Raw genomic sequence first — 55586 nt, 5'->3', positions numbered from 1 at the left:
GCTCCATGGCTTTGCTGGACCTCCTGCCCAGCAACAGCCGGGTAACCGGCAGTGTGAAGCTCTCGGGCAAGGAGTTGCTTGGCGCAAAGGCAGGCGCTATCCGGGAAGTCCGCGGCAAGGACGTCGCAGTGATTTTCCAGGAGCCCATGACGGCCCTCAACCCGGTTTACACAGTGGGTGCCCAGATTGTTGAAACAATCCGGCTGCACAATGTGGTTTCTCCGCTCGAAGCCAAGGAGCGTGCATTGCGCATGCTGGAACTGGTGGAGCTTCCCGACCCGGAGAAGGCCTTCAAGTCATATCCGCACCAGCTTTCCGGTGGCCAGCGCCAGCGCGCCATGATCGCCCAGTCGTTGTCCTGCGATCCGAAGCTCCTCATCGCGGATGAGCCCACCACGGCCCTCGATGTGACTGTCCAGGCCGAAATCCTGGACCTGATGCGCCATCTGCGCAACAAGCTGGACAGCGCCATTGTCCTCATCACGCACGACATGGGCGTGGTGGCCGACTTGGCCGACCGCATTGCAGTGATGCGCAAGGGCGTCATTGTGGAGACCGGCACCGCGCAGCAGATCTTCAGCAACCCGCAGCATGAGTACACACAGGCGCTTCTGGCAGCGGTCCCGCACCTGGGGCAAGGGGCGGACAAGGCCGACGTCGACGTGACCGCGGCATTGGCTGCGGCAACCAACACGGAGCTGGAATCCGTTGAACATGACGAGCTGCTTCGCCGGGAACGCGAGAACCAGGCAGCGTTGAAGGCAGCGGCGGAAGAAGCGGCCAAGCCCAAGGGAAACCCCGTGCTCGAGCTGATCGACGTCGCTATTGAATACCCCAAACAGGGACGGGTGCCCGCGTTCCGAGCTGTCGAGGGAGCCAACCTCGTGATCTACCCCGGCCAAGTGGTGGGCCTTGTCGGGGAGTCCGGTTCGGGCAAAACGACCATTGGACGCGCCGCCGTCGGGCTCTTGCCTGTGGCCGCCGGCAGCATGCGTGTGGTGGGACAGGACATTTCCGCGGCCAAACGGAATGGAAAGCAACTGCACGAAGTGCGGCGCGACATCGGCATGGTGTTCCAGGACCCGTCGTCGTCGTTGAACCCGCGGCTGCCCATCGGCGAAAGCATCGGCGAACCGATGTTCCTCGCCGGGGTCGCGAAGGGAGTCGATCTGCAGAAACGGATCGAGACCCTCTTGGACCAGGTGGAACTGCCGCGCGGCTACCGAAACCGCTATCCGCATGAATTGTCAGGTGGGCAGAAGCAGCGCGTCGGTATTGCCCGTGCGTTGTCCCTGCAGCCCAAGCTCATGGTGGCAGATGAGCCGACGTCGGCGCTGGACGTTTCGGTCCAGGCAAAAGTTCTTGAACTCTTCCAGAACCTGCAGAAGGAGCTCGGATTCGCTTGCCTGTTCGTCACGCACGACCTCGCCGTGGTTGATGTGCTCGCAGACCGGATCTGCGTGATGCAGCGGGGCCGGATTGTGGAGCAGGGCACCAGGGAGCAGATCCTTCGCAATCCGCAGGAGCCTTACACACAGAGGCTGCTGGCCGCGGTCCCGCTTCCGGACCCCGAGAAGCAGCGCGAGCGTCGGGAACTGCGCGCCCAGCTCATGGCTGCCGGCATCGAGTAGCCACCCGGGGGCATTCCCGGCGGCACGAACCGACTGTCGCAACCACAAAAGAGTCTCCGTCGCCATTGGCGGCGGGGGCTCTTTTCGTCATTGTGTGGGGCACAGGATTTGCCCGTCGCACTCCCTTTAGGGTCCCCGAAAAGGCCCTGGTTTCCGCGGGAAAACAGGGGTCAGGCATGTCGAGTTTACCAAGGACCAACCCGTTACCTGAAATGACTGCTTCATTTACTTGAAATGACTGCTTCATTACTAAAACTGTCAAGAGCACACTTCGTTGTTCATGCCAATGGGATTCCATATTTCGGACAAGGTGTGGTTAGGATTACACATCCACGTAGGCCGCGTCACAGGATAATTCTGTGTCTGGCCCCGGAGGCAGCCATGAGTTGCCCCGACCCATCCCCCTGAATCCATAGGAGGCGGAATGCGTTTTTCGCGCACTTCCAAAGCTCTAGGCTTGCTGGCAGTCGCCGCACTTGCCCTTACCGGATGCGGCAGCGCCGGCTCCGCGAGCAGTGGCCAGACCGCTGCCGGCGATCCGAACAAAATCATCACCGCATACAGCAATGAACCCCAGCACCCCCTGCTGCCGTCCAACACCAACGAGGTGTACGGCGGTCGCGTCGTCGAACTCCTGTTCGAAGGCCTGCGAAGCTACGACGCCAGCGGAAAGTCCGTGAACGCTCTCGCGGAATCCATTGACACGACTGACGGCCAGAATTACACCATCAAGGTGAAGAAGGGCACCAAGTTCACCAACGGCGAGGAAGTCACCGCCAAGAGCTTCGTTGACGCCTGGAACTTCGCCGCCCTGAGCACCAACGCGCAGGCCAGCAGCAGCTTCTTCGAATCCATTGAAGGCTACGACGCAGTCAGCGCCACCAAGAAGACCACGGGCGCGGACGGCAAGTCCACATCGACTCCCGCGCCGACCGCGCAGACCATGTCCGGCTTGGTTCTGAAGGACGACTCGACCATCACGGTGAAGCTGGCCCAGCCGGAAGCCGACTGGCCGTTGCGCCTCGGCTACTCCGCCTTCATGCCGCTCCCGTCCGATGCCCTCAAGGATCCGAAGGCCTTCGGCGAAAACCCCATCGGCAACGGCCCGTACAAGATGGCCGCCAAGGGCGCCTGGCAGCACGACAGCCAGATCGCCCTCGTCAAGAACGCCGACTACCAGGGTCCCCGCATGGCCAAGAACGGCGGCGTGACCTTCAAGTTCTACACCGATCCTGCTCCGGCATACACGGACATCCAGGCCAACAACCTTGACGTCACCGACGTCTTGCCGACGAACGCCCTGAAGACGTACACCACGGACTTCCCGGACCACAACCTCAACAAGGCTTACGCAGGCAACGCGACGCTCAACATCCCGAACTACCTGCCTGAGTTCCAGGGAGACGCCGGCAAGCTCCGTCGCCAGGCCATCTCCATGGCCATCAACCGCGACGAAATCACCAAGGTCGTCTTCAACGGCACCCGCATCCCCGCCAAGGACTTCACGTCGCCCTCCGTTGATGGCTACAACGCCAACGTGGCCGGCTCCGATGTCCTGAAGTTCGACGCCGCGAAGGCCAAGGAACTCTGGGCCAAGGCCGACGCCATGAGCCCGTGGCCCGCCGGCAAGACCCTCCAGCTGGCGTACAACACCGACGGCGGCAACAAGGAATGGATCGACGCCGTTGCCAACAACCTGAAGAACAACCTCGGAATCAAGGCCGAAGGCCAGCCGTTCGCAAAGTTCGCCGAGATCCTCAACCTCCGCAAGGCGAAGACCCTCCCGGGCTTCACCCGCGCAGGCTGGCAGGCCGACTACCCGTCGCTGTTCAACTTCCTCGGCCCGGTCCTGCAGACCGGCGCCAGCGCCAACTATGAGGGCTACAGCAACCCGGCATTCGACAAGCTGCTGAACGAAGGCCTCGCTTCCAAGACCACGGACGACGCCAACAAGAAGTTCACCCAGGCACAGGAAATCCTGTTCCAGGACCTGCCGAACCTGCCCCTGTGGTACCAGGCACGCCAGGCCGTATGGAGCCAGAACGTGACCAACGTCGACTCCGGCTGGAACGGCGTCCTGCTGTACTACAACATCACCGCAAAGTAGTCCTTCTGGACTTGTTCCAAGCTCGTTAGCGCATGGGGGTCCGGCCACAAACCGGGCCCCCATGCCTTGATTCGGCACGAAAGCTGTCCCTTATGAATCCCCATACTTCCAAGAGCGCACAGGAACCGTTGCTGTGACCCAGTACATCCTCCGGCGTTTGCTGCAGGTCATTCCCGTGTTCCTGGGAACCACCCTGCTCGTGTACTTCATGGTCTTCGCCCTTCCGGGCGACCCCATCCGCGCCCTCTTCGGCGACCGACCGCCCAGCGAAGCCGTCATTGCCGCGCTGCGCCAGCAATACAACCTCGACCAGCCGTTCTGGGTCCAATACGGCTTGTTCCTCAAGAACCTGTTCACCTTCAACCTCGGGGTGGACTTCACCGGCCAGCCAATCGCAGCCACCCTTGGCCGCATCTTTCCCGTGACCGCCATGCTCGCCGTCGAGGCCTTGGCCATTCAGGCCGTGTTCGGTGTGGCCTTCGGCCTGGTTGCCGGCTTGCGCAAGGGAAAAATCTTCGACTCCACCGTGCTGGTCGCCTCCCTCGTGGTCATTGCCGTCCCGACGTTCGTCCTGGGTTTCGTGCTTCAGCTCGTCGTCGGCGTGCAACTCGGCTGGGCCAAGCCGACCGTTGGATCCAACGCGGATTGGGGCACCCTGGTCCTTCCGGCCACGGTGCTTGGCCTCGTGTCCTTTGCGTACGTGCTGCGCCTGACCCGCGCCTCGGTCATTGAAAACATGAACGCCGACTACGTCCGCACCGCAACCGCAAAGGGCCTCTCCCGCCCCCGCGTGGTCCTGGCCCACATCCTGCGGAACTCCATGATTCCCGTGGTCACCTACCTGGGCGCGAACCTGGGTGGCTTGATGGGCGGCGCGATCGTGACCGAAGGCATTTTCAACGTGCCCGGCGTCGGCCAAAAGCTCTACCAGGCCGTGATCCGCAGCGAAGGCCCCACCGTCGTCGCCATTGTGAGCGTGCTGGTACTGGTCTTCGTTGCCGCCAACCTGTTGGTGGACCTCCTCTACGCCTGGCTTGACCCCAGGATTCGTTATGAAAAGTAGATCCGTTATGAAAAGTAACCGTCAGATCGAGCACTACGTTGCCCCTATCGACGAGACACCGCTGCTGGCGACCGATACCCTCAAGGTCGACGCGGCCCCCCTGAGCCTGTGGGCGGATGCCTGGCGGAAGCTCCGCCGTCGGCCGCTCTTCATTATCTCGGCGCTCATGATTCTGCTGCTCCTCGTCGTCGCGTTCTTCCCGGGCCTGTTCACGCAGACAGCCCCGAACGACAACTGCCAGCTGGGCGATTCCCTCGCTGGCCCCTCAGCCGGCCACCCCCTGGGATTCACTTTCCAGGGTTGCGACATCTACTCCCGCGTCATCCACGGCACGCAGGCATCCTTGACCGTCGGCGTCGTCTCCGTCATCTTCGTCCTGATCATCGGCGTGACGCTCGGCGCACTGGCAGGCTTCTTCGGCGGCTGGGTTGACACCATCATTGCCCGTATTGGCGACATCTTCTTCGCCTTGCCTTTGGTCCTCGGCGCGCTGGTGGTCACCCAGCTGCCCTTCTTCCGCGAGAACAAGAGCGTCTTCACGGTGGTCATGGTCATTGTGATGCTCGGTTGGCCGCAAATGGCCCGCATCACCCGCGGTGCCGTGATCGAGGTCCGCAACGCGGATTTCGTCACCGCCGCACGCTCGCTCGGTGTCTCCAAGATCGGCACGCTGGTCCGGCACGTCGTTCCAAACGCGCTTGCGCCGATCATCGTCCTGGCCACCATGGAGCTTGGCGTCTTCATCGTGACGGAAGCAACGCTGTCCTTCCTTGGCATTGGCCTGCCCGGAAGCATCATGTCCTGGGGTAACGACATTTCCGCGGCGAAGGACACGTTGCGCACCAACCCCGAAGTGCTGATGTTCCCCGCAACCGCACTGTCCATCACGGTCCTGAGCTTCATCATGCTTGGCGACGCGCTGCGTGACGCCCTTGACCCCAAGAGCCGCAAGCGATGAAGGAGGCAATCATGGCAACATCCAACGTCACCATCGACGAAGCCGGAACCGAAGAGCGTCCGCTCCTGGAAATCCGGGACCTCGCCATCTCCTTCCAGACGGCGGGCGGCGAATTCCAGGCCGTCAAGAACGCGCACCTGACCATCATGCCCGGCGAGACTGTCGCCATTGTGGGGGAGTCCGGTTCGGGCAAGTCGACGACGGCGCTCGCCGCCATTGGTCTCCTGCCGGAGAACGGCAGGGTTTCCGGCGGGCAGATCCTGCTCGACGGCGAGGACATCTCCCACGCTCCGGAACGTCGCATGATCGAGCTGCGCGGCAACACGATCGGCATGGTTCCGCAGGATCCGATGTCCAACCTCAACCCGGTCTGGAAGATCGGCTACCAGGTCCGCGAGACGCTGCGCGCCAACGGCAAGCCCAGCGCTCCTGCCGACGTCGCCCGCGTCCTGGGGGAAGCGGGCCTGCCGGACTCCGCACGCCGCGCCAAGCAGTATCCGCACGAATTCTCCGGCGGCATGCGCCAGCGGGCCCTGATCGCCATCGGCCTGTCCTGCCAGCCGCGGCTCCTGATCGCGGACGAGCCGACGTCGGCCCTGGACGTGACGGTGCAGCGGCAGATCCTGGACCACCTCGAGACCATGACGGCGGAGCTCGGCACGGCGGTCTTGCTCATCACCCACGACCTCGGCCTGGCGGCCGAACGTGCGGACAAAGTGGTGGTCATGTACCGCGGCAACGTGGTGGAGGCCGGTCCTTCCCTCGAATTGCTCCGTAACCCGCAACACCCCTACACCCAGCGATTGGTGGCCTCCGCACCGTCCCTCGCTTCCCGGAGGATCCAGGCCGCCAAGGCCGAAGGAATCCAGACGGAAGAACTCCTTGCACCCACCGAAGCTGTGGTCGAAAAGGCGCTGTCGGACGACGTCCTGAAGGTCGAGAGCCTCAGCAAGGTCTTCAAGCTGCGCTCCGGCGTCGGCAAGTCAACGGACTTCACCGCGGTGGACAACGTCTCGTTCAACGTCAAGCGGGGGACGACGACGGCGATCGTGGGGGAGTCGGGTTCCGGGAAGTCCACTGTGGCGCAGATGGTCCTCAACCTGCTCGCACCGACGTCGGGGCGGATCGTGTTCGACGGCGTGGACACCTCCACCTTGAACAGCCGGGAGATCTTCAAGTTCCGGCGCCGCGTCCAGCCGATTTTCCAGGACCCGTACGGTTCGCTCGACCCGATGTACAACATCTTCAGGACCATCGAGGAACCGCTCCGGACCCACAAGATCGGTGACAAAGCCAGCCGCGAGAAGAAGGTCAGGGAGCTCCTGGACCAGGTGGCGCTGCCGCAGTCCACCATGCAGCGGTACCCGAACGAGCTCTCCGGCGGGCAAAGGCAGCGCGTCGCGATCGCGCGGGCCTTGGCCCTCGACCCCGAAGTGATCATCTGCGACGAGGCGGTCTCCGCTTTGGACGTCTTGGTGCAGGCCCAGGTCCTGAACCTCCTGGCCGAGCTGCAGTCAAATCTTGGACTGACGTACTTGTTCATCACGCACGACCTCGCCGTCGTGCGGCAGATCGCCGACCATGTCTGCGTGATGCAGAAGGGCAAGCTCGTGGAAACGGGCAGCACCGACGACGTCTTCGATTCGCCGCAGCAGGACTACACCAAGGCCCTGCTCAACGCGATCCCGGGCGCCAGCCTGATGCTGCCGCCCGTGGTGGCCTGACGGGCATAGCCACCGTCCGCTCCGTGTGAGTTAGGGGAGCAAGAGAGCCGGTACCACTTCCGTGGGGGGAAGTGGTACCGGCTCTTTTGTCGTTTCCAGCTTGCCCGGAACGCCTTGCCGATTGTGATGAAGGGCACAATTCGATGGCTTGGAGGGTGATTTTTAGGCCAATAAATACCACAGCGTTTAGACTCTATGAAGGTGCCCTGTGTCAAAGGGTCTAATCCGTCGTGCGTTCCGGTTGGAAATGTCGCGATACAACAGCTGACTTCACCACTGAATCGAGCCATTACGCATGTCTGAAACCACCACCAACACCGCCGCGGCCACTGCATCGCGCAGTGATCTGCGCAACGTCGCGATTGTGGCCCACGTTGACCACGGCAAGACCACCCTGGTCGACGCCATGCTCAAGCAGACCAACTCCTTCGCCGAGCACAACCACCTGGAAGACCGCGTCATGGACTCCGGTGACCTGGAGCGCGAAAAAGGCATCACGATCCTCGCCAAGAACACCACGGTTGCCTACAACGGCCCGTCGTCCAATGGCGAGACCATCACCATCAACGTGATCGACACCCCCGGCCACGCCGACTTCGGTGGCGAGGTGGAGCGCGGCCTGTCCATGGTTGACGGCGTGGTCCTCCTGGTTGACGCTTCCGAAGGTCCGCTGCCGCAGACCCGCTTCGTGCTCCGCAAGGCCCTTGCCGCGCACCTGCCCGTCATCCTGCTGGTCAACAAGACCGACCGCCCCGACGCCCGCATCGAGGAGGTTGTCCACGAGTCCATGGACCTGCTCCTTGGCCTGGCCTCCGACCTCGCGGACGAAGTCCCGGACCTGGACCTGGACAAGATCCTGGAAGTACCCGTGGTCTACGCCGCAGCCAAGGTTGGCCGCGCCTCCCTGGACCAGCCCGCTGATGGCTCGGCACCGGATAACGAAGACCTCGAACCTCTCTTCAAGACGATCATCGAGCACATCCCGGCGCCGACCTACAACCCGAACGGTGTCCTGCAGGCGCACGTCACCAACCTCGACGCTTCCCCGTTCCTCGGCCGCCTCGCACTCCTGCGCATCTACAACGGCACCCTCCGCAAGGGCCAGACCGTCGCTTGGGCGCGTGCCAACGGCGAACTGAAGAACGTCAAGATCACCGAGCTCCTGGCCACCAAGGCCCTTGACCGCGTACCGGCAGAGTCCGCCGGCCCGGGCGAGATCGTGGCTGTTGCAGGTATCGAGGAAATCACCATTGGTGAGACCCTGACCGACGCGGAGAACCCGCAGCCGCTGCCCCTCATCACGGTGGATGACCCTGCGATCTCCATGACCATCGGTATCAACACCTCTCCGCTGGCCGGCAAGGTCAAGGGTGCCAAAGTCACGGCCCGCCAGGTGAAGGATCGCCTGGACAAGGAACTGATCGGTAACGTCTCCATCAAGGTTCTGCCCACCGAGCGTCCCGATGCTTGGGAAGTCCAAGGCCGTGGCGAGCTTGCCCTGGCCATCCTCGTGGAGCAGATGCGACGCGAAGGCTTCGAACTGACTGTCGGCAAGCCGCAGGTTGTCACCCGGACCATCGACGGCAAGATCCACGAGCCGATGGAACACATGACCATCGACGTGCCTGAAGAGTACCTCGGTGCGGTCACTCAGCTCATGGCCGCCCGCAAGGGCCGCATGACCAACATGGCCAACCACGGTACGGGCTGGTGCCGCATGGAATTCATCGTTCCGGCACGTGGCCTCATCGGCTTCCGCACCAAGTTCCTCACGGACACCCGTGGCGCCGGCATCGCTTCCTCGATCTCCGAAGGCTACGAGCCGTGGGCCGGCCCCATCGAATACCGCACCAACGGTTCGATGGTTGCCGACCGCGCCGGCGTCGTCACCCCCTTCGCGATGATCAACCTGCAGGAACGCGGTTCCTTCTTCGTGAAGCCTACGTCCGAGGTCTACGAGGGCATGATCGTCGGCGAGAACTCGCGCGCCGACGACATGGACGTCAACATCACCAAGGAAAAGAAGCTCACCAACATGCGTGCCGCTTCCTCCGATACCTTCGAGAACCTGACGCCGCCGCGCGACCTGACCCTCGAAGAGTCCCTCGAATTCGCCCGCGAAGACGAGTGCGTTGAGGTCACCCCGGAGTCCATCCGCATCCGCAAGGTGATCCTGGACGCCAACGAGCGTGCCAAGGCTACCCGCGCACGCGCCAAGGTCTGATCCTGCGCTGACTGCGCATTGACGCACCGAACGGACTGACGCATTGAATAGGGGAGCCACCGGAACAGCACGCGGCATTGCCGCGGCAGTTCCGGTGGCTCTTTTTGCTGCCCTTGCAGGCACCGCACTTCACCGGCAAGTGCTCCCCATTGACGGCGTCGACGTCTACTGGGGTGCCGCGGCGGCATTGCTCCTGCTCGCATCGCTCCAGCTCCTGCTGGGTGCGTGGTCGCGGTCCTTGCTCCCGACGGCGGTAGCGGGCATTGTTTGTTACGCAGCTGTCGGTGCGCTTTCTTCAGCCGGAACCAACAAGGCGCTGATCGTCGCAGATGCGCCGGGCAATGTATGGGTCTACGGGAGCGCGGCCGTGACGCTCGTGATGCTCTTGTGGTGCCGGCGCTACAGGCGTCCGCCGCGCGGCTAGCTAGTCGGCGCTTGGGTCCCGGTGGTGGGCGATCAAGAGCGAGGTGGCCTCGCCGTCGTCGTCTGGCGGAAGGCGCATGTATTCCTCGACGACCTCCCGCAGCTTGCCCATCATTTCCTGCTGCCGTGCGGCGTTGAACTTCACTCCAAGCCGCCAGACATCAATGTCCTCGGGCGCGAGTCCGCGGGTTTCCTGGACGAATGTTTCGATCAGGACCGGGGCAATATCGTCGACGGGAGTGCTCCACGAGGTGCGGGTGGCGATGTACGGCACCTCCCTGGCGCCCCTCTTTCCCTTCCGGCCTTCCTGCGGCTCGAGAAAACCGGTGCGCACCAAGGTCCTGACATGGTGCAAGCTCGACGCCGGATTGATGTCCAACAGCCCGGCGATCTCTTTGTTGGTGCGCGCGTGGTGCAGGCAGAGCCGGAGAATCCTCAGGCGCAGGGGCGAACTCAAGGCGCGACCCTTGGCCACCAGGTCACTGTCCTCCCGCTCGTGTTCCGTCATGGTGGCCAGTGTAGCCACCCATGAGTGATTGACATATACCAATCACTGCAGGAAACTGGGCGGGTGAATGCCGGGACCACGGACAATGCTCAGCAAACTGACACAGCGCAGCAAGCGGCCTCGCTTTGGCGGGACCGGAACTTCATTACCTTTTGGTCTGGCCAGGCCGTCAGCCAGCTCGGGGCGCAACTTGGGCAATTGGCTTTTCCCGTCCTCGCGGTGACTTTGCTCGGAGCCAGCGAGTTCGAGGTTGGCGCACTCAATGCCGCCAGCCTTGCCGCCTTCCTGCTGATCGGCTTGCCGGCGGGAGCCTGGGTGGACCGCTGGCTCAAGCGTCGCACCATGATTGTGGCGGACCTGGTCCGGACCGCGGCGATGGCCACCGTACCGATCCTCTGGTGGGGCGGCGTCCTGCAGATCTGGCACTTGTACGCCGTAGCCGCCGTCGTCGGGGCCGCAACGGTCTTCTTCGACGTTTCTTACCAGAGCTATGTGCCTGTACTCGTGGATGCCGCGAAAGTTCCGCAGGCCAACTCCAAGCTGGAAGCCACCTCCCAGATCGCACGGATCGGGGGTCCGGCCGCGGGCGGTGGGTTGCTGACGATCGTATCCGCCCCGGTGCTGTTCGTCGGCGAGGCGATCGGGTATCTGATGTCGGCCATCTTCCTGCTCAGGACGGGCGATGCGGAACGTCCCGTGCCCGCGAAGGATCGGCATCCACTGGCAAGCGAAATCAAGGAAGGCCTGGTCTTCGTGGTCAGGCATCCGTTGATCAGCAGGATTGTGGCCTGCACGGGCGGGGTCAACTTCTTCACCACGATCGCCTTCACTTTGATGCCCGTGCTGGTGCTTCGTGAACTGGAACTCGGTCCCGAGGGCATGGGCCTCATCATGGCAGTGGGCGCTGTGGGCGGACTGATCGGAGCTGTTTCCGCGCCCAAGCTCGCTGACCGGGTCGGCGAGGGGACCGTCATTCCCGTGGCGTCGATGATCAGCTCGCTTTTCCTCCTCCTGGTTCCGTTGTGCGTGCTTGCCCCCGAACGATGGATGTCCCTCGTGATGCTCATCGTCTCCGAGTTCGGGTTTGCTTTCGGAGTCCTGGTGTACAACATCATGCAGTTGAGCATGAGGCAGCGCGTGTGTCCGCCCCGGCTTCTCGGGCGCATGAATGCGTCCATTCGCTTTGTGGTGTGGGGAGTCATGCCGATCGCAGCCCTAGCCTCGGGTCTCCTGGCCGAGAACATCGGCCTCGTCCCGACACTCTGGATCGGCTTGGGCGGAAGCATTGTCTTTGTTGCACCCGTGCTGTTCTCTCCGCTGTGGGGAATGCGCAGGCTGCCGGACGAGGTGCATGGCGCCTGACCCTCTGGGGATAGGAGGCCGGGATTACTCGCGGGTTGTGCGCGTACCTCGGCGTGGCGGCGGAGGGGGGACCTCTTTTGCCGCCACGACAAGGCCCAGCGGGATCTCGACGTCGGACTGTCGGGTACGGATGATGCACGCACCCTCGGTGACGGAGAGTAGGTAGCCGAGGGCATCGGTGAAGCCGTTGTCCAGCCGGTATCGGACAACTACCCGCGTTCCGGATACGGTATTGAGCAGGAAATCCTGGGGGTGGGGCAACGTCACCAGTTCATACTATGACGCCCAGTAGTTTGGTAAGTTCCGGCTGGGGGATAATAGGCTACAGAATTCGATGTACCGGCCACAGGGCCGGTGGTACTACCCGGACATTGGCCGGGACAACTGTGGAGAGGCAAGGGACGTGACCTACGTAATCGCGCAGCCGTGTGTGGACGTCAAGGACAAGGCGTGTATTGAAGAATGCCCTGTTGACTGCATCTACGAAGGCGAACGTTCCCTCTATATCCACCCGGACGAATGCGTGGACTGCGGAGCTTGTGAACCCGTGTGCCCGGTGGAAGCGATTTACTACGAGGATGACACCCCGGAGGAATGGGCCGACTACTACAAGGCCAACGTCGAGTTCTTCGATGACCTTGGTTCCCCGGGCGGAGCTGCCAAGATCGGCAACACGGGCAAGGACCACCCCTTCATCGCCGCGCTCCCTCCGCAGAACCAAGACCACTAAGAACGGTTGCTTCCTTTGATTTCTGCGGCCCCCGCTTTCGGCCTCAACCTGCCCGACTACCCTTGGGAAGCTATGGCGCCGTACGTGGCCAAGGCTTCAGAACACCCGGGCGGAGTAGTCAATCTCTCCATCGGAACTCCTGTGGATCCTACGCCGCAGCTGGTCCGCGAGGCGCTCGCCGGGGCAGCTGACGCCCATGGTTACCCAACGGTCCACGGAACGGAAGCTCTTCGCGAGGCTGTATCCACCTGGTTTGCCAGCCGTCGCGGGGTCCCGGGGATCGATCCGAGGGACGTCCTGCCCACGGTCGGCTCGAAGGAACTGGTGGCCTGGCTGCCGTTCCTGCTGGGACTCAGCGCAGGCGACGTCGTGGTCCGTCCCACTGTGGCTTACCCGACCTACGACATCGGCGCTATGCTCGCCGGGGCCACTGCGGTCGCCGCGGACAGCCTGGACGAACTTGACCCAGCCACCCGCGCAAGGGTCCGGCTGATTTGGATCAATTCTCCGGGCAACCCCACGGGCAGCGTCCGTGACGTCGAATCCCTCCGGCAGATCGCGGCCCAGGCCCGCGAGATCGGCGCAGTCGTGGCATCGGATGAATGCTATGCCGAACTCGGCTGGGGCGAATGGGATGCCCAGCGCGGCGGCGAAGCAGTGCCGAGTGTCCTTGATCCGCGCGTCACCGGAGGGTCCACAGACGGTCTGTTGTGCGTCTACTCGCTCAGCAAGCAGTCGAACCTCGCCGGCTACCGTGCCGCCTTCGTGGCAGGCGACTCCTCAATCGTGGCGAATCTGGTCAATAGCCGCAAGCACGCAGGCATGATTGTGCCCTACCCCGTCCAGGAAGCCATGCGCATCGCGCTGGGCGATGCCAACCACGTGCTCGCCCAAAAGGATCTATACCGCGGCCGCCGTGAACGGCTTTTGCCAGCCCTGCAGAACTTCGGCCTGGACATCCACGAGTCCAAAGCGGGCCTGTACTTGTGGTCCACCGCAGGGGAGGCGACGTGGGACACAGTCCAGCGATTCGCTGACTTGGGGATCGTCGTCGGGCCCGGAGTGTTCTACGGAGACGCGGGCAATGGTTTCATCCGGGTGGCGCTCACGGGCACGGACGAACGCATCGATGCGGCCGTGGAACGCTTGGACACCGCTCGGTAACAATGCTGTGACTTGCCGCACAGGGCGCGTCATTCCGCGAGTAACCGTGGCTTGTGAATTAGTTTGTCCCGCTTACTGGCGGTAGCTTTTAACTGACTATCAATGGTGGCTTTCTCCACGAAGGCAGTCCGGTTGATGGCGCCTGCACCTGCAGGCGCCCGGCTGGAGTCACCAGATGTTGGTTGGATCAAGCTTTCGACCGAGGCCAAGAGCCTCATGAAGGGGACTCCATGACTGAGACCACCAGCGCTACCCTGCGCCATGCCGGCGGAGAGCTCGAACTCCCGCGGATCAAGGTTGTAGAAGGGAACGAAGGATACGACGTTTCCAAGCTGCTGAAGCAGACGGGCGCCGTCGCCTATGACCCCGGCTTCATGAACACCGCCGCCACGACGTCGGCAATCACCTACATCGATGGCGACGCCGGTATCCTGCGGTACCGCGGCTACCCGATCGAGCAGCTTGCCCAGCACTCAAGCTTCCTGGAAGTTTCCTACCTGCTGATCTACGGCAACCTACCCACGCCCACCGAGCTGGACGCGTTTGACCAGCGGATCCGCCACCACACGCTGCTCCACGAAGAGCTCAAGGGCTTCTTCGGCGGTTTCCCGCGTGACGCGCACCCGATGCCGGTGCTTTCCTCGGCTGTCTCCGCGCTGTCCACGTTCTACCAGGACTCCTTGGACCCGTTCAACCCTGAGCACGTGGAAGTTTCCACCATCCGTCTCATGGCGAAGCTGCCGGTCATCGCGGCCTACGCGCACAAGAAGTCCATCGGCCAGCCCATGCTGTACCCGGACAACTCCATGAACCTCGTGGAGAACTTCCTGCGCCTGAGCTTCGGCCTGCCGGCGGAGCAGTACGAGCTGGACCCCGTCGTCGTCAAGGCACTGGACCTCCTGCTCATCCTGCACGCCGACCACGAGCAGAATTGCTCGACGTCGACCGTCCGACTCGTGGGCTCCTCGAACGCGAACCTGTTCGCTTCCGTTTCCGCCGGCATCAACGCCCTCTTCGGTCCCGCCCACGGTGGCGCCAACGAAGCCGTGCTGAAGATGTTGCGCCAGATCCAGGCCGACGGCATCAAGCCCGAGGACTACATGGAGAAGGTCAAGAACAAGGAGGACGGCGTCCGCCTCATGGGCTTCGGACACCGCGTCTACAAGAACTACGACCCCCGCGCGAAGATCATCAAGGCGACGGCACACGAGATCCTGGGCAAGCTCGGCGGCAACGACGAGCTCCTGGACATCGCGATGCGCCTCGAAGAGAAGGCCCTGGCTGATGACTACTTCATCCAGCGCAAGCTCTACCCGAACGTCGACTTCTACACCGGCCTGATCTACAAGGCCATGGGCTTCCCCGAGAAGATGTTCACGGTGCTGTTCGCGATCGGCCGGCTCCCCGGCTGGATCGCCCAGTGGCGCGAAATGATCAACGACCCCCAGACGAAGATCGGCCGTCCGCGGCAGCTCTACACAGGAGAGCCGGAGCGCGACTACCCGGCGATCTAACCAGCCAACGCGGGGTCACTTACAGCCCGTCCCGAGGGACATCATGGGCCGTAAGTGACCCCGCGTTGCTTTTAAGAGCTGTAGCCGAGGGGGTTGTTCTTCTGCCAGCGCCAGTGGTCTTCGCACATCTGGTCCACGGTCTTGGTCGTGGACCAGCTGAGATCCGCCAGGGCGGAGGAGGCGTCGGCCCAGAATGCGGGCAGGTCTCCGGCGCGGCGTCCCGTGATCTCGTACGGCAGCGGGTGGCCCACGGCTTGCTCGAAGGCGTGGAGCATCTCCAGTACGGACGTGCCCTTCCCGGAGCCGAGGTTCCAGCGGTGCACGCCGGGGCGTTCCGCAACGTAGTCCAGCGCGGCGACGTGGCCATCGGCGAGGTCGACCACGTGGATGTAGTCCCGCAGGCAGGTGCCGTCCGGGGTGTCGTAGTCTCCACCGAAGACCATGAGCTTTTCGCGGCGTCCCACGGCAACCTGGGCGATGTACGGTACCAGGTTGTTCGGGATGCCCTGCGGGTCCTCGCCGATCCTGCCGGACGGATGTGCGCCCACCGGGTTGAAGTACCGCAACAAGGCGATGTGCCAGCGCTCGTCCGCGGCGCCGAGGTCCGTGAGAATGTCCTCGATCTGTTCCTTGGTGCGGCCGTAGGGGTTGTTCGCCCCGATCTCCATCTTCTCCACGTAGGGGATCGGGTTGTGCTCGCCGTACACCGTTGCCGAGGAACTGAAAACGATCGAACGGACCCCGTGCTTGTCCATGGCCCGGAGCAGGTTCAGCGTGCCCACGATGTTGTTGTAGTAGTAGTTCAGGGGTTCCTGCACGGATTCGCCCACCGCCTTGAGCCCGGCGAAGTGGATGACGGCGTCGATCTGATGCCGGTCGAACACGGCCTCAACCGCGGGCTCATCCACCAGATCCACCTGATGGAACGCCGCGGTCTTTCCCGCCAGTTCACCGACGCGGCGCAGGGATTCTTCGCTTGAATTCACGAGGTTGTCCACCACGACCACTTCGTGCCCGGTTTCCAACAAGGACAGGACGGTGTGCGATCCGATATAGCCGGTGCCACCCGTGACAAGAATTCTCATGTGACCAACGCTAGCCGAACTTGGTCCGTGCCCGCTCAGTGTTGCGTACGCCACAGTCGCGTGGTTCCCGTGCGCCGACGGCACGGTTCAAGCACGTTTGTGCTAAAAAGTTTTGTGCCCAAGATTGTTGATGCCGAAGCCCGGCGCCAGGAAGTAGTCGAAGCCGTCTTCAGGATCATTGCCTCGGATGGCCTCGAGCGTGCCTCCTTGCGGGAGGTCGCCGACGAGGCCGGGCTTGCCGTTGGCTCGGTCCGCCACTATTTTGCCAGCAGCGATGAACTGCTGGTCCATTCCTTTGCCGTGGTCATCGACAGGATCGCCGGGCGGCTTGAGGAAGCGTACGCCGTCGTCGAATCACTAGACAAAGCCTCTGCGGAACACGACGCCGCCGTGTTAACCCTGCTGGGTCAATTCCTTCCGCTCGACGAGCAACTGGCAGTCGATGCCTGCGTGTGGATGGCATTCCGGCACGCGGCCCGGATCCGGCCGGTGCTTGAACCGGAAGCCGCACGCAGCCACCGTGCCGTGGCCGCCGTCGTCGGCCGTTTGGTGATGCGGCTGATGCCCGACGGCGGATCCATCCAGGAGCATCTGGTGACCGAAGCCGAGCGCCTCCTGGCGACCCTCGACGGACTGTGCATGCATGCCCTGCTGCAGCCGGAGTGGATGACAGCCGAGGTCTGCCGCGACGTTCTGACCGCGCATCTGGAGACTCTGGTTGCGGTCCCATCGAACCGTTAACGTCAAGGCTCATCGGGAATAGACTGGAACCCTGAGCGGGCACCTGCCAAGGGAGGCAATCGGATGCATGACACAGGCGGTCAGGGGTGGCGGATCACAATGGACACCTCCGGACCGATGCTCATTGCCTTGTATCTGAGAGACGTTGCTGGATTGGACGGAGCCGGAACGCCGACGTTGTCCCACGCCACACCCAAAGTCAGACACGCGGACCACACGCACCTCACCGCCGAGGTAGGCGGGGTGCCGGCCCTCAAGACAGAGTGGGAGGCCTGGTGGGAGCAGTTGTTGAGGGCGTATCCGGATGCGGCGCCGGAACTTTCACCTCCGGGATTCAACGCCTTCGGCAATTCGCCTGCCCTGCGCCGAGTACTGCAGGCACACTTCGGGGCCGCCCTCACGTGGGCCCGTGAACGCCTTGAAGATTACGAAAAACTGGAAGCCGAACGCGAAGCGAGCGGCGCCACCTTGCTTCTGGGGGACATGGTGGAGGACCGCCTTCTGGAAGTCGGACGGAGTTCCCGGGACTTCCAGTTGACAATCATCGAACTTCCCCTCAGCGAGCCAAGGGCCTGGTACCTTGAGCCGGACAAGATGATCATGAGTCACCGGCTCTTGTCCGAGCCGGACATCTTCCGCAGCTACGTCCAGCCAGTGGTTGAGCTACTGGTCTGAAGCCCGCAGCCTGACGCCCGCAACCTGTGGCCTCAGCCAGAAATCATGTCTTCGGAGCCGAAACCGTGATGGTCACGGCTCCCGATGCTGCCGCTGGATCCTGCCAGCCCTTGTGGTCCTGGCGGTTCCAGGTGGCGCCGGCCACGTCAACCTGCGTCACCGAAAGGTCCTTGGCATTCGCTACTGCCCACTGGGCCACAGCCCACGCCTGCGCACCGGTAATGTTCAACTGGACCGTGCGGCCCTGGGCAAGGGCTGGCAGGGAGCCGAACGCCGTCGTCATGGCCGCCACAACGGCGTTCGGATCACCGGCAGCGTCCGCGGCACGGAGCGTGCAGTCGAGGGCCCTCTCGGAATGTCCCGTCAGCGCCGACGCGTAGGCCCGGCCCATGGGTTCCTGCTGCGCGTAAGCCTGGGGGTAGGCGGAATGCTGGACCGCTTGCGCCGCATCAGTGATCGCCATGGTTTCGTAGCCGGGCACTTTGACCAAATGGTCATAGAAGGCGTTGGTCGCGTAGACGGGATCCATGACCTCAGCCTCGGTGCCCCACCCCTGGGACGGGCGCTGCTGGAATAGTCCCCTCGAATCGGGGCCCACCTCGTCACCGTGGCCGATGTTGCGAAGCTTGGATTCCTGCATCGCGGTGGCCACAGCAATTGTGGCCGCGCGCGGAGGCAGCCCCCGCTGCACCGCAATGGCGGTGATGAGGGCGGCATTCGCAGCCTGGTCCGTCGCCAACTCGTATGAATCCGAGCCGACGACGGCGACGCAGCGCTCCGTAACCAAGGTGTCGGAGCGCTGCAGTACAGTCACCACGGCGTAGATGGCACCAGCCACCAAGGCAAGCGCCAGCAACAAGATAATGGTGCGTCGGAGACGGCGCATCCAGATATCAGCTAGTTGGCGTGGAGGGCTTCGTTGAGTTCCACCGTCTGGCCCTTGCGGGGAAGGACCTCGACTTCACCAGTGGTGGAGTTGCGGCGGAACAGCAGGTTCGGCACGCCGGAGAGCTCAACAGCCTTGATGATGCTGCTGGTGTCCTCGCCGTTGGCGTCCTTCGGGCCAGGGATGCGCACGCGGGTTCCAGCCGTGACATAAAGGCCTGCTTCGACCACGGAGTCGTCGCCGATGCTGATGCCCACGCCGGAGTTGGCGCCCAGGAGCACGCGTTCACCCAAGGCAATCTTTTCCTTGCCGCCACCGGAGAGGGTTCCCATGATGGAAGCGCCGCCACCGACGTCGGTACCGTCACCGGCAACAACGCCTGCCGAGATCCGGCCTTCCACCATGGACGTGCCGAGCGTGCCGGCGTTGAAGTTCACGAAGCCCTCGTGCATGACCGTGGTGCCTTCGGAGAGGTAGGCGCCAAGACGGACCCGGTCGGCGTCGGCGATCCTGACGCCGGTGGGGACGACGTAGTCCACCATGCGGGGGAACTTGTCCACTCCGTAGACCGTGACGGCGCCGCGCTTGCGCAAGCGGGCACGGGTCAATTCGAAGCCGTCCACTGCGGCCGGGCCGAAGTTCGTCCACACGACGTTGGGGAGCTTGCCGAAGATGCCGTCCAGGTTGATGCTGTTGGGCTTGACCAGCCGGTGCGAAAGCAAGTGCAGGCGCAGGTAGGCGTCAACGGTGTCCGCGGGGGCCTCGTCCAGGTTGATCTGGGCAAAGACCACCTTCTGCTCGGTCCGGCGGTCCGCGTCGTGGCTTTCAGCCGCAAGTGTGGTCAGCGACTCGTCGGCGTGCTCCACGGCCCGGAGGGATGCGGCAACTTCGCCCAGTGCCGGCGCCGGAAACCATACGTCCAGCACTGTCGCTTCGCCGGCGTCGGACGTGGCGATGGTGGCCAGGCCAAAGCCATAGGCGGAGCGATCGTTGGCAGAAGCGCTATCGAGAGCGGCAGAGGCAGCGGTTTCAGTCATGGCGCAAGTCTATCGAGAGCCACTGCTTCCTTTGAAACCGTGTGTGGACCGAAGGGGTCGCAATTCGCTCGGGATACAGTGGAGAGGTGACTGTTGAAACTACCCCGATCCTTCTTGACATCAGGCAAGACGTTGCGCTGCTGACTGCCGCGCTGATGGACATCAACAGCGTGTCCGGCAACGAAGCCGCGCTTGCAGACGCCGTTGAATCCGCACTTCGTACGATCCCCGGCCTGCAGCTTCTGCGGGACGGCGACGCCATCATTGCCCGGACCGAGCTGGGACGCCCGGAGCGCGTGATTCTGGCCGGCCATCTCGATACCGTGCCGTTGCCCACCGTGGAAGGTTCGCTCGGCACCGTGCCTTCCACGTGGGAGTCCGGCGTTCCCGGGACGGGAAACCTGTATGGACGCGGAGCGACCGACATGAAGGGCGGGGTCGCGGTGCAGCTTGCGCTCGCCGCAACCATGTTCGACGGCGGCGCCGAGCCGGGTAAGGACGTGACCTTCGTCTTCTACGACCATGAGGAAGTCGAAGCGGTCAAGAGCGGCCTTGGCCGCTTGGTGCGGAATCACGGCCATCTCCTGGAGGGGGACTTCGCGATCCTGCTCGAACCCACCGACGGTACGGTGGAAGGCGGTTGCAACGGCACCAGCCGCTTCGAAGCCACCACCGTCGGGGAAGCGGCGCACTCTGCCCGGGCGTGGATGGGCAGCAATGCCATTCACGCTGCCGCACCCATCCTGGGCCGCTTGGCAGCCTACGAACCGCGCACCGTCAACGTCGATGGGCTGGACTACCGGGAAAGCCTCAATGCCGTGAAGATCAACGGCGGGACCGCCGGAAACGTGATCCCGGACCGTTGCGTCGTGGAGATCAACTACCGCTTCGCGCCGGACAAGACCCCGGATCAGGCCGAAGCCCATGTCCGCGAACTGTTGGAGGGCTTCGACGTCGTCCGCACCGACGCCGCCGCTGGAGCGCGGCCGGGCCTCAACCACCCGGCTGCCGCGTCCTTCGTTGCCGCCGTCGGTGCCGAGCCCAAACCCAAATACGGTTGGACCGACGTCGCGCGCTTCAGCGAGCTGGGCGTTCCCGCGGTCAACTTCGGGCCGGGCGATCCGCTGCTGGCGCACAAAGACAACGAACACGTCGACGCCGATGCCATCCGTGAGTGCCTCCGCGCACTGCGGTCGTGGCTGGCTGACTAGGTGGAGTGACCTCACTTTTTGCTTGAGATCGTGGGTGTGGCCCGTGGGCTTGGTTCCGGAACCAAGCCCACGGGCCACACCTGCGTTTACGGCGTTCTTGTGCCTAGCCCTCGATTGCCACAATCTCCGACTTGGTCACCTTCACCACTTTGACGTTGCGGCGCATCCGGCCTTCAAGCCACTTGGCGATTCCGGCCAGGATCAGGCACATTCCGACGTACAGAACGCCCGCGATGATCGCGGAAGGAATGATCGGCGAACCGTACTGGGCCTGGCTTCCGAAGTACTTGGCCTGGAAGAGGATCTCGTTGTAAGTCACGATGAATCCCAATGCGGTGTCCTTGAGGATGACCACGAGCTGGGAAATGATCACCGGGAGCATCGAGCGGACCGCCTGTGGCAACAGGATGTTTGTCATGACCGCGCTCTTCGGCAAGCCGATGGCATAGCCGGCCTCGCTTTGTCCGCGGGGGAGCGATTCGATGCCGGCCCGGAAGACTTCAGCCAGCACAGATCCGTTGTAGAGGACCAGGCCCGCAACGACTGCCGTGAAAGGCGTGATCCCCTGAACGCCGAGCGGAGGGAGCCCGTAGTAGAAGATCATCATGAGGATCAGCAGCGGAATGGCGCGGAAGAGTTCCGTGAATCCATAGCAGGGCAAGCTGATCCACTTACGGTCGGAGAGCCTGCCGAAGGCCAGGAAGACACCCAGCACCAGGCTGAGCACGGCTGCCGTGGCAAAAGCCGAAAGCGTGGCACCCACCGATTGGATGATGGTCTGCTGAACCAGGGGGAAGGTGAACAACTGCCACTTCTTCGCGTCGAACTGCCCGCTTTGGGCGAAGCGAAGGACGATGAATCCGACGATGGCGATAATGACCAGGGCGGTCACGACGCCGAGAATCCGGTAGCGTGCGCGGGCCTTTGGCCCCGGAGCGTCAAAAAGGACCGAGCTCATCGGGCCACCTTCCATTTCTTTTCAAGCTTCCGCTGGACAAAGGAAAGAATGAAAACGAGCAGAACGAAGATGAGTGCGACCCAAAGCAGCCCGGCCATGGCGGGCTCACCGCGCTCAGAAAGATTCGATCGGATGGCTCCTGCTTCTGCGACTGAGAAGCCCGCCGCCACGGTGGTGTTCTTGAGCAGTGCAATGAACACGCTGAACATGGGCGGGATGACGGCGCGGAAAGCCTGCGGGAGGATCACCAGCGTAAGAGTTTGCGTGAACGGCAGGCCGATGGCGCGCGCAGCTTCGGCTTGGCCGACAGGGACTGTATTGATACCGGAGCGGACGGCCTCCGCCACATAAGTCGCGGTGTACAGGCTGAGGCCGACGGTTGCGGCGGTCATGAAATCAATTTCAACGAGGCCGAGCTTCGGGTAGCCCAAGGCAAAAAAGAACAGAACCAACGTCAACGGAGTGTTGCGCACGACGTTGATGTACAAGGTGGCTGCAGCGCGCATCGCAGGAATGGGGGAAACACGCAGCGTTGCCACGATGGTGCCCAGGATCAGGGCGAAGATCCCGGCGAAAAAGAAAAGTATGAGGGTGTTCCGGAACCCCGTAATGAAGAGGTCCGAGTTATTCAGCAGCGTATTCACAGAATGGTCGCTTTCAGCCGATATTTGAGGGGGCGGCCAATGGCCGCCCCCTCAACATGGGTTTAGTAGTTGTCCACTGCGGGCTGGGTGACCTTGGTGCCGGACTGTCCCAGCGTGGAGTCGTAGATCTTCTGCCACACCGAGCCGCCATCGGTGAACATCTTGTTGACGAACTTGCGGAAGGCGGTGTCGCCCTTCTTCAAGCCGACGCCGTACTTCTCAACGGTGAACGGTTGGCCGACCACCTTGAGGTTGTCGGCGTCCTGGGAGGCGTAGCCGATCAGGATTGCCTGGTCGGTAGTCACGGCATCGACCTGGCCGCTCTTGAGGGCCTCGACGCACTGCGAGTACGTGTCGAACTCGGTGGTCTTGGTGCCGGGGAAGTTTGCCTTGATGTTCTGGATGGGGGTTGAGCCGGTGGCTGAACAGACGTTCTTCCCGGACAGGTCCTTCTCACTATTGATTGAGGTGTTGCTCTTCTTGACCAGCAAGCCCTGGCCAGTCACGAAGTAGGGTCCGGCAAAGTCGACCAGCTGCTTGCGCTTGTCGGTGATGGAGTATGTCCCCACGTAGTAGTCGATGTCGCCGTTGGTAATGGCGGACTCGCGGTTGGCCGAAGGGATTGGCTTGAATTCGATCTTGTCCTTGGAGAATCCGAGGGATGCCGCAATCCACTGGGCAACCTGAATATCAAAACCGCTGTACTCGCCGGTCGCGGCATCCTTGAATCCCAGTCCGGGCTGGTCCTGCTTGACGCCGATCGTGACCTTTCCGTTCGACTTGATCTTGTCGAACGTGGGGCTGCCCGTGATGGACACGTTCTGGGCCACCGTGAACGGTGCAGACTCGCTGCTTGGCGCGGTGGTGGAACCCCCGCCGCCACCGCATGCGCTCAGCGAAAGGGCGAGCGCCGCGCTTGCAGCGACCAGGAGGGTTTTCCTCCGGGTGATAAAAGCCTTCATGATATTCCTTTCATTGTGCGGCCACCCCCGCGGCCTGGGTGCGGTGAGTGCTAGTGAGTCAGGAGTTTGGAGAGGAAATCCTTGGCGCGGTTGCTCTGGGGATTGGTGAAGAATTCCTCTGGCTTGGCGTCTTCCACGATCTGGCCGTCGGCCATGAAGACAACGCGGTCGGCGGCTTTGCGCGCAAAGCCCATCTCGTGGGTGACCACGATCATGGTCATGCCTTCCTTGGCCAACTGGACCATGACATCCAGGACCTCGTTGATCATTTCCGGATCAAGTGCCGAGGTCGGCTCGTCGAACAGCATGACCTTCGGCTTCATGGCCAGCGCCCGGGCAATTGCCACGCGCTGTTGTTGTCCGCCGGACAGCTGCGCAGGCATCTTAGGTGCCTGCTGCCCGACGCCAACCCGCTCCAACAACGCCATGGCGTCCTTGTCCGCGGTTGCTTTGTCCAGTTTCTTGACCTTGATCGGCCCCAGGGTGACGTTTTCGAGAATCGTCTTGTGGGCGAACAGGTTGAAGGATTGGAAGACCATCCCGACGTCGGCCCGGAGGAGGGCAAGTTCCTTGCCTTCTTCGGGCAGCTTCTTGCCGTCGATGGAGATCTCACCCGTGTCGATGGTCTCCAAGCGGTTGATGGCCCGGCACAGCGTGGACTTGCCCGAGCCCGACGGCCCGATGACAACCACAACCTCACCCTTTTTGACCTGGAGGTTGATGTCCTTCAGGACATGCAGTTGACCATAGTGCTTGTTGACGCCATTCAGGGAGACGAGGGCATCGCTGGCGGCTTGAATAGTCATGGGACGAATCTAGCGAAGAATTGATTCAAGATGAGCCAGCTCACAATAACTTCCGCAGATCGTGATTCAACAGATACCTGTCTTGCAGGTATTTGACAGTGAATGGTGCGCGGGACAAACAACACCGCAAACTACAGGGCCACGCTGGAACGGCAGCAGCCGCCATCCGCGCTAGCCTAGGTCAATGAGTACCAGCCAGCCCCAAGTTCCTAGTCCAGACGCCAATGGCAAGGCGATGAGCAACGGATCCGCAGCGTCAGCTCCGGCCGTTGCCCCGGAGCCGCCAGCCAAGCACAAAGGACCCTTGGAGCTTCGGCGCAAACAGGCTGCCATGCCGATGTCGGACCAGCGACTCCTGGACACGAGGGGAGCCGACCACTTCATCCACACCGACCCGTGGCGGGTCCTGCGGATCCAGAGTGAATTCGTTGAAGGCTTCGGCGCGCTTGCTGAGCTCGGTCCCGCTGTCAGTGTCTTTGGTTCCGCCCGCACCAAGCCGGGCACCGGCTATTACGACATGGGCGTGCAGGTCGGCCGCCACCTCGCGGAAGCCGGGGTCGCCGTCATTACCGGCGGTGGCCCGGGATCCATGGAAGCGGCCAACCGGGGCGCTGTTGAGGGCAACGGCGTTTCCGTCGGGCTGGGAATCGAACTGCCCTTTGAACAAGGCCTCAACCGGTGGGTGGACCTTGGCATCAACTTCAGGTACTTCTTCGCCCGCAAGACCATGTTCGTCAAGTACGCCCAAGGGTTCATCGTCCTGCCGGGCGGCCTGGGGACCCTGGACGAACTGTTTGAAGCCATGGTTCTGGTGCAGACCCGCAAGGTGACATCGTTCCCCATCGTTCTCCTGGGGGTCGACTTCTGGAGCCCGATGATCGAATGGATCAAGGGGACCCTGGTGGCCGAAGGCATGGTCTCCGCAAAGGACCTGGACCTGATCCAGCTTGTGGACGATCCCGCGGACGCCGTGCACCGGGTCCTGCACGGAATCCCGCGGCCACCTTCGACCAACGGAGACCAGCGCCCGGAGTAGCGTTGCCGGCGCTGAGCTCCCAGCTGAGTCTGGCACGATGGTTGTTGTGAGCTTTTTTCTGGTCTTTCTCGCGATTGTCATCATCGGTGCCGTGTTGTTCCTCGGCGCCGGAATGGCCAAATCGAGCCGCGACTCCGGCGCCGGGTTGGATGAACCTGTCCCGAACCTGCCTCCGGTTCTGCTACCGGCCGGAGCAAAGGCGTCCGACGTCGACCGGGTGCGGTTTGCCCTTGGCCTGCGGGGCTACCGGATGGACCAAGTGGACGAGGTGCTCGATGAGCTGAGGGATCAGCTGACCTCCCAGGAGAGGGAAATCGAACGGCTGAAACTGGCCCTTGAAGCAGCCGGGAACCAGGAAGAACCAAAAGAGTGACCCAGTCAGTCGAAGCGCGGTCCCCAAAGGGGTACCTGGCCCGAAGACTGCGCCGCCTCGGGGCCCATGCCGCGAGCTGGCCGTGGTGGCTCCAAGTGGCCCTCGTCTACATCGCCTCGAGACTTGTCAGCGCTTGTATCTTCATGGCCGCAGCGTTGCAGCAAGGCGTCAATCCGTGGTTCCCGCCCGCACCCGACTACTGGAACTTCATCACCATCTGGGATGGGCGCTGGTACGCCGAAGCCGCAAACAACGGTTATCCGTCTGTTTTGCCGGTCAATGCGAACGGCGGCGTCGCGGAAAATTCCTGGGCGTTCTATCCGCTGTTTCCCTACCTTGCCAGGGCCCTCGGCGCCCTCACCGGACTGGCGACGCTGCCCGCGCTGACGGTCGTCGCCATGGTGGCCGGGCTCGGAGCGGCCCTGGTGGTCTACAAACTGTTCCGCGAATACGCCGGGCGAACCACGGCACTGTGGGCACTGACCTTCTTCTCGATGTTCCCCGTCTCGGCCATCCTGCAGGTCCCCTACGCGGAATCCCTCAATACCCTGCTCCTGGCGGCTTCCCTCCTGCTGATCGTGCGTCGCAAGTACCTCGGGGCGATACCGGTGGTCTTGCTCATGTGCCTGTCGCGGCCCACCGGCGTGCCCTTCGCGGCCATGGCGGGCCTGCTCCTGCTCCACCACTTGTGGAAGAGGTTCGGGCGCCGCCCATCAGTGCCAGGCGACGCGCCAGCCGGCGTGCCCGCAGCCCGGTCCATTCCGACGCTCCGGGAACTTGGATCGCTGGCCGCGCTCGTAGTGGTCAGCGTGGCTGGGGCTTTCGCTTGGCCGGCCATTGCCTGGGCAGTCACGGGGGATCCGCTCGCCTACACCAAGACCGAAACTGTCTGGCGCGGGGACGACCTCGTTCCGTTCAAGCCGTGGTTCGAGACTGGTCAAATGCTCTTCGGGCCGGTACTCGGCATCCTTGCGCCGTTCGTCTTCGTGGCCCTCTTTGCCCTGCTGATGTTGAGCAAACCTGTCCGGGCCCTGGGCACCGAACTGAGACTGTGGTGCACGTGCTACATGGGGTATCTTCTCGTCTTCCTGCACCCCCAGACGAGTACATTCCGGATGCTCTTGCCATTGTTCCCCTTGGCGCTCAGCACGGCCTGGTTGTCCCGTTCGAAGGCCTACCGGGGCACTGTGGTGGTCATGTTCTTCCTCCTCCAGATCGTATGGATCGTCTGGCTGTGGGCGTGGGCGCAGTTGCCGGGCGGCGGCGACTATCCTCCGTGAGGCACCGCGTCGTTTCGCCTGTTCAAGCGCGATCACGGCCCGCCGGGAAAAGTCCATCAATTAGCTACGGGCGGGTAATTACGAGATAATGGACACAAGCAAGGACAAAGGCACTCTCGGGTGCCCGGCGACGACGACTGAACTGCCATGACTGTCGACGCCGTATATTCCACGCGGAGCCAACCCGGCCGGGTTGGCGGGATTTGGGACAACTGGAGGGGATTTTCCTAATGGCGGCTATGAAACCACGTACTGGCGACGGCCCTATGGAAGTAACCAAAGAGGGCCGCAGCCTGATCATGCGTGTGCCGCTCGAAGGCGGAGGACGGCTGGTGGTCGAGCTCAACGCAGCAGAGGCGGCGAACCTCAAGGAATGCCTCGTAGGCGTTACCGAATAGATTCACTGGGCAGGGCCCGGCAGAAGAGCCGGCGCCCTGCTTTCATGTTTAAGCCTGAAAGCGAATGGTGGCCGCTTACTTCTTGACCGCTACCAGCAAGCCGTCGCCGGTGGGAAGCATCGCCGAGGAGAGCCGTTCGTCGTCGCGGATGGCCTTGCCGATCTGGCGCAACACGACGGTGGTGCTGTCCCTGGCAGCCGGATTGGAAACCTTGTCCTTGTCCAGGGCGTCATTGATGACGAGTGTCCCGCCCGACTTGAGCAACCGGATGGCTTGCTCGACGTAGCCGGGAAAGTTGGGTTTGTCGGCGTCGATGAACACGAGGTCGTACGCGGAGTCGGTGAGGCGCGGCAGGACGTCGGCCGCGCGGCCGGAGATGGTCCGGGTGCGGTTCGCCGGACTGCCGGACTCCAGGAAGGCCTCGCGGGCGGCCTTGAGGTGCTCGACGTCGACGTCGATAGTGGTCAGGACAGCCTGCGGGCTGAGGCCCCGCAGCAGGCAGACGCCGGAGACACCTGCCCCGGATCCGACCTCTACAACCGTCTGGGCCTTCGACGCCGCGGCCAGCACCGTCAGGACGGCGCCAACGCCGGGGCTCACGGGAGTAACGCCCAGCTCGAAGGAACGTTCACGGGCGCGAAGCAACACGTCGTCCTCGGCAGGCAGATCTTCTGCATAGGACCAGCTGGTTGACTTGTCGGCACTCATGGGGGTTCGCTTTCCAGGCAGAGGGGTATTGCTTACAGACTACTGGCTACGGGCCGCCCAGCCCGGACGCCTGTGGCGCGCAATTCTGTGTCTTCCAGGTGTCTTCCCCATGATGTTCGCTCTGCGGGAAAAGTGTGACTGCGATCAGCAAAATCTCAGGCAACACTGGGATGATGTATATCCAGCCATCCAAGTGACGGCCGGCAACGAACTCCTGAGTGACCGGCAGGATGACAAACAGTTTGAGGGGAGCGGACGATGCGGGCATCAAGTGCTGCGCCAGTCCAGACAACGGCAGCAGTCCTGGGTTCCACCGATACGGCCCCGCCGGCCGAAGAATGGGTCAGGCCAAGCTGGGAGGAAGTGGTGGAGAACCACTCCGCCAAGGTCTTCCGCCTTGCCTATCGGCTCACTGGAAACAAGTTCGACGCCGAGGACCTCACCCAGGAAGTCTTCGTCAGGGTCTTCCGTTCGCTCGAAAACTTCAAGCCAGGCACACTCGACGGCTGGCTGCACCGCATCACCACCAACCTCTTCCTTGACCAGGCGCGCCGGAAGAGCCGTATACGCTTCGACGCCTTGGCCGAGGACGCCGAATCCCGCCTGCCGGGGCATGAACCCGGTCCGGAGCAGAGCTTCGAGCTGAACAACCTCGATCTCGACGTCCAGCGCGCCCTGGAAGAACTCCCCCCGGACTTTCGCGCCGCCGTCGTGCTTTGCGACCTTGAAGGCCTCTCCTATGACGAAGTTGCCGAAGCGCTCGACGTGAAACTGGGGACCGTCAGGTCCCGCATCCACCGCGGACGGACAATGCTCCGCGAAAAGCTCGCCCACCGGGATCCGCGTCCGGTCCAAGCCCGCAAACCGCGGCTCAAGATGCCGCGCATCGCCGGTCTCCTTTAGTCGCCGATGGGTCTGCTGAAAGGACGACGCGGTGGTTTGGCCCGGGGAACTATCCGGCACAGCCGCGCCCCCGGCCATCTGCAGAAGTGCTCTGAATGCCACGCCGCGGTCCTGCGGGAACGCCAGTACCTCGAACGGCTTCGCCGCGCCGCCGTCCCTGAGGCCAGCCAGGATTTCACCAACAGGCTGATTGAGCACACGCAGCGGTTGGCGCAATCCGATTTTCCTGAGCGCCCTGCGCCTCAGCGAAGCGTGTGGCACGGTGTCCGGCTTGCCAGTGCCGCCGCCGGCGGACTCGCCGTCAGCGCCGGAATCCTCGCGGTTGCAGCCTACGCGCTCGGCGGTGAAGTTGCGCCACAGGCGTCTAACCGGGGAGAGCAGGAAGTCCGGACCTTGGTCAGTTCAACCGTGCCCGGAAACTCCGGCGAGCAGCTGCCCATGACAGGGTCGCAGTTGAGCCTGCCGGTCAGCGTAGCCGGAACGGTGAGCCTGAGCGAGCAGCAGTTGTCCGAGCTGCGGAAAGACGGCTGGGCATGTCCCGAAATGGCAAGCATGGGATACCACGTGGTTTCCGCCCGGGCCTTGATGCAGGACGGGCACCCCGCCGTTGAGCTGCACCTCAGCGACGGTGACCACCACGCCACCATGGTGGAGCAGCACTTGGAGGGCAGCAGCACTTCGGGAACCCAGCTGTCCATCACCCAGGGGGCCCCGTGGCAAGCCGTCTACTCCTCGCCCGTGGCCGTGCTGCGTTATTCCTCCGACATGCCTGCGAACCAGGCTGCGGGAGCCGTTCCGGAGCTCGTGAAGGCCGGCGACTCGCTGATGGTTGCCCGGCCCGCCGAAAACAGTGCAGAGACCTGGAACGAACGCTTGCAACGGGGACTCCACGCCCTGGCCGGCCTCGCGGGTTTCTGAGCGCACCAACAGACAAGGTAATCTTCGATACGTGTTTGGAATCAATGGCTCGGAGTTTCTCATCCTGCTGATCATCGGCGTCATCGTGATCGGTCCCAGCCGTTTGCCTGAATACACGCGGAAGTTGACGAATCTGGTCAAGGAACTGCGGCGCATGGCGTCCGGTGCCCGTGAGCAGATCAAGGAAGAAGTCGGCATCGACATCGATGAAGTCGACTGGAAGAAGTATGACCCGCGCCAGTACGATCCGCGCCGCATCATCAAGGAAGCGCTGCTCGACGACGACACGAAGCCTGTCAGCGACGGTGCGCCCGCCGCTGTAGCAGCCGTGGACGCCGCGCCGAAAGTTCCCGAGCGGGTTGTTGAACGGCTTTCCGTCGGTGAGAAAGCGCCCTTCGACGCTGAGGCCACCTAGAAGCTATTTCGGCTGGATCCCTAGGGACATACCAGCCAGGCCGCGAGGCTTGGCGTTGAGCTTGCCCGCGATGGCCTGAAGTGCCTGTGCGGCGGCCGTCTCCGGAGCCGTCAACACCACGGGGAGGCCTGCGTCTCCGCCTTCGCGCAGACGGATGTCCAAGGGGATTTGTCCCAACAGCGGAACGTCGGTTCCGACGGCGGTGCTCAGCCGCTCAGCCAGCACCTGCCCGCCGCCGCTTCCGAACAACTCCATCCTGCCGCCGTCGGGCAGTTCCAGGAAGGACATGTTCTCCACGACTCCGGCAAGCTTCTGGCCCGTCTGAGTAGCGATGGTTCCGGCGCGCTCGGCAACATCCGCTGCCGCGGCCTGCGGGGTGGTGACCACGAGGATTTCGGCGTTGGGAAGCAACTGCGCCACCGAGATGGCGATGTCGCCCGTGCCGGGCGGAAGATCCAGGAACAGGGCATCCAGATCGCCGAAATAGACATCCGTGAGGAATTGTTCCAGGGCGCGGTGCAGCATGGGCCCGCGCCAGGCCACTGCCTTGTTCCCGGAAACGAACATGCCAATGGAGATCACCTTCACGCCGAAGGCCACGGGCGGGAGGATCATGTCGTCCACCCGTGTGGGCTGCTGCGTGATTCCCATGAGCGCCGGGACGGAGAAACCGTGGACATCGGCGTCGACGATTCCGACGCGCAGCCCTTGTGCCGCAAGGGCACACGCAAGGTTGACCGTCACCGAGGACTTGCCTACACCGCCCTTGCCGCTGGCTACGGCGAAGACCTTCGTCAGGGAGCCCGGTTCGTTGAAGGGGATTCCGCGTTGCCCGCCTGCGCCTCGCAGACGTTCTTTGAGGGCATCGCGTTGCGCTTGCGTCATGACCTTGAGTTCGACCTCGACGCCGGTCACGCCCGGAACCCGCGTAAGGGCGGCAGTGGCGTCGGTCGTGATGGTTTCCCGCAAGGGGCAGCCGGCGATGGTCAGCAGCACCGCAACCCGGACGGTTCCGTCCGGACTGGCCTCGACCGAATCCAGCATCCCCAATTCCGTGATGGGACGGCGGAGTTCGGGATCGATGACGGTTGCCAAGGCAGCGTTGAGGGCCTCGACGGATGGAGTGCTCATGGGGTGGGTGTTCAGCTTTCGGGCTGGTTGGGAGGACCCGGGTTCCGCGCCGGCGCCGTGCCGACGGCCGAGAGGTCGGGTTCGGATTGGTCAGCGCTGGAATGCGCCGGATGGATCTTGGGGATCTGCTGGGTGGGGGGATTGCGCTGTTTGTTGCGCTTGTCTTTGATTTTGTCCTTGGCTTTCTCGCCGTTATTGGAGCCGCCGGAATTGTTCGGACCCAACTCTTCCTGGGCTTCCAGCAGATCTGACAGCAGCGAGCGGAGTTCGGCACGCACGTAATCCCTGGTAGCGACCTCGCGCAAGGCGATGCGGAGGGCCGCGACCTCACGGGTCAGGTATTCGGTGTCAGCCAGATTGCGCTCGTCACGGGCGCGGTCCTGCTCGATTGTCACGCGGTCTCTGTCGTCCTGGCGGTTCTGGGCCAACAGGATCAAGGGCGCGGCGTACGAGGCCTGTGTGGAGAAGAAGAGATTGAGGAGGATGAACGGGTAGGGATCCCATTGGAAGCCGAACAAGCCAATGACGTTGAACGCGATCCAGACGATCACGAAGATCGTCATGTAGAACAGGAAATTCGCCGTCCCCATGTAGCGGGCGAAGCGTTCGGCAAACCGGCCGAAGGCATCGGGATCGCTGCCGAAATTCGGCAGCATGCGGGAACGCAGCTCGAGCGGGGTGTCCAGTCCTCCGCTGGTGGGCTTCTCAGCCAATTCGGCCTCCTAGTTTCCTGATCGGGGCTCCGTCTTCGTGGGTTCGCCAGTCGTCCGGGAGCAAATGGTCTAAGAGGTCATCAACAGTCACCGCCCCTACGAGGCGGCCGGCGCTATTTACGACCGGGAGGGAGTTGAGGTTGTAGGAGGCCATGGTGTGGCTGACCTCGCTGACGCTGGCGTGATCGGAAACCGGCTCCAGGTTCTTGTCCACGATGCTGCCGAGCTGTTCGGGCGGGGCGCTGCGGAGCAATTGCTGGATATGCACGACGCCGAGGAAGCGCCCCGTGGGGGTCTCCAACGGCGGGCGGCAGATGAAGATGGCCGAGGCCAGGGCGGGGGAAAGCTCTTCGCTGCGCACATGGGCCAGCGCTTCAGCGACCGTGGCTTCCGGGGGCAGGATAACGGGAACCGGGGTCATGAGGCCGCCGGCAGTGTCTTCGTCGTACTGCAGGAGCCTGCGGACGTCGTCGGCCTCGTCGGGCTCCATCAGGAGCAGGAGTTCCTCGGCCTTCGCGGAAGGCAGGTCCGCCAACAGGTCGGCGGCGTCGTCCGGGTCCATTTCTTCCAGCACGTCGGCTGCACGTTCGTTGTCCAAAGCGGACAACAGGGTGACTTGGTCTTCTTCGGGCAATTCCTGGAGCACATCGGCGAGGCGTTCGTCCTGCAGCTCGCTGGCCACTTCGATCCGTCGCTTGTCCGACATTTCCTGGAGTGCATCGGCAAAGTCGGCCGGTTTGAGGTCCTCGTGAGTAGCAACGAAGTGGCTTGCACCCTGGGGATCGTTCTCGGAGCCCTGCAGCGTGTCCGCCCAGTCCACAAGGAGGGTATGACCGCGGCGCAACCCCCGGAGCCTGGAGGTGGACGTGCCGCGTCGAATGAAAAGTTTGGAGACCAGCCAGTCACCGTTGCGCTGCTGGTCCATGGCGATGTCTTCGATGATGGCGTCGCCGCTGCCGTCTTTAAGGGTCACCTTGCGGTCAAAGAGCTCGCCGACCACCAGTTGCTCGGCGCCGCGTTGCTGGAAGCGGCGCAGATTGACCAGCCCGGTGCAGATGATCTGGCTCTGGTCCATGGACGTCAGCCTCGTCATGGGAACGAAGACGCGCTTCTTGCCCGGAACTTCGACGACGATACCCACTGCGTGCGGGGCCCCGCGCAGGCCGCGCGAGAGCACCACGACATCGCGCAGCCGGCCCAGGCGATCGCCCAGGGGGTCGAAAACGTCGAGGCCGAGCAAGCGCGCAACAAAGATGCGTGACGGATTTGTGCTCACCCTTACAGGCTACCGAGTCTGCTCTCTTTTAGCTGAATTTCAGCCGGTTCACATGTGTATGGGACAGAATGGGGGTATGGCGAACATTTTCGGTGCCCCCAAGGCCACGGAGGAATCCCGCAGCGTCCCCAAAGGCGACACCGTGGGCTCTTACACTTCCTATCTCGATGCCCAAAAGGCGGTGGATTACCTTGCCGACCAGCAGTTCCCCGTCCAGCATGTCTCCATTGTCGGAAACGACCTCAAAATGGTGGAGCGGGTAACGGGACGGCTCAGTTACCCCCGGGTCGCTTTGTCCGGCGCCCTGAGCGGTATGTGGTTCGGCCTGTTCGTGGGCGTCATGCTTTCGTTCTTCACCCCGGCCGGAGGCCCCTTCTCGATCGTGACGTCGGTCCTCATGGGTGCGGCATTCTTCATGCTCTTTGGGATCGTCACCTACGCTGCGCAGCGCGGGAAGCGGGACTTCACCTCCACCAGCCAGGTGGTGGCGACGAACTATGACGTGATTGTCGCGCTGGAAGCGTCACAGGAAGCCCGCCGGCTACTTCACCAGTTGCCGATGAATCCCGCCGAGGCGGCTTTCGGCCGGCCGCCGCAGGCATACACGCCGCAGGACTACCGGAATCCGCCGGTCCATCCAAGTGCACCGCAGGGCCCGGCCCCGGAGCGCCCGGCTTCTTGGCAGGACCCTTACGGCCAGCGTGGACCCGAAGCAGCACAGGGAACGGCTGGTGAGGCCGCCCAGCCTGTCGCAGATGCCCCGGTCGCGGCCGCGCGGCCAACCACCGGCGTTCGCTACCCGGACCTTCCCGATGGCCGGCCGCAGTACGGTGTGCGGGTGAACGAACCAGGAAACGGCGAGCAGACCGGAAACGGTGAGGATCAGGCGAAGCAGTAGTTATTACTCGGCCCTCAGGGCCGCTACAGGCTCTATTCGAGCCGCCCTGCGGCTCGGTCCTATCGCCGCCAGGCATAAGGCAGTCAAGGTGACAATTGCGATTCCACTGAATGGCAGGACGGAAAAAGTCGTGCTCAGCGTCACGCCGAGTGCCCCGGCGACAAGCTGGGTTAGTACCCACCCAGCCAACTGACCAACGAGAAGTCCCGCAGCCAGCGCCGCAATTCCGATCAAGATCGCGTCAACGGCAACGAGCCTCGTGATGTCGCCCCGGGTGGCACCAATCGCGCGCAACATCCCGAACTCTTTCTCCCGACGAGCGACGCCGACTGAGAACAGGCCGGCCGCGCCGAGCGCGCCGAGACTGAGCGCCAGCACAACGATGCCGAAGGCGGCTCCGGCGTAGGAGCCGAGCTCTGATTCTGCGCGCTCCTTCATTTTGGCGGCAGTGATCACCGAGACCCCAGGGATGTCGGCAACTGAATCAGCGATCGTGTCCCGGAGCGCTGTGACGTCGGCACCCGGCCTCGCTTCTACATTCCAGCCGTTGGATCCAGTAATTCCGAGCTCGGCTGCCGCGTTGCGACTCATCACCACCTGGTTTCCTGTTGCCAAGGACGCGTACGTCCCGACAAGGCGAAGCGAGAGGGTCTTGCCTGCTCGATCTAATTGGACGGTGTCGCCCAAGGAAATATCGCGGCTCGCGGCGAGCGCTTCAGGAATGATGACCGCGCCTCCCTTTTTCAGGGCAGCGGGTGCAGATCCGTCACTTCCCTGACTCCACGGAAGCTGAGCTGTGGCGAAGTAGCTATTTGGATCGACAGCCAGGATTGCAACCTGGCTCGTGGCGCCTTGGAACTGCAATGCTGCGTGATCCCAAACTGTGTCCGAAACCCTGTTGATCAATTGAATTGCCGCCAGGCGTTCGTCTAATTTTTCAGCGATGGGCGTCGTAGACGATATTTGAATGTCGGCCCCGAATTGACGGCCAATCTGCTCCGTCATGGCACTCCGTACAGAGCCGACCCCGATCACAAGGGCCGCAGCCAGGCAGACGACAACGCCCATGATGGCCGTCGTCGAGTCGAGCGATGTGTGGTTGCGTAGACGCTGAGCCGCAGCCTTGCCCGTCCACCCTCTGAAGATCTGTAGCCTGGTGCAGGCGATGAGAATTGACGGAGCAAGGAAGCCCGCGGCGGCCAGCGATATGACGAAGCCAATGAGCTTGACGACGAGCGAGTCGAACAAGTAGCTGCCCGCTCCGAATATGAGGAGCATGATGCCGAGGGCGACGCGGAATTTCTTTGAAGACCTGCGCTCCGCGTCTTCGGGCGAGATGGCCGTAAGAGGGGCCTGGCGCAGCACTTTCACTATGGCCCGGGCCGCCCCGGCGCAGCCCGCGGCGACCCCGCTCAGGATGGCAAGCAGAACTTGCCAAAGTTCGACCGCCACGGTTGCTGGAGGTATGTTGCCAACAGACGATAGGCCTTGGTTGAGGATCCAGCTGACACCAAACCCAAGCCCCAGCCCGACCATCGAGCACGCGAACGCGAGCATCAGTGCCTCACACAAGACGGCGCCCGCCAGCCAGGAACCGCGGGCGCCGACAGCGCGCATGACACCATAAGTCAGCCGGCGGGCATTCTCTACGGACTGGAAGGCCATCGCTGATAAGAGGATCGAGATGCCTAGTACGGTGCCGGAGGCGATCATCAAGATGAGTGAAACAACCGCGATGAGGGGACCGAGGGTCGAATTGAAGGCAGAAGTGTCCTGTACTTTGAACTGAGGAGGCAGGCTGGACGAATACTCGCTCTGCCAGCGTTCAGCGGAGGTCCCGGCCGCCAGCTGGATGTCAACCCTCGATACTTGGCCTTGTTGCTTGAAGATCATCTGGGCGTAGGACAAATCGACAAAAATGTTGTCGTACGCCAACGGACCAAGAACCTTGCCATTGAACACGCCAACAATGCGCAGTTGGGTGGTAGCGTCGCTCGACGCGACCACCAGCGAATCGCCAACGTCTACGCCTAAGCGCGAAGCCACGTCAGACGGAACCAGTGCCTCAGGCTTGCTTACGGCAGGGAGCCCGCCCCGAAGCTCAAGCCTCATGAGTTGAAGCTCAGTGTTGAACGTCGTGGGGTAACCCGTAACCGTCAGCGGGCGGCCTGTTCCAACGGTTCCCGCAGGCCGGACGCTCGAATTCCGTGCCAGAGTCGGGATCGGCGTCGCAACGCCAGGGAGATCCGCCACGGCCTTCACTGCGCTCTCCGGGACCGTGGTCCCGGGAATAGCAGGCACGACCGCGACGTCGCCTATGCCCGACAGCGAGCCGGCTCCTTGCGACAGCTGGTCGTTGATGCTCTTCGATGTAAGCAGGGTGCCGAAAGTGAGCGCAACGCCGAACACCAGCGCAACCGCTGCGACTCCATATCGGGAAAAATCAAAGCGAAGTTGCCGCAAACCACGAGCGAACGCGCTCATCATGGTGAGAATCTCCCTCCCGATGTGGTCCGTTGAGGGTCAGGTCAAGTTGATCAACGATCTTCCCGTCCCGCAGCGCGATGATCCGGTCGGCGTAACTCGCAGCATATGGATCATGGGTGACCATCAGCCCGGTCGTGCGACGACCGTCTCCGATCGCGTCGCGAATCAGACGGAGAACAATATCCCTATTCCCGGAGTCGAGGCTTCCTGTCGGCTCATCGGCTAGGACGACGCTAGGAGCCCCGAATAGCGCTCGAGCGACGGCGACCCGCTGACGTTGCCCGCCTGACAATTGATCGGGAAACCTATCGGCATATTCAAGCAATCCCAGCTGATCGAGCAGCACCAGAGCATCTGATCGCCAACGAAAGCCTCTTTGACCGGAAACAATCGATGACAACCCGACGTTCTCCACCACCGTCATGCTCGGAACAAGATGAAATGCCTGGAAAATGAATCCAATATTCTCCCGCCGGAAGATTGTCTTCTGTTTTTCATCCATCTCGGAGACCCGGAGTCCTGCTACGTCTATACTCCCTGCAGTCGGCGAATCGATTCCACCGAGCAATTGGAGCAGGGTTGACTTGCCGGATCCAGATGGGCCAATGACGGCAACAAGTTCACCCGGCTGGATCTCCAGTTCAGCAATGTCTAGTGCGGCTTTCTCGTTTCCGGCACCGTCGTCATAGTGGCGACGAACGCTTTTGAGGGAAATGGCGGGAAGGTTGCCGGTCACGTCTCGATGGCCCAGACCTGGGGGAGCATCCGCTCAAATTCGAACCACATTTCCCATTCTCCGACTTCTCCGGCGAGAAGCTCCGACTCGATGACCTCCCAAACGGCAAGCAGGGAGCGGCGACGTTCTTGCTATCTCACTTGGTTCGTTGGTGGCGATACACAAGCCTCGCCACCAACGAACCAAGCATGGCAACAGCACCAAACGGGGGATCGACTATCGGTGCTGCGCCTAGGAGGAGGGTACAAGTGCCGAGGGGCGTCTCCGTGTGGAATTCGTCAATCTCAGTGGTCAAAACGGCAAATCTCCGTGTAAAAAACCCGAAATTAAGTGGACGGAAGCCGGCGTCTACGTGTTTGAACGCCAGCAGGACATGGCACAGGAGCACCTGCTCATCGCGGCCGGCCATCATTACTAGGGGCGCCCAAAGCAAAAGAGGAGGGCTGCCGGATCATCAAGATCCGGCAGCCCTCCTCTTGCGGTTTGCCTCAGGGGTTACGCTTCGGCGTCCTGGTAGATGCCCGCCATCCAGGACTCGACGTCGTCGGCCTTGCGGGGGAGGGCGGCGCTGAGGTTGATTGGACCGTCAGCCGTCATCAGGATGTCGTCCTCGATCCGGACGCCGATTCCGCGGTAATCCTCCGGAATGGCGAGGTCCTCGTTCTTGAAGTAGAGCCCGGGTTCGATGGTGAACACCATGCCCTCGGTGAGTACGCCGTCCAGGTAGAGATCACGCTTGGCCTGGGCACAGTCATGGACATCCAGACCAAGGTGGTGGCTGGTACCGTGCGGCATCCAGCGGCGGTGCTGCTGGCCTTCGGCACTAATGGCTTCTTCGACGGAGACCGGCAGCAGGCCCCACTCGGCAAGGCGCTCGGCGAGCACCGTGGTGGCGGCCGTGTGGATGTCACGGAACTTCACGCCGGGCTGTGCTGCGGCGAATCCGGCGTCGGCGGCGTCAAGGACGGCTTCGTAGACCTTGCGCTGGACGTCCGAGAACTTTCCGTTGGCCGGAATGGTACGCGTGACGTCGGCTGTGTAGAGCGAGTCTGCCTCCACGCCGGCGTCCAGCAGCAGGAGTTCCCCGGCGTTGACCTTGCCCGTGTTCCGGGTCCAGTGCAGCACCGTGGCGTTGTTTCCGGCGGCCGCGATGGTGTCATAGCCGAGCTCGTTCCCTTCCTCACGGGCACGCGCGAAGAAAGCGCCTTCAATAACGCGTTCGCCGCGGTGGTGGGTCATGGCGCGGGGGAGGGCACGGACGACGTCGGCGAAACCCTCCACGGTCGCGGCCACGGCGATCTTCATCTGCTCGATTTCCCAGGCGTCCTTGAGCAAGCGCAACTCGGAGAGCGCCTCGCTGAGCAGTTCGTCGAGGGCATCGAGTTCGCCGAGGTCCAGGTTCTCCGGATCCTTGGCTGTGTTGTAGCGGGCGGTGTCCACGAGGGCATCGATGTTCTCGTCGACTTTGCGGACCAGGCGGATGGAGATGCCACCGATTTCCGGGGCGCCTACGTTCTTGGTGATGGCCATCTCGAGTTCGTCGAGATGTGCCGTCCTGAGTCCGAGGCGCGCTTCGAATTCTTCGAGCGTTGGGCGCGCGCCGATCCAGAACTCACCGGAACGCGAGTCGGCGTAGAACTGTTCCGTGTCCCGGCCGGCCAGCGGGCGGAAGTAGAGCGTCGCGAGGTGGTTGCCGCCGTCGTCGCCGGTTCCCTCCTCGACAGGTTCCAGGACCAGCACGGCGTCGGGCTCGTGGTCCAGGCCCAAGCCCGTGAGGTGGGCAAAACCGGAGTGTGGGCGGAAGCGGTAGTCGCAATCGTTCGAGCGGACCTTGAGCGGGCCGGCCGGTACGACGAGTCGTAGGCCCGCGAACTTGTCGGAGATGGCCCGACGTCGGGTGGCGGCGTGGTCTGCGACGGCGTCACGTGCAGGGGTTACCTGCGGCGAGGGCGCCCAATTGCTGGCCATGAACGCCTTGAAGGCATCGGATGTGGGCCGCTGGGAGCGGTTGTTGACGCGCTCCTCCAGTGGCTGGGAGGCTGTGGTTTCACCGTTTTGGGTGTTTTCTGCATCGTTCACCGTCCCATCGTCCCATCAAGGCCGACACTAGGCCAACGCCGCAACGGTCCAAGCCGCCCCTAATCAAATACGCTTGGAAAGTGAAGATCGACCTGCACGCGCACTCCAATGTTTCCGACGGGACCGAGGCTCCCGCGGGAGTGATCGCTTCCGCGTCTGCTGCGGGTCTGGATGTGGTGGCCCTGACCGACCACGACTCCACCGACGGATGGGAGCAGGCCTCCGTCGCGGCCCTCGAATTCGGGGTGGCTTTCGTTCCGGGGATTGAGATCTCGTGCCGCACCCGGGAAGGGATCAGCGTCCACCTGCTGAGCTACCTCCATGATCCCGCACATCCAGGCCTGCTCGAGGAAATCACCAAGGCGAAGGACGCGAGGCTCACCCGCGCCAAGCGCATGGTCACGCTTTTGGCGGAGGATTACCCCTTGAGCTGGGACGATGTCATTCATCATGTGGCTCCGGGTGCCACAGTGGGCCGGCCCCACATCGCCGACGCCCTCGTGGCCGCCGGTGCCGTTGCGAGCCGCTCCGAAGCGTTCACCGCGATCCTGACTTCGCACTCGCGCTACTTCGTGCAGCACTACGCACCCGACCCGGCGCTCGCCGTCGAGCTCGTCCGCGCGGCGGGCGGTGTCCCTGTTTTCGCGCATCCAGTGGCTTCGGCCCGCGGCCGGGTAGTCGGGGAACGGACTTACCGGGAAATGATCGACGCCGGCCTCCTGGGGCTGGAAGTGGAACACCGCGACAATCCCGAGGAAGGCCGCGTGTTCCTGCGCCGCCTGGCCGCCGAACACGGCTTGTTCATGACCGGTTCGTCCGACTACCACGGAACCGGCAAGCCCAATCTGCTCGGGGAGAACCTGACGTCCCCCGAGGTCCTGGCCCGCATCGAGGAACTGGGCACGGGAAGTTTTGTGGTCCGCTAGGTGGGATAGAAGGTGGCCTTGCCGTCCAGGCGCTTCCGCATCACTTCGATTGCCGGGGCGTTCTGGTCCACGCACACAAACTTGCGCTCGAGTTTCGCCGCGACTGAACCGAGGGTGCCCGAGCCGGCGAAGAAATCGAGGCACCAGTCTCCTGGCCGGCTCGATGCCGTGACGATCCGCCGGACCAGTCCTTCGGGCTTTTGCGTCGGGTAGCCGGTCTTTTCCTTGCCGGTCGGGGAAACGATGGTGTGCCACCAAACATCCGTGGGAAGCTTCCCCAGTTCGCGTTTGGCGGGCGTCACGAGGCCAGGTGCCATGTACGGCTCACGGTCAACCTCGGCGTTGTCGAAGTGGTACTTCGAGGGGTTCTTGACGTACACGAGGATATTGTCGTGCTTGGTGGGCCAGCGGTTCTTGGCGCGTGCGCCATAGTCGTAGGCCCAGATGATCTCGTTCAGGAAACACTCCCTGCCGAAGATCGCGTCCAGCATGACCTTGGCGTAGTGCACCTCGCGGTAGTCGAGATGCAAGTACAAAGTGCCGTCGTCCGCGAGCAGGCGCCAGGCCTCCACGAGCCGGGGTTCCAGGAAGGACCAGTAGTCGCTGAACGCGTCGTCGTAGCGGTGCAGGGCGCCCTTGATGGTGTCATACGAGCGCCCCTTGAAGCCGACGCGGTCGCCGTCGCCATCGGCGTTGCGGACCATGCGCGTTTCCTGGCGGCTCTGGACCCGGCCCGTATTGAAGGGCGGGTCCACGTAAATCAGTGTGAAGGCGCCGTCCGGCAGCGTCGGGAGGAAATCCGCGTTGTCCGCGTGAACCACCAAATTGCTGCCGTCCGGCGCCCAAACAAGGTCAGTCATTGAGGCCGTTAAGCCTCGGTGCTCTCGCCGGATGCACCGGAAGCGGATACCACTTCGCCGTTGCGGCGGCGGGTGCGGGAACGACGTGCGCGGGCAGGCTTGTCAGCGCCCTCGCCGGACTGCGGCTCGGCAGACCGGGCCGTTGCCTCAGCGGGGGCTGCCTCACCTTCGGACGTACGACGGCGGCGGGTTCGGTTGCGTCCGCCCTCACCGTCGCCTTCCCGGGACGGAGCGTCGCCGGACTTGGGACCGCGGCGGGCACCTTCACGGCCACCGTCACGGCCGGAGCGTCCACGCGCGGAATCGCCGCTGGAACGGGAGTTCTTCTTGCCGGTCTCGCCCAGGTCTTCAAGGACCTCGGCGTCGACGCCCGCAAGGGTGCGCTGGTTGCGGGGCAGGCGGCCTTTGGTGCCTTCCGGAATATCCAGGTCCGAGAACAGGTGCGGGGACGAAGAGTACGTCTCCACGGGCTCGGGAGAGCTCAACCCGAGGGCCTTGTTGATGAGGGCCCAGCGGGGGACGTCGTCCCAGTCGACGAACGTGACCGCGGTGCCCTTGTTGCCGGCACGGCCGGTGCGGCCAACGCGGTGCAAGTAGATCTTTTCGTCTTCGACACACTGGTAGTTGATGACGTGCGTGACGTCGTCCACGTCGATGCCCCGGGCGGCGACATCCGTGGCCACCAGGACGTCGACCTTGTTGTTGCGGAAGGCGCGCAGGGCCTGCTCGCGGGCGCCCTGGCCGAGGTCGCCGTGGATAGCCGCGGCAGCGAAGCCGCGATCCACGAGTTCCTCGGCAACCTTGGCTGCGGTGCGCTTGGTCTTGGTGAAGATGATGGTCCGGCCACGGCCGCGTGACTGCAGAATGCGGGCCACGACCTCGATCTTGTCCATGCTGTGGGCACGGTAGATCAGCTGGCGGATGTCTCGCTTGGTCAGGCCTTCGTCGTTCGGGTCGGCGGCACGGATGTGCGTGGGCTGCGTCATGTAGCGGCGGGCCATGGCAATGACCGGGCCGGGCATGGTTGCCGAGAAGAGAAGAGTCTGGCGGACGGCGGGAGTGCCGGCAATCAGCGTCTCCACGTCCGGAAGGAAGCCGAGGTCAAGCATCTCGTCTGCTTCGTCGAGAATCACCATGCGAACGTTCTTGAGGTTCAGGTGCTTCTGCTTGTAGAGGTCGATCAATCGGCCGGGCGTGCCGACAACAACCTCGACGCCCTTCTGCAGGGCTTCGATCTGGGGCTCGTAAGCGCGGCCGCCGTAGATGGTAGCGATGCGGGCGTTGCGCTTCCGCGATGCTGTCTGGAGGTCGTTGGCCACCTGAACGGCGAGTTCACGGGTAGGAACAATCACGAGGGCCTGGGGTGCGCCCGGGACAGCGAGCTTTTCATGGCCGGCGTCGCCGGGTCCGACGACGCGCTGCAGCGCCGGAATGCCGAAGCCGAGGGTCTTTCCGGTGCCGGTCTTGGCCTGGCCGATGATGTCGTGACCGCCCAAGGCCACCGGGAGGGTCATGGCCTGGATGGGGAAGGGGTGGGTGATTCCGGCATCGGCGAGGGATTCAACGATGTCGGCGCGGACGTTGTAGTCGGCGAAGGACTTTTCTGCGATCTCGTGCGGTGTTTCGTCCGAGGAAATGGTTTCCTCGGGTTCGATCGTTTCGGTTCCGTCTGTCAGAACTTCATGGGTGTGCAATTCACTCACAGTGGAGTTTTCCTTATTCATTTTGGGCTGCGCTGCGTGCTCAACGGTTGTGGCCGGGCCGTTCCGGAGCACGAATGGGCGCAAGCAAATCCAGTGGAAGCCGATCGCGGGCTATCTAAATACTGGCACTGGGGACCAGCTGGTGTATCTCAAGATCGCGTAGGGGCGGGCTTGTTGATGTCAAAAAAATTAACTGAATCAACGACCGGGCATCCATTACTACTCACACAGTCTAGCGTCTGGAGGCAATAAACCCCGGATCGCGGTTCCAGGCCTGCGAACTGAGTGCGCTACGGGAGCAGTTCGAAGGTGATTTCGCGGGTGGCGATGTCCGCGTCAAGCAGTTTCACACGGACCTTCGTACCGGACTCCATTTCGCCGTCGCAACGAGCGGTGACCGCGGGTTCGGCGATCTGGACGATGCCGTAGGGGCCGTGCGGGGCTCCGTTCCCATTGCCGTTTCCGTTGTTGCCGTTGGTGCTGTTCCCGTTGCCGTTTCCGTTGTTCTTGGCGGGTTTCGATCCGGAGATCACGACGGCGTCGAATTCCTGTCCGATGTGGTTCACCAGGAGTGCTGCCTCCACGGTGTCCAGGGCCAGGCGCTCCATTTTGGCGGCAAGCTGGTCGGATGACGCCATGATCTCGGGCAGGCTCGGCAAAGCGTCCCTGGCCCATGCAGGGATCTCTGTTCCATTACTCAGTGCTTCGCAGATGACCAGGACAAAACGATCGACCAGCCTGCGCAATGGCGCCGTGGTGTGGGCGTACGGTGCGCCGATGGCTGACTGCATGACGCTTCCCGGTACTTCGCCGTCGAAAGGCGTGTAGCCGGCGCCGCGGAAAAGCAGCCCCGCGGAGTGGAGGATGGCCAGTTGCCGGGGGTCCTTGGCGTCGAGGGTCCGCAGGTACTCGCCATAGCTGGTCCCCTCGGTCCAGGGCTTGCCGAGTGCCCCCGTTTGCCGTTTGAAATGGAGCAGCGAGCGTTCATCGGGCGCCGGCATGGTGCGCAGGATTCCCACTTTGCCGTCGAGCATCAGTTGCGCGGCGGCCATCCCGGTCATGAGGGAAATCTGGGCGTTCCAGTCCTCCACCGGCAGCGAGGGAGCTGCGACGATCCTGTACCCCTCGCCGTCGGGCAATTGGACGATTTCCTGTTCAGGCATGTTCAGGCTTGCTCCGCCGCGGCGGCGTTCGAGTTCCACCCGCTTGAGCCCGACGTCCTTGAGGAGTTGGAGGACCGGATCGGCCGTTCCGGAATCGATCTCCGCCTGGACACCCTTGTAGTTGAGCTTCGCGCGGCTGCGAACGCTTGCCCGGCGGACGGAGACGGTGCGGAACTCCGCCTCGGCATCGAGTTCGAAGTCCCATACAAATGCGCCGCACGTTTGGCCGGCCAACAGGCTTCCGGCATGCTCGCTGATGATCTCGGGGTGCAGCGGTATGCGGCCATCCGGGGCGTAGTATGTTTGCCCCCGGTGGCGGGTCTCGGCGTCGAGCGCTCCTCCGGGCGGCACAAAGGATGGCACATCGGAGATGGCGTAGAGAACCCTGTAACCATCGCCGGAACGGTCAATGAAGAGGGCCTGGTCCAGATCGGTGGAAGAGGCCGGGTCGATCGTGATGAACGGAACGTCCGTGAGGTCCTGCACCGGCAGGGTGTGTCCGGAAACCGCGGCTTCGGCGTCACGCAGCGCTTCAACGGGATAGCCGGCGGGCAGCTCGAGTTCAGTCCGAAGCGCCGCCAGTGCTTCCGCGAGCCGGTTCGACGTTTCACTGACATTCGGGGCTATCCGCTGATGTGACACGAAAGTCAGGGTAACTCCAAAATCTTTCGGCGTCTCGCTAGGCCGCCGCTGCGTCAAGGGCGGCCAGGAGTGCCTGGGCCGCCGCCGTCGGATCCTGTGCTTCGGTGATGGCTCGCACCACCACGATGCGGCTGGCGCCAGCCCGCACTACCTCTTCCACGTTGCTGAGATCGATGCCGCCGATCGCAAACCAAGGGAGCACAACACCGCCGACGGTCTCCTCGTCTGCCTGCTTCACCGCGTTGGCGGCGTACTTCACCAGATCGAGCCCGACGGCGGAGCGTCCGGGCTTGGTGGGGGTGGCCCATACCGGCCCGACGCAGAAGTAGTCCAGGCCGCTGCGGCCGGGTGATGCGGCGATGGCTGCGTCAATCTGTTCCGGCGTGTGCGTGGAGAGCCCGATGATGGCGGGGTCGTGGAGCAGCTTCCGGGCCGCCCGCAGTGGAATGTCCTTTTGGCCGATATGGAACACCGGTGCGCCGGAGAGGGAAGCTACGTCCGCGCGGTCGTTGACGGCCCAGAGACGGCCGTGGCGGTGCGCCACGGATTGCAGGATCTCCAGGAGCTCCAGTTCCTCTGCCGCTTCGATGGTCTTGTCGCGCAGCTGGATGATGTCCACGCCGCCCTCGAATGCGGCGTCGACAAACTGCTCAAAATCACCCCGTTGCTTGCGGGCGTCGGTGCAGAGGTAGAGGCGGGCGGTGGTGTGGACATCGTGCTGGGTCATGGAAACAGAGTAGTTCCTCTAAACTGGGCTGGTACCGCGGGAGCCGCGGCGGCAGTCACAATCGCCGCGCGGCTGAGAGGGCTTCAGCGCCGACCGCTTGACCTGATCCGGCTAGTACCGGCGTAGGGAAGGACTCCATGGACGAAGTAAACACCCGGCACGAACCCCTGCGCGCGTCCCTGCATGCGGATGTGGCGGTGATCGGAGGCGGTGTCATCGGCCTTGGCATCGCGTCGGAAGCCCGAAGGTCCGGCCGCTCGGTTGCCCTGATCGATCCCGCACCGGCCAGCGGAGCCACCTTCGCGGCGGCGGGCATGTTGGCGCCCGTCAGTGAACTGCACTACCAGGAAGAGGACCTCCTGGAACTCATGCTCGAATCGTCGGCATTGTGGCCGGACTTCGAACACAATGTGACTGGCTCAAGTGCCGGACGCAGCACGGGTTACCGTACGACGCCGACCCTCGCCGTCGGCGCGGACGCTGCGGACCGCCGGGCGCTCGCCGACCTCCGGGACGTGCAACTGGCCAACGGCCTGCTGGTGGAATCCGTGCCGTTGCGCGAGGCCCGGGAGCGTGAGCCGCTGTTGAGCCCGCAGATTTCCTGTGCCTTCGACATCCCGGGCGACCACCAAGTGGATCCGCGCCGGCTTTCGGCCGCGATCCTTGGCGCACTGGCAGACCACCAGCCGGGCAATTCCAGCTGGATTGCGGGGGCCGAGGGCGGTTTTGCGGTCCACGACACGGCGGCGGGCCTCTTGTGGGAGGACGGACGCGTCGTCGGGGCCGTGCTTGGCTCAGGCGTCAAAGTGCTCGCCGCGGAAACCGTGGTTGCCAACGGCCTGGGCGCCGCCCGCTTGAAGGGCCTGCCGGATGGATTGTCGCTCCCGTTGCGTCCCGTGTACGGCGACATACTGCGGCTGCGCGTCCCGGACCAGCTGCAACCTCTGGTCACCGCCACAGTGCGGGGAATCGTGCGCGGAGTGCCCGTCTACATCGTTCCCCGCGAGGACGGGACAGTGGTGATCGGCGCAACGCAACGTGAAGACGGATTGTCGGCGTCCGGGGGAGCGGCCAACCCGGTGTCGGCGGGCGGTGTGTACCAGTTGCTCCGCGATGCCCAGGTACTGGTCCCGGCCGTGGCTGAACTGGAGCTCCTGGAAGCAACTGCCCGCGCCCGTCCGGGCACTCCGGACAATGCACCGCTGCTGGGCCGTGTAAGGGTAAAAAGTGCCGAAAGGGTGGAAGGAAGCGAAGGGACCGTGCCCGGACTCATCGTGGCGAGCGGATTCTTCCGCCACGGCGTCCTGCTCACTCCGGCGGCGGCGAAAATCTGCGTCGGGCTGATGGACGGCACCGCCGATCCCCGGTGGAGCAAATTCCGCCCGGACCGCTTCTCCCGCCCCCTTTCAGCAGCAAGGGCCTCCACAAACGGCCCATCGGCCGATACCTCGAATCCCCTTCCGAAGGACCACGCATGAACATCAAATTGAACGGCGCAGACCACACGCTGAGCGACGACGCGTCCGTCACCACCCTCGTGAGCCACATCACCGGTCGGGTTGTGGACTCGAGCGGCCAGGCGGCCGACGGACGCAAGATCGGCGTCGCCGTCGCACGCAATTCCGAAGTGGTGCCGCGCAGCCAGTGGGCGGCAACCGCGCTCGCAGAGGGCGACGAACTCGAAATCGTTACCGCAGTACAGGGAGGCTGAACCATGACCACGGCAAGCACTGAAGCAGCAAGCACCCGGACCGACGCCCTGGTGATCGACGGTGTTGAGTTCGGCTCGCGCCTCATCATGGGGACCGGCGGAGCCCCGAGCCTGGACGGACTGGGGGCAGCCTTGCTGGCCTCCGGCACCGAACTCACCACCGTTGCCATGCGGAGGTACTCACCGACGGAAACAGGTTCGCTGTTCCAGTTGCTCGTGGACCACGGCATCCGTGTCCTGCCCAACACGGCCGGCTGTTTTACCGCCAAGGATGCTGTCATGACAGCCGAGCTTGCCCGGGAGGCCTTGGAAACGGATTGGGTGAAGCTTGAGGTCATCGCGGACGAGCACACGCTCCTGCCGGACGCCGTGGAGTTGGTGGACGCAACCGAGAAACTCGTCGACCGCGGATTCAAGGTCTTCGCATACACGAACGACGACCCCGTGCTGGCACTTCGCCTCGAAAACCTCGGAGCCACTGCCGTGATGCCCTTGGGCGCGCCCATCGGCACCGGCTTGGGCATCCTGAATCCCCACAACATCGAGCTGATTGTGTCCCGCGCTTCTGTGCCGGTAGTGCTCGACGCCGGCATCGGCACCGCGTCCGACGCAGCGCTGGCCATGGAGCTCGGCTGCGACGCCGTGCTGCTGGCCACCGCGGTCACCCGTGCGCAGAACCCGGTGCAGATGGGCGAGGCCTTCAAACACGCAGTCATCGCCGGTAGGCTGGCGAAGCAGGCGGGCCGCATCCCGCGCCGGGAACACGCCCTGGCCTCCTCGGCGATGGAAGGCCGGGCCGAGTTCCTCTAGCGGCCCACGCTGGCCTCTCCGGGGATTCCTGCGAATTTCCCCGTCAGCGAAGGAGCCACCATGGCCGGCAAGGATGACGTTCTTAGCAGGTCCGCGATCGACGACGCCTTGGCGGAGCTGCCGGACTGGCGGTACCGCCTTGGCGGCCTCGTCACCGTCTATAAATCCCCGACGTCGGCTGCCGCACTGGAGCTGGTTGCCGCCGTCGGGCGCATCGCCGAGCAGCAGAACCACCACCCGGACCTGGACTGGCGCTTCAACCGGGTGTTCGTCCGGTACACCTCCCACGACGCCGGGAGCGAGGTGACCCGGCGCGACGTCCGGGCGGCCACGAACGCCAGCCAGGTGGCCGCGGAAGCCGGGGCAGTGGCCGAACCCGGGCTCTACCGGACGGTTGAAGTCGGAATCGACACCCCGGATCCGGAAGAGATCTCGGAAGTCTGGAGGGTGGCGCTCGGCTACCGCAAAGGCCGCTTCGGAGACCTCGAAGACCCGTATGGGCGAGGGCCCAACGTGTGGTTCCAAACAACTGAAACACCCAACCCGAACCGGATCCACCTGGATGTGCACAGGAGCCAGGCTGAATCGGGACCCGCCATGGAGAAAACCGCGGCGACGGGTGCGTTAATGGACCGTGACCACGCACCCAAATGGGTGGTGGTCACGGATTCACAAGGAAACCGGCTGTGCCTCTGCACCGAAGCAGGTGACGGGCCGGATCTGTAGATTGAGCCGAAGCGGTAGAGCCGCGGCGCCAGCTAGGGTCTCGCCGCCAGCTAGAGCCTGAGGGCCGCGGTTAGCTGGGCGGTGTCGTGCCGGGCCCGGTGGCGGCCCAGGAAGTACGAGACCACCGCGGCCGCCACGGTACCCAAAATGACGGGCAGGACCCACGGGATCCACGTCACCCCGGGCTGGTAGCCAAAGCCAAGCTGGATGAAGATCATCCAACTCAGCATGGCGACGGCCAGGGAAACACCGGCGGGCAGGGCGATGCCATATGTGCCACGGTGTTTGTCATTTCCCCAGACGATGAAGCCTGAAGCGATGGTGGCTAGCGCCACGATGACAAGTGAGAGCATGCGGACTCCTGGCTCGCTGGTGTTCTGACGTATGAGCTAGAGCGCGCCGAAGCCGACCCGGCGTACTTCTTCGGCACCGATCTCCACGTATCCGAGGACGTTGCCGGGAACGATGACCTGACGGCCCTTTTCGTCGGTCAGACGCAGGTCCGTGCCATTGGCAATGGCGTCGCCCACGATCTTGGCAACAGCCTCGGCATCCAGAGCGGATTCCAGCACGATCTCACGGCCAACGTTCTGAATGCCGATCTTTACTTCCACAGCAGGGCCTCCCAGCCAATCAAGAATTTACTCAGTCCTCTATTTGTAGCCTAGGACTCTTTCGGGAAGCGACTGATTCCGCGCCAAGCTAAACGGTAGATCAAATCGCTGGCGACATCGAGGTCCAAATCGCCATCGGTCTCAAGCCAATACCGGGCACTGACCTGCGCCATTCCTGCTAAGCCCCGGCCCAGCAACTGGGCCTCCAGCGGGGGCAGCTTGGTGTCTTCGGCGATGACCTTGGCGACGGCGTCGGCGAAAGTGCGGTTGAAAGTTTCCAGCCGGGAGCTGACGTCCGGGTCATTGATGAGATCGGATTCGAAGACGAGCCGGTGGGCTTGGTCATCGCTCGCGATGAAACGGTAGTAGGCGCGCATGACGGCCTGGACGCGTTCCTTGTTGTCCGACGTCGAATTGAGTGCCGTCAGCATCTGGTCCGTGAGCATGGCCAGGTGGCTGTCGAGGAGGGCCATGTAGAGCTCCCGCTTGGACGGGAAGTGTTGGTACAGCACCGGCTTGCTGACATGGGCGGTCTCGGCGATTTCGTCCATCGCAGCACCATGGAAGCCGTTGGCAACGAAAACTTCCAAGGCGGCGTTCAAGAGCTGGGCCCGGCGCTCATCGCGTGGCAGCCTTGCCGAGCGTGGCGAACCGATCCGATCTTGCCTGACCTGTGCCTCCTGTTTGATACGTGCACTCTCAGCCACTTGTCTGCCGCCTTTCCTTTGCAGTTATGACCACAATACTGCGCAGTAATATGACCGGGCGGCAGCGGCAGGCATACTTTGGAGTATGGCCACTATTTTTGCTGCCCAAACGTTGCCGCCCTCTCCTTCTTCAACGCTGCCGCCACTCGTGGAACCGGCCGCGGGGCTGACCACCGAAGAGGTCGAACGGTACTCGCGCCACCTCATTATTCCCGAAATCGGAGCGGCCGGTCAGCGTCGGCTCAAGAATGCAAAAGTCCTCGTGATCGGGGCAGGCGGGCTGGGCTCTCCGGCGTTGCTGTACCTCGCCGCCGCGGGGGTGGGGACGCTCGGAATCGTGGACGACGACGACGTAGACCTCAGCAACCTGCAACGCCAGATCATCCACGGCGTCGGCGATGTGGGCCGGCCGAAGATCGAATCGGCACGTGACGCCATCAAGGAACTCAATCCGCTGGTCAACGTGCAACTGCACAACGTGCGCCTGGACTCCTCCAACGCTTTGGAGATTTTCTCCGGCTACGACCTCATCCTGGACGGCGCAGACAATTTCGCCACCCGGTACCTGGTCAACGATGCTGCCGCGATTCTCGGCAAACCGTACGTCTGGGGATCCATTTTCCGCTTCGACGGCCAGGTCAGCGTGTTCTGGGAGAAGCACGGACCCAGCTACCGGGATCTGTATCCCGAGGCCCCTCCGGCCGGTTCGGTCCCGTCCTGCGGCGAAGGCGGCGTGTTCGGCATGCTGTGCGCCGCTGTCGGCTCGCTCATGGTGACGGAGGCAGTCAAGCTGATCACCGGCGTCGGGCGCTCCATGCTGGGACGCGTGGCGCTCTTTGACGCGCTCGGCGGCAGCTGGCGCGAAATCAAGGTTTCGAAAGACCCGGAGGCCGAGCCGATCACCGAATTGACCGACTACGAAGCCTTCTGTGGCATCACCCCGGCGCCCGCGGGCGACTCGGTTCCGACTGTGACCGCCACCGAACTTTCGGGAATGCTCGAGGCCCGCGCTGCGGGGGAGCGCGACTTCGAACTGGTGGATGTCCGCGAGATCGGTGAACACGAGATCGTGAGCATCGACGGTTCAGTGCTCATCCCGCAGGGACGCATCCTGGCGGGAGAGGCATGGACGGAACTGCCGCAGGACAAAGAGATCGTGTTCCACTGCAAGGGCGGCACCCGTTCCGCCGCGGTGCTCGCGGCCGCACAGCGCGCCGGCTACACGCGCGTGAGCCACCTCGACGGCGGGATCCTGGCGTGGGTGCACGACGTCGAGCCGGGCAAACCGGTTTACTGAACCCACAATGCTGGTGAGCGCGAAGGTCCCGACATGATTGAGGAATCCATGAACACACCGCAATACCCCATCGGATCGGGTTTCGGCCACGGATCGACGGCGTCGGACGTTTTGGCGGGAGTGGACCTCCACGGCAAGACGGCAATTGTCACGGGCGGGTATTCCGGGCTCGGACTGGAAACGGTGCGGGCACTGTCCTCCGCAGGAGCCGCGGTCACTGTTCCCGCCCGGCGTCCTGAACACGCTAGGGAGGTCCTCGCCGCGGCCGGCCTGGCCCGGGAGCAGGTCAACGTGGAAACTTTGGATTTGGCCGACCAGCAGGCAGTGAAGGATTTCGCGGCACGCTTCCTGGCGTCGAACCCAACCCTGGACATCTTGATCAACAACGCCGCCATCATGGCGAGCCCGGAACAACGCGTGGGCCCGGGCTGGGAATCCCAGTTCGCCACCAACCACTTGGGCCACTTCACCCTTCTCAACACTTTGTGGCCCGCGCTGGCGGCTGCCGGTTCGGCCCGTGTGGTATCCTTGTCCTCCACGGGACACAAACTCTCGCCGATCCGTTTTGAGGACATCAATTTCGAGACCGGTTACGACAAATGGAAGGCCTACGGCCAGGCAAAGACCGCAAATGCGCTATTCGCCGTGGAGCTGGACCGCCTGGGTAAATCCGCCGGGGTGCGGGCCTTCGCGGTCCATCCCGGCGGCATCATGACCGAGCTCCAGCGCTACCTTCCGCGTGAAGAGATGGTCGCGGCGGGTTGGATGGACGACGCAGGCAACGTCCGGGAGGGTTTCAAGACGCCGGAGCAGGGGGCTGCCACGTCCACCTGGGCAGCGACGTCCTCGGCACTGGCAGGCATGGGCGGGGTGTATTGCGAAGACTGCGACATCGCCAAGCCCACGGACCCGGCCTCGCCGCTCGCGCGGTACCAAGGAGTGGATGCGCACGCAGTGGATCCGGAAGCCGCAACAAGGCTGTGGGCTGTGTCTGCAGAAATGACGGGCGTCAACGCCTTCGCATAGGGCGCGTTCGCGGGGGGCTAGGCGCTTTCAGCCTGCCGGGATGCCGGTTGGTGGTCCACAGGGCATTCAGCTGCTGGAGCAGCGGCAACCGGCTGCTCGACCTGGATGCCATATAAGGCCTCGAGGGCTGCCACATAATCGTCTTGCTGGCCGTTTGCGGCAAGTTCGCGCGCACGGACCGTGGGGATGTGGAGCAATTGCTTGACCATGCGGCGGAGCGCGAACTCGACCTCTTCAGCCGCAGCGGTGCAGCCGTGCCGGGCCCGGACTTTTTCCATCTCGGCGTCGAGCACGTTCATGGTGTGGCGGCGCAGTGCCACTATGGCCGAGTCGACTGACCGGGCTTCGCGCTCCTGCTCGAAGGCGTCTGCCGCACCGGAAACAATGGTGCTCGCTTGTGCCAGCGACTCCGCTTGTTCCTGCGGCGCCGCGAGCCGCACGGATTCGAGCGTCAGGAGCTCGACGCCGTCGAGCTCGCCCACCGCGGGGTCGAAGTCGTGGGTGAGCGCGAGGTCGATCGCAATGAGCGTCTGGGTGGACAATGCACGGACCTTGGCAAGCTCTTCGGCCTCAACGCGGGTGTCCGATCCGCTGCAACCGATCATGACATCGGCGGCAGCGACGGCGGCAGGAAGGGTTTCGGCGTCGAGCGCGGTTCCGCCGCGGGTCGCCACGAAAGCCTCGGCCCGGCCGGAAGACGAGTAAACCGAGACGTCGGTGCAGCCGCGATCGCGAAGCAGCGACATAGTGGCCCCGGCGTAGGCCCCGGTCCCGAAGACAACGACCTTCTTGGTGCTCCAGTCGGCATTCTCGGAGAGGTCGGTGGCGAGGTCCAGGGCAACTGAGACGATGGACAGCCCCCGCGAACCGAGGGCGGTCTGGGCCCCGACGTCCTTGGCAGTCTTGGAAGCGGCCTGGAACAAGCGGACCAGCCCGGAACTCGCGGTTCCTTCGTGCTGGGCCGTGATGAGGGCGCGGCGCACTTGGCCGGCGATTTCGCGTTCGCCGACGACGGCGGAGTCCAGTCCGGCGCTGACGGCGAAGAGGTGCTTGCTGACCTCAGGGCCGGTGCGGGTGCTGAAGGCACGGGAGACGACTTGCTCGTTGAGTCCGCTCAATCCGCTGATCTGCGCGACGAGCGCCGAGCGGGCGGCTTCGAGGTTCTCGGCATGCGGGGTTTCGCCGTAGATTTCGTAGCGGTTGCAGGTGGCCAGGACCACGGCGCCTGAGACAAGTTGGGAATCGGCCAAAGCGGACGAGGCAACCTCGGATGAACCGTTGCTCAACTGAGCGACGGTCTCAAGATCGATGTCGGCGTGTGTAGCCACCAATGAGAAAAGAACCACAGCAAAGCAATCATAGCTTTTTCGGTGCCATGTAGAACAACGCAGGCCAGTGGTTCTCCGCACTGCCCGGAGTGACGCCTGTCACCCGAGGTGGTGCGGGACAGGCTGTCGTTATCTTTTGATCCCGATCTTCGGCACAATCGAAGGCATGACTTCCAGTTCCGCACTGCCTCACTCTGTGCCGGCCAACGGCGTTTCCGGCACCGCCGCCTCGAGCCTTGATGCAAGCCACCCGCTCATGGATGGCCGCACCGCAGACTCCCCCCTGATCCAGGCGTACCGCGGAGGCAAGCCGTCCCGCCGTCCAGTGTGGTTCATGCGGCAGGCCGGCCGATCGTTGCCGGAATACCTCAAAGTCCGTGAAGGCGTCGCGATGCTGGACTCCTGCCTGCGTCCCGAGCTCGCCTCCGAGATCACTTTGCAGCCGGTCCGTCGCCACGACGTCGACGCAGCCATCTTCTTCTCCGACATCGTCATTCCCCTCAAGCTGGCGGGTGTCGGCGTGGACATCGTCCCAGGCGTCGGGCCCGTCCTGGACAAGCCTGTCCGCACCGCCGCTGACGTAGCAGCCCTGCCGCAGCTGACGTGGGAAGCCCTCGAGCCGATCCGTGAGGCCGTGCGCCTGACGGTGGCAGAGCTTGGCACCACGCCCTTGATCGGCTTCGCCGGCGCTCCGTTCACGCTCGCCGCGTACATGGTGGAAGGCAAGCCTTCCCGCGACCACCTCGGTCCGCGCACCATGATGCACGCCGATCCGGAAACCTGGACCGCCCTGGCGAACTGGGCAGCCGACGCCTCCGGCATGTTCCTGCGCGCGCAACTGGAAGCAGGCGCCTCGGCAGGACAACTGTTCGACTCCTGGGCCGGTTCCCTTGGCTTGGCCGACTACGCCAAGTACGTTGCACCCGCCTCGACCCGCGCCCTTGACCACGTCCGCCACCTCGGCGCGCCGCTGGTCCATTTCGGTACGGGAACGTCCGAGTTGCTCGTCGCGATGCGCGACGTCGGTGTGGACGTCGTCGGCGTGGACTACCGACTGCCTCTTGACGAAGCAAACCGGCGGCTCGGCGGCACCGTGCCCTTGCAAGGCAACATCGACCCCGCGCTGCTCTCCGCGCCTTGGGAGGTCCTGGAAGCCCATGTCCGCGAGGTGATCGCAGCCGGATCCGCGGCCCCGGGCCACGTCCTGAACCTCGGCCATGGCGTGCCCCCGGAGACAGACCCCGCGGTCCTGACCCGGGTAGTGGAACTCATCCACTCGATCCCGGCAGGATAGCGAGCATGAGCCGCGGGCACGCACGGTCCGAACAAACACGGCCCGAACACGCATTTCCCGGAGATTCAGCAGCTGGCCCGGCCGCCGTCGTCCTGGGCGGCGGCATTTCCGGCCTGCTCGCAGCCCGGGGACTGGCCAAGGCCGGATTCACTGTCACCGTACTCGAAGCGAGCGACGCGTGGGGCGGCTGCGTGGGAAGCCACACTGTTGGCGGCCTTGGGCTGGACAGCGGAGCAGAGTCCTTCGCGACGCGTTCCACCGCCGTGGCCGATCTCGCCCGCGATCTCG

General features: G+C 63.5%; 56 protein-coding genes and 1 riboswitch (2 of these 57 running past the window's edge). Of the genes, 32 read left to right on the top strand and 24 right to left on the bottom strand.

What is annotated here, in order from left to right; genetic code table 11:
- The 7 genes from AC1DJW_RS00760 to AC1DJW_RS00730 all read left to right on the top strand — a co-directional run.
- Window positions 1-1631, top strand: the 3' portion of a protein-coding gene (locus AC1DJW_RS00760) for a dipeptide ABC transporter ATP-binding protein (protein ID WP_459342799.1). The gene continues 217 nt to the left of window position 1, outside the view; the window shows 1631 of its 1848 coding nt (coding positions 218-1848); its start codon lies off the left edge, out of view; the stop codon is at window positions 1629-1631.
- 424 nt (window positions 1632-2055) lie between these two features.
- Window positions 2056-3738: a peptide ABC transporter substrate-binding protein gene (locus tag AC1DJW_RS00755; protein WP_284751636.1), complete on the top strand. Its 1683-nt coding sequence runs from the start codon at window positions 2056-2058 to the stop codon at window positions 3736-3738.
- 133 nt (window positions 3739-3871) lie between these two features.
- The gene (locus AC1DJW_RS00750; protein WP_476900502.1) at window positions 3872-4801 is read left to right on the top strand and encodes an ABC transporter permease; all 930 of its coding nucleotides are present in this window, start codon (window positions 3872-3874) and stop codon (window positions 4799-4801) included.
- A 7-nt stretch (window positions 4802-4808) separates the two neighbouring features.
- The gene (locus tag AC1DJW_RS00745; protein WP_059387473.1) at window positions 4809-5759 is read left to right on the top strand and encodes an ABC transporter permease; all 951 of its coding nucleotides are present in this window, start codon (window positions 4809-4811) and stop codon (window positions 5757-5759) included.
- An 11-nt stretch (window positions 5760-5770) separates the two neighbouring features.
- On the top strand, window positions 5771-7483 hold the full coding sequence (locus tag AC1DJW_RS00740) for a dipeptide ABC transporter ATP-binding protein (protein WP_476900501.1): 1713 nt from the start codon (window positions 5771-5773) through the stop codon (window positions 7481-7483).
- Between the two features lie 295 nt (window positions 7484-7778).
- Window positions 7779-9707: a translational GTPase TypA gene (gene typA / locus AC1DJW_RS00735; protein WP_284751633.1), complete on the top strand. Its 1929-nt coding sequence runs from the start codon at window positions 7779-7781 to the stop codon at window positions 9705-9707.
- 43 nt (window positions 9708-9750) lie between these two features.
- Window positions 9751-10131 carry a hypothetical protein gene (locus AC1DJW_RS00730; RefSeq protein ID WP_284751632.1) on the top strand — a complete coding sequence of 127 codons (381 nt, stop codon included), beginning with the start codon at window positions 9751-9753 and terminating at the stop codon, window positions 10129-10131.
- Here AC1DJW_RS00730 and AC1DJW_RS00725 read toward each other — a convergent pair whose 3' ends face one another.
- The gene (locus AC1DJW_RS00725; RefSeq protein WP_459342797.1) at window positions 10132-10638 is read right to left on the bottom strand and encodes an ArsR family transcriptional regulator; all 507 of its coding nucleotides are present in this window, start codon (window positions 10636-10638) and stop codon (window positions 10132-10134) included.
- Between the two features lie 24 nt (window positions 10639-10662).
- On the opposite strand from AC1DJW_RS00725, the gene AC1DJW_RS00720 reads away from it, so the two are divergent.
- Complete coding sequence (locus tag AC1DJW_RS00720) at window positions 10663-12000, top strand: MFS transporter (protein WP_459342796.1); 1338 nt, start codon at window positions 10663-10665, stop codon at window positions 11998-12000.
- Between the two features lie 24 nt (window positions 12001-12024).
- Here AC1DJW_RS00720 and AC1DJW_RS00715 read toward each other — a convergent pair whose 3' ends face one another.
- Window positions 12025-12267, bottom strand: coding sequence for a putative acetyltransferase (locus tag AC1DJW_RS00715; RefSeq protein ID WP_476900500.1), 243 nt, complete (start codon window positions 12265-12267; stop codon window positions 12025-12027).
- Between the two features lie 136 nt (window positions 12268-12403).
- Here AC1DJW_RS00715 and fdxA point away from each other — a divergent pair, with 136 nt between their 5' ends.
- From fdxA to AC1DJW_RS00700, 3 genes are all read left to right on the top strand, one after another.
- Entirely contained in the window at window positions 12404-12730 is a 327-nt protein-coding gene (gene fdxA / locus AC1DJW_RS00710; RefSeq protein ID WP_018776555.1) for a ferredoxin, read from the top strand.
- 15 nt (window positions 12731-12745) lie between these two features.
- Window positions 12746-13894: a succinyldiaminopimelate transaminase gene (dapC, locus tag AC1DJW_RS00705; RefSeq protein ID WP_476900499.1), complete on the top strand. Its 1149-nt coding sequence runs from the start codon at window positions 12746-12748 to the stop codon at window positions 13892-13894.
- A 230-nt stretch (window positions 13895-14124) separates the two neighbouring features.
- A complete protein-coding gene (locus tag AC1DJW_RS00700; RefSeq protein ID WP_476900498.1) occupies window positions 14125-15408 on the top strand; it encodes a citrate synthase in 1284 nt (427 codons plus the stop codon).
- Between the two features lie 71 nt (window positions 15409-15479).
- On the opposite strand, the gene galE is transcribed toward AC1DJW_RS00700, so the two are convergent.
- On the bottom strand, window positions 15480-16493 hold the full coding sequence (gene galE, locus AC1DJW_RS00695) for a UDP-glucose 4-epimerase GalE (protein WP_390279325.1): 1014 nt from the start codon (window positions 16491-16493) through the stop codon (window positions 15480-15482).
- Between the two features lie 114 nt (window positions 16494-16607).
- On the opposite strand from galE, the gene AC1DJW_RS00690 reads away from it, so the two are divergent.
- Window positions 16608-17234 (top strand): TetR/AcrR family transcriptional regulator, encoded by a 627-nt coding sequence (locus AC1DJW_RS00690; RefSeq protein ID WP_390279323.1) that lies wholly within the window; start codon window positions 16608-16610, stop codon window positions 17232-17234.
- A gap of 63 nt (window positions 17235-17297) precedes the next feature.
- Window positions 17298-17909 (top strand): hypothetical protein, encoded by a 612-nt coding sequence (locus tag AC1DJW_RS00685; RefSeq protein ID WP_284751625.1) that lies wholly within the window; start codon window positions 17298-17300, stop codon window positions 17907-17909.
- 43 nt (window positions 17910-17952) lie between these two features.
- Here the strand turns inward: AC1DJW_RS00685 and AC1DJW_RS00680 are convergent, their stop codons facing one another.
- Together AC1DJW_RS00680 and dapD are read right to left on the bottom strand one after the other, a co-directional pair.
- Window positions 17953-18795 carry a transglycosylase SLT domain-containing protein gene (locus AC1DJW_RS00680; protein ID WP_476900497.1) on the bottom strand — a complete coding sequence of 281 codons (843 nt, stop codon included), beginning with the start codon at window positions 18793-18795 and terminating at the stop codon, window positions 17953-17955.
- Window positions 18796-18806: 11 nt separating this feature from the next.
- Entirely contained in the window at window positions 18807-19832 is a 1026-nt protein-coding gene (dapD, locus tag AC1DJW_RS00675; RefSeq protein ID WP_476900496.1) for a 2,3,4,5-tetrahydropyridine-2,6-dicarboxylate N-succinyltransferase, read from the bottom strand.
- A gap of 86 nt (window positions 19833-19918) precedes the next feature.
- On the opposite strand from dapD, the gene dapE reads away from it, so the two are divergent.
- The gene (dapE, locus tag AC1DJW_RS00670; RefSeq protein ID WP_390279320.1) at window positions 19919-21043 is read left to right on the top strand and encodes a succinyl-diaminopimelate desuccinylase; all 1125 of its coding nucleotides are present in this window, start codon (window positions 19919-19921) and stop codon (window positions 21041-21043) included.
- 103 nt (window positions 21044-21146) lie between these two features.
- Here dapE and AC1DJW_RS00665 read toward each other — a convergent pair whose 3' ends face one another.
- The 4 genes from AC1DJW_RS00665 to AC1DJW_RS00650 form a co-directional block, all read right to left on the bottom strand.
- On the bottom strand, window positions 21147-22001 hold the full coding sequence (locus AC1DJW_RS00665) for an amino acid ABC transporter permease (RefSeq protein WP_284751621.1): 855 nt from the start codon (window positions 21999-22001) through the stop codon (window positions 21147-21149).
- Window positions 21998-22645, bottom strand: coding sequence for an amino acid ABC transporter permease (locus AC1DJW_RS00660; RefSeq protein ID WP_284751620.1), 648 nt, complete (start codon window positions 22643-22645; stop codon window positions 21998-22000). The genes AC1DJW_RS00665 and AC1DJW_RS00660 overlap by 4 nt, the downstream gene beginning before the upstream one ends.
- 62 nt (window positions 22646-22707) lie before the next feature.
- Entirely contained in the window at window positions 22708-23607 is a 900-nt protein-coding gene (locus AC1DJW_RS00655; protein ID WP_284751619.1) for a glutamate ABC transporter substrate-binding protein, read from the bottom strand.
- Between the two features lie 50 nt (window positions 23608-23657).
- Entirely contained in the window at window positions 23658-24413 is a 756-nt protein-coding gene (locus AC1DJW_RS00650) for an amino acid ABC transporter ATP-binding protein (RefSeq protein ID WP_284751618.1), read from the bottom strand.
- A gap of 235 nt (window positions 24414-24648) precedes the next feature.
- On the opposite strand from AC1DJW_RS00650, the gene AC1DJW_RS00645 reads away from it, so the two are divergent.
- The 4 genes from AC1DJW_RS00645 (at window position 24649) to AC1DJW_RS00630 (ending at window position 27500) form a co-directional block, all read left to right on the top strand.
- Window positions 24649-25449 (top strand): LOG family protein, encoded by an 801-nt coding sequence (locus tag AC1DJW_RS00645; protein WP_284751617.1) that lies wholly within the window; start codon window positions 24649-24651, stop codon window positions 25447-25449.
- 37 nt (window positions 25450-25486) lie between these two features.
- Entirely contained in the window at window positions 25487-25822 is a 336-nt protein-coding gene (locus tag AC1DJW_RS00640) for a DivIVA domain-containing protein (RefSeq protein ID WP_390279317.1), read from the top strand.
- Window positions 25823-25857: 35 nt separating this feature from the next.
- Window positions 25858-27102, top strand: coding sequence for a hypothetical protein (locus tag AC1DJW_RS00635; RefSeq protein WP_476900582.1), 1245 nt, complete (start codon window positions 25858-25860; stop codon window positions 27100-27102).
- A 230-nt stretch (window positions 27103-27332) separates the two neighbouring features.
- Window positions 27333-27500, top strand: a complete 168-nt coding sequence (locus tag AC1DJW_RS00630; RefSeq protein WP_009357720.1) for a DUF3117 domain-containing protein — start codon at window positions 27333-27335, stop codon at window positions 27498-27500.
- Window positions 27501-27575: 75 nt separating this feature from the next.
- On the opposite strand, the gene AC1DJW_RS00625 is transcribed toward AC1DJW_RS00630, so the two are convergent.
- Entirely contained in the window at window positions 27576-28208 is a 633-nt protein-coding gene (locus tag AC1DJW_RS00625) for an O-methyltransferase (protein ID WP_028264931.1), read from the bottom strand.
- Between the two features lie 258 nt (window positions 28209-28466).
- On the opposite strand from AC1DJW_RS00625, the gene sigE reads away from it, so the two are divergent.
- From sigE to AC1DJW_RS00610, 3 genes are read left to right on the top strand one after another with little or no spacing between them, the layout of a single operon-like run.
- Window positions 28467-29111, top strand: coding sequence for an RNA polymerase sigma factor SigE (sigE, locus tag AC1DJW_RS00620; RefSeq protein WP_234748318.1), 645 nt, complete (start codon window positions 28467-28469; stop codon window positions 29109-29111).
- Between the two features lie 36 nt (window positions 29112-29147).
- Window positions 29148-30029 (top strand): hypothetical protein, encoded by an 882-nt coding sequence (locus tag AC1DJW_RS00615; RefSeq protein WP_390279315.1) that lies wholly within the window; start codon window positions 29148-29150, stop codon window positions 30027-30029.
- Between the two features lie 31 nt (window positions 30030-30060).
- Complete coding sequence (locus AC1DJW_RS00610; protein ID WP_284751614.1) at window positions 30061-30444, top strand: twin-arginine translocase TatA/TatE family subunit; 384 nt, start codon at window positions 30061-30063, stop codon at window positions 30442-30444.
- 3 nt (window positions 30445-30447) lie between these two features.
- Here the strand turns inward: AC1DJW_RS00610 and AC1DJW_RS00605 are convergent, their stop codons facing one another.
- From AC1DJW_RS00605 to AC1DJW_RS00595, 3 genes are read right to left on the bottom strand one after another with little or no spacing between them, the layout of a single operon-like run.
- The gene (locus tag AC1DJW_RS00605) at window positions 30448-31575 is read right to left on the bottom strand and encodes an Mrp/NBP35 family ATP-binding protein (protein WP_390279313.1); all 1128 of its coding nucleotides are present in this window, start codon (window positions 31573-31575) and stop codon (window positions 30448-30450) included.
- An 11-nt stretch (window positions 31576-31586) separates the two neighbouring features.
- Complete coding sequence (locus tag AC1DJW_RS00600; RefSeq protein ID WP_476900581.1) at window positions 31587-32231, bottom strand: DUF1003 domain-containing protein; 645 nt, start codon at window positions 32229-32231, stop codon at window positions 31587-31589.
- A 49-nt stretch (window positions 32232-32280) separates the two neighbouring features.
- Window positions 32281-33564, bottom strand: a complete 1284-nt coding sequence (locus AC1DJW_RS00595) for a magnesium transporter MgtE N-terminal domain-containing protein (protein ID WP_236812034.1) — start codon at window positions 33562-33564, stop codon at window positions 32281-32283.
- A gap of 76 nt (window positions 33565-33640) precedes the next feature.
- On the opposite strand from AC1DJW_RS00595, the gene AC1DJW_RS00590 reads away from it, so the two are divergent.
- Window positions 33641-34462: a YflT domain-containing protein gene (locus AC1DJW_RS00590; protein ID WP_284751612.1), complete on the top strand. Its 822-nt coding sequence runs from the start codon at window positions 33641-33643 to the stop codon at window positions 34460-34462.
- Window positions 34463-34465: 3 nt separating this feature from the next.
- Here the strand turns inward: AC1DJW_RS00590 and AC1DJW_RS00585 are convergent, their stop codons facing one another.
- Together AC1DJW_RS00585 and AC1DJW_RS00580 are read right to left on the bottom strand one after the other, a co-directional pair.
- Window positions 34466-36949: an FtsX-like permease family protein gene (locus AC1DJW_RS00585; protein ID WP_476900495.1), complete on the bottom strand. Its 2484-nt coding sequence runs from the start codon at window positions 36947-36949 to the stop codon at window positions 34466-34468.
- Window positions 36906-37685, bottom strand: a complete 780-nt coding sequence (locus tag AC1DJW_RS00580) for an ABC transporter ATP-binding protein (protein WP_476900494.1) — start codon at window positions 37683-37685, stop codon at window positions 36906-36908. The genes AC1DJW_RS00585 and AC1DJW_RS00580 overlap by 44 nt, the downstream gene beginning before the upstream one ends.
- 268 nt (window positions 37686-37953) lie before the next feature.
- On the opposite strand from AC1DJW_RS00580, the gene AC1DJW_RS00575 reads away from it, so the two are divergent.
- Window positions 37954-38103 carry a hypothetical protein gene (locus AC1DJW_RS00575; RefSeq protein ID WP_476900493.1) on the top strand — a complete coding sequence of 50 codons (150 nt, stop codon included), beginning with the start codon at window positions 37954-37956 and terminating at the stop codon, window positions 38101-38103.
- 77 nt (window positions 38104-38180) lie between these two features.
- Here the strand turns inward: AC1DJW_RS00575 and AC1DJW_RS00570 are convergent, their stop codons facing one another.
- On the bottom strand, window positions 38181-39764 hold the full coding sequence (locus tag AC1DJW_RS00570) for an aminopeptidase P family protein (RefSeq protein ID WP_476900492.1): 1584 nt from the start codon (window positions 39762-39764) through the stop codon (window positions 38181-38183).
- An 80-nt stretch (window positions 39765-39844) separates the two neighbouring features.
- Here AC1DJW_RS00570 and AC1DJW_RS00565 point away from each other — a divergent pair, with 80 nt between their 5' ends.
- Entirely contained in the window at window positions 39845-40690 is an 846-nt protein-coding gene (locus AC1DJW_RS00565; protein ID WP_284751607.1) for a PHP domain-containing protein, read from the top strand.
- Here the strand turns inward: AC1DJW_RS00565 and AC1DJW_RS00560 are convergent.
- The 4 genes from AC1DJW_RS00560 to thiE all read right to left on the bottom strand — a co-directional run bounded on the left by AC1DJW_RS00560 (window position 40687) and on the right by thiE (window position 45785).
- Window positions 40687-41550 carry a DNA-methyltransferase gene (locus AC1DJW_RS00560; protein ID WP_284751606.1) on the bottom strand — a complete coding sequence of 288 codons (864 nt, stop codon included), beginning with the start codon at window positions 41548-41550 and terminating at the stop codon, window positions 40687-40689. The two genes, AC1DJW_RS00565 and AC1DJW_RS00560, sit on opposite strands and share 4 nt — an antisense overlap.
- Window positions 41551-41558: 8 nt before the next feature.
- The gene (locus AC1DJW_RS00555; protein WP_476900491.1) at window positions 41559-43253 is read right to left on the bottom strand and encodes a DEAD/DEAH box helicase; all 1695 of its coding nucleotides are present in this window, start codon (window positions 43251-43253) and stop codon (window positions 41559-41561) included.
- Window positions 43254-43543: 290 nt separating this feature from the next.
- Window positions 43544-45058 carry an RNB domain-containing ribonuclease gene (locus AC1DJW_RS00550; RefSeq protein WP_284751604.1) on the bottom strand — a complete coding sequence of 505 codons (1515 nt, stop codon included), beginning with the start codon at window positions 45056-45058 and terminating at the stop codon, window positions 43544-43546.
- Window positions 45059-45095: 37 nt separating this feature from the next.
- The gene (gene thiE / locus AC1DJW_RS00545) at window positions 45096-45785 is read right to left on the bottom strand and encodes a thiamine phosphate synthase (protein WP_476900490.1); all 690 of its coding nucleotides are present in this window, start codon (window positions 45783-45785) and stop codon (window positions 45096-45098) included.
- A 26-nt stretch (window positions 45786-45811) separates the two neighbouring features.
- Window positions 45812-45931: riboswitch (TPP riboswitch) on the top strand.
- On the opposite strand from thiE, the gene thiO reads away from it, so the two are divergent.
- The 4 genes from thiO (at window position 45923) to AC1DJW_RS00525 (ending at window position 49032) form a co-directional block, all read left to right on the top strand.
- Entirely contained in the window at window positions 45923-47263 is a 1341-nt protein-coding gene (gene thiO / locus AC1DJW_RS00540) for a glycine oxidase ThiO (RefSeq protein WP_390279298.1), read from the top strand. It overlaps the preceding riboswitch by 9 nt.
- Entirely contained in the window at window positions 47260-47496 is a 237-nt protein-coding gene (thiS, locus tag AC1DJW_RS00535) for a sulfur carrier protein ThiS (RefSeq protein WP_269992862.1), read from the top strand. The genes thiO and thiS overlap by 4 nt, the downstream gene beginning before the upstream one ends.
- Window positions 47497-47499: 3 nt before the next feature.
- Complete coding sequence (locus AC1DJW_RS00530; RefSeq protein ID WP_284751601.1) at window positions 47500-48306, top strand: thiazole synthase; 807 nt, start codon at window positions 47500-47502, stop codon at window positions 48304-48306.
- A gap of 60 nt (window positions 48307-48366) precedes the next feature.
- Window positions 48367-49032, top strand: a complete 666-nt coding sequence (locus AC1DJW_RS00525; RefSeq protein ID WP_284751600.1) for a 4a-hydroxytetrahydrobiopterin dehydratase — start codon at window positions 48367-48369, stop codon at window positions 49030-49032.
- A gap of 50 nt (window positions 49033-49082) precedes the next feature.
- On the opposite strand, the gene AC1DJW_RS00520 is transcribed toward AC1DJW_RS00525, so the two are convergent.
- From AC1DJW_RS00520 to AC1DJW_RS00510, 3 genes are read right to left on the bottom strand one after another with little or no spacing between them, the layout of a single operon-like run.
- Entirely contained in the window at window positions 49083-49385 is a 303-nt protein-coding gene (locus tag AC1DJW_RS00520; protein WP_284751599.1) for a hypothetical protein, read from the bottom strand.
- A gap of 36 nt (window positions 49386-49421) precedes the next feature.
- Window positions 49422-49646, bottom strand: a complete 225-nt coding sequence (locus AC1DJW_RS00515; RefSeq protein WP_268021085.1) for a DUF3107 domain-containing protein — start codon at window positions 49644-49646, stop codon at window positions 49422-49424.
- Window positions 49647-49696: 50 nt separating this feature from the next.
- Window positions 49697-50335, bottom strand: coding sequence for a TetR/AcrR family transcriptional regulator (locus AC1DJW_RS00510; protein ID WP_284751706.1), 639 nt, complete (start codon window positions 50333-50335; stop codon window positions 49697-49699).
- Window positions 50336-50438: 103 nt separating this feature from the next.
- On the opposite strand from AC1DJW_RS00510, the gene moeB reads away from it, so the two are divergent.
- Both moeB and AC1DJW_RS00500 read left to right on the top strand, forming a co-directional pair.
- Window positions 50439-51650 carry a molybdopterin-synthase adenylyltransferase MoeB gene (gene moeB, locus AC1DJW_RS00505; protein WP_284751598.1) on the top strand — a complete coding sequence of 404 codons (1212 nt, stop codon included), beginning with the start codon at window positions 50439-50441 and terminating at the stop codon, window positions 51648-51650.
- Between the two features lie 33 nt (window positions 51651-51683).
- The gene (locus AC1DJW_RS00500; protein WP_476900489.1) at window positions 51684-52676 is read left to right on the top strand and encodes an SDR family NAD(P)-dependent oxidoreductase; all 993 of its coding nucleotides are present in this window, start codon (window positions 51684-51686) and stop codon (window positions 52674-52676) included.
- A gap of 17 nt (window positions 52677-52693) precedes the next feature.
- Here AC1DJW_RS00500 and AC1DJW_RS00495 read toward each other — a convergent pair whose 3' ends face one another.
- The gene (locus tag AC1DJW_RS00495; protein WP_476900488.1) at window positions 52694-54022 is read right to left on the bottom strand and encodes a glutamyl-tRNA reductase; all 1329 of its coding nucleotides are present in this window, start codon (window positions 54020-54022) and stop codon (window positions 52694-52696) included.
- Window positions 54023-54170: 148 nt separating this feature from the next.
- Here AC1DJW_RS00495 and hemE point away from each other — a divergent pair, with 148 nt between their 5' ends.
- On the top strand, window positions 54171-55298 hold the full coding sequence (gene hemE, locus AC1DJW_RS00490) for a uroporphyrinogen decarboxylase (RefSeq protein ID WP_284751595.1): 1128 nt from the start codon (window positions 54171-54173) through the stop codon (window positions 55296-55298).
- 5 nt (window positions 55299-55303) lie between these two features.
- Window positions 55304-55586, top strand: the beginning of a protein-coding gene (hemG, locus tag AC1DJW_RS00485) for a protoporphyrinogen oxidase (RefSeq protein ID WP_459341190.1). 1217 nt of this gene lie beyond the right edge of the window; only the first 283 of its 1500 coding nucleotides appear in the window; the start codon lies at window positions 55304-55306; its stop codon lies off the right edge, out of view.

This window comes from Arthrobacter sp. 05L417 (assembly GCF_056397865.1).
The sequence above is the reverse complement of the archived record's forward strand: the minus strand, read 5'-3'. Positions and strand labels throughout refer to the sequence as shown.

Bases quoted from the DNA above. Each gene is read 5' to 3' on its own strand.
- AC1DJW_RS00755 (WP_284751636.1), top strand. From the start codon at position 2,056: ATGCGTTTTTCGCGCACTTCCAAAGCTCTAGGCTTGCTGGCAGTCGCC.
- AC1DJW_RS00745 (WP_059387473.1), top strand. From the start codon at position 4,809: ATGAAAAGTAACCGTCAGATCGAGCACTACGTTGCCCCTATCGACGAG.
- AC1DJW_RS00740 (WP_476900501.1), top strand. From the start codon at position 5,771: ATGGCAACATCCAACGTCACCATCGACGAAGCCGGAACCGAAGAGCGT.
- typA (WP_284751633.1), top strand. From the start codon at position 7,779: ATGTCTGAAACCACCACCAACACCGCCGCGGCCACTGCATCGCGCAGT.
- AC1DJW_RS00725 (WP_459342797.1), bottom strand. From the start codon at position 10,638: ATGACGGAACACGAGCGGGAGGACAGTGACCTGGTGGCCAAGGGTCGC.
- AC1DJW_RS00700 (WP_476900498.1), top strand. From the start codon at position 14,125: ATGACTGAGACCACCAGCGCTACCCTGCGCCATGCCGGCGGAGAGCTC.
- galE (WP_390279325.1), bottom strand. From the start codon at position 16,493: ATGAGAATTCTTGTCACGGGTGGCACCGGCTATATCGGATCGCACACC.
- AC1DJW_RS00685 (WP_284751625.1), top strand. From the start codon at position 17,298: ATGCATGACACAGGCGGTCAGGGGTGGCGGATCACAATGGACACCTCC.
- AC1DJW_RS00680 (WP_476900497.1), bottom strand. From the start codon at position 18,795: ATGCGCCGTCTCCGACGCACCATTATCTTGTTGCTGGCGCTTGCCTTG.
- dapD (WP_476900496.1), bottom strand. From the start codon at position 19,832: ATGACTGAAACCGCTGCCTCTGCCGCTCTCGATAGCGCTTCTGCCAAC.
- AC1DJW_RS00665 (WP_284751621.1), bottom strand. From the start codon at position 22,001: ATGAGCTCGGTCCTTTTTGACGCTCCGGGGCCAAAGGCCCGCGCACGC.
- AC1DJW_RS00655 (WP_284751619.1), bottom strand. From the start codon at position 23,607: ATGAAGGCTTTTATCACCCGGAGGAAAACCCTCCTGGTCGCTGCAAGC.
- AC1DJW_RS00650 (WP_284751618.1), bottom strand. From the start codon at position 24,413: ATGACTATTCAAGCCGCCAGCGATGCCCTCGTCTCCCTGAATGGCGTC.
- AC1DJW_RS00645 (WP_284751617.1), top strand. From the start codon at position 24,649: ATGAGCAACGGATCCGCAGCGTCAGCTCCGGCCGTTGCCCCGGAGCCG.
- AC1DJW_RS00640 (WP_390279317.1), top strand. From the start codon at position 25,487: ATGGTTGTTGTGAGCTTTTTTCTGGTCTTTCTCGCGATTGTCATCATC.
- AC1DJW_RS00630 (WP_009357720.1), top strand. From the start codon at position 27,333: ATGGCGGCTATGAAACCACGTACTGGCGACGGCCCTATGGAAGTAACC.
- AC1DJW_RS00625 (WP_028264931.1), bottom strand. From the start codon at position 28,208: ATGAGTGCCGACAAGTCAACCAGCTGGTCCTATGCAGAAGATCTGCCT.
- sigE (WP_234748318.1), top strand. From the start codon at position 28,467: ATGCGGGCATCAAGTGCTGCGCCAGTCCAGACAACGGCAGCAGTCCTG.
- AC1DJW_RS00605 (WP_390279313.1), bottom strand. From the start codon at position 31,575: ATGAGCACTCCATCCGTCGAGGCCCTCAACGCTGCCTTGGCAACCGTC.
- AC1DJW_RS00600 (WP_476900581.1), bottom strand. From the start codon at position 32,231: ATGCTGCCGAATTTCGGCAGCGATCCCGATGCCTTCGGCCGGTTTGCC.
- AC1DJW_RS00590 (WP_284751612.1), top strand. From the start codon at position 33,641: ATGGCGAACATTTTCGGTGCCCCCAAGGCCACGGAGGAATCCCGCAGC.
- AC1DJW_RS00585 (WP_476900495.1), bottom strand. From the start codon at position 36,949: ATGATGAGCGCGTTCGCTCGTGGTTTGCGGCAACTTCGCTTTGATTTT.
- AC1DJW_RS00560 (WP_284751606.1), bottom strand. From the start codon at position 41,550: ATGACTGACCTTGTTTGGGCGCCGGACGGCAGCAATTTGGTGGTTCAC.
- thiE (WP_476900490.1), bottom strand. From the start codon at position 45,785: ATGACCCAGCACGATGTCCACACCACCGCCCGCCTCTACCTCTGCACC.
- thiO (WP_390279298.1), top strand. From the start codon at position 45,923: ATGGACGAAGTAAACACCCGGCACGAACCCCTGCGCGCGTCCCTGCAT.
- thiS (WP_269992862.1), top strand. From the start codon at position 47,260: ATGAACATCAAATTGAACGGCGCAGACCACACGCTGAGCGACGACGCG.
- AC1DJW_RS00530 (WP_284751601.1), top strand. From the start codon at position 47,500: ATGACCACGGCAAGCACTGAAGCAGCAAGCACCCGGACCGACGCCCTG.
- AC1DJW_RS00525 (WP_284751600.1), top strand. From the start codon at position 48,367: ATGGCCGGCAAGGATGACGTTCTTAGCAGGTCCGCGATCGACGACGCC.
- AC1DJW_RS00520 (WP_284751599.1), bottom strand. From the start codon at position 49,385: ATGCTCTCACTTGTCATCGTGGCGCTAGCCACCATCGCTTCAGGCTTC.
- moeB (WP_284751598.1), top strand. From the start codon at position 50,439: ATGGCCACTATTTTTGCTGCCCAAACGTTGCCGCCCTCTCCTTCTTCA.
- AC1DJW_RS00500 (WP_476900489.1), top strand. From the start codon at position 51,684: ATGATTGAGGAATCCATGAACACACCGCAATACCCCATCGGATCGGGT.
- hemE (WP_284751595.1), top strand. From the start codon at position 54,171: ATGACTTCCAGTTCCGCACTGCCTCACTCTGTGCCGGCCAACGGCGTT.